Here is a 47,463-nt window from a genome sequence, read left to right on the forward strand (position 1 = left end):
GTCCAGGGTGCCTGTCAGTGTCGGCGTCGTGTCATTGGTCTTGACCCCGTCCGCCAAGGTGTCCTGGTCACCGGTGTCTTCACTCACCGCCGTCACCGTGATGGTGTTGTTCGTCGCCGGGCCCGTGGTGTCCAAGGTAAACGTCAGCTCGGCGCTGGCTACTGACGCGTTGCCCGCCGCATCCACCTGCCGCACTACGACACTATTTCTGCCTTCCTCGGCGGTGAAACTGTCAGACCAGGTACTGCCACCATCGATGCTGTACTGAACCGCCGCGTCGGCTTCGACGCCGTCCACGGTCAGCGAGCCGTCACTGGTAATTCCAGCCACCAGGCCCGTGTCAGTTGTCAGCCTGACCGTTGGCGCCTCCGGATCGGTCGTGTCCAGGGTGAACGTCAGCTCGGCGCTGGCTACTGACGCGTTGCCCGCCGCATCCACCTGCCGCACTACGACACTATTGCTGCCTTCCTCGGCGGTGAAACTGGTACTCCATGTAGCACCACCATCAATGCTGTACTCAACAATGGCTCCACTTTCCAAACCATCAATATTCAGTGTTCCATCAGAAGTAATCAGATCATTGTCGTTATAAGTATCATTCGCCAGACTGATAACCGGCGCAGACGGAGCAACGGTATCAGTGATAACTTCGTTATTGTCATCTGCAGCAATACCGGAAGAATCAAAAGAGTTTTGGCCATCGGAACCTACCGCTTCCCCGATTTCAACCTCTACTGCCAATCCGCTCAATTCAAGAACAGGCTGCCCCTCAAAACCACTATTTGACGGCCCACCTGATGTGATCACTCCCCCTTCAAAACCCGCGGCAGGCGCTGGCAGGCTATCAATGTCTTCTACTGTGGAAGGCTCTTCAAGCTCAGCTGAAAGTGTGGGATCAGCCTCTCGGAAATCAACACTCTGATTGAGAGTGTCGTGAATTGTCTCCAACTCAGACTCACTGGATACCAGCCCCTGAATTCCCTTCTCTAACAACGTGGCCAGATCAAAGATTTCAGCATTACCAATAGTTACTTTTTCAGCACTGCTAACGACATCGATAAAAACGACACCATCTTGCCCCGTATGAATCACTTCTTCCGCATAAACGGTATCACCGACCTTAAGGACACGTTCCTTACCGTCAGCAGTTACAGCTTTAACCCGACCAGTAACAGATTGAACTGTTCCTATGACCTGCTGTAAAACAGGTGTTGAAATAGTTTCCATAGTAAAGTTTCCTTATTTTGTGTTCGGACGTCCTTCATCCGAAAAATTATTATTAATGTTTATTAGTAATCTTTTATTCAGCGTTCACTGAACGCTATCTGTTTTGCCCGCAGCACTGGTTTAAGCAGATACGCAAGCAGGGTTTTCTTGCCGGTCAGAATATCAACCGTCGCAACCATGCCGGGAATCACCGGCTTACTGTTGTCTGATTCCCCAAGGTAACTCTGATGGGTCTTGATTCTGGCCAGGTAATAACTTTCGTCTTTTTCATCAAGAATGGTGTCAGCACTGATGTGGGTCAGGACGCCGTCCATGCCGCCGTGTATCGTGAAATCGTATGCCGTAAAACGAACCGTCGCCTTCTGGCCCGGATGCAGGAATGCAATATCCTGCGGTCTTATTCTTGCTTCTACTTCTAATGTGTCGTCTACAGGTATCAACTCCATCATTTTCATGCCGGGCTGCACGACGCCACCTTCAGTATTGACCAAAATCTGTTTAACGACACCTTTCATCGGCGCACGTACCCGGGTTCGCTCCACCTGATCACTCACAGCCGTTTCCTTGGCAGATAATTCGTGCAACAGGGCAAGCGTTTCATTCAACTCAACCCTGACCTTGTTGGAAAAAGTCAGTTTGACTTCATTGATACGCTGTCGTGTTTCCTGTTGCTGTGCCTCAATACGTTCGAGGTTTTCTTTCGCGATTTGTATTTCACCATAGGTGTCATTGGTCTGCCGTTCCAGTCTTAATACTTCCACCCTGGAAACCGCGCCCTCTTTTGCCAGATCACGAGACAAACCCAACTCTTCATCCAGCAGTGCATAACGCTGTTGCAGCATTGCCAGCTGCGCCCTGGTTTCAGCCATCTGTTTTTGCTGCTGGATTAACTGCTGCTGGAACACGCCAACCGAACTGGCCAGCTCCTGACGACGACTCTGGTACAACGCTTTCTCACGGGCTGCCAGCTCAGGGATATTACGGATTAATGATTCCGGCATTTCGGGATCAGTACCTTCCACCTCGGCCTGGAGACGCGCCTTTCGCACCAACAGGGCATAACGACTGGCTAACTGCCCCTGCTGGTTTGCTGTAAAACGGGTGTCGTCCATGATCATCAACACCTGGTCTTTCTCAACCAGATCGCCTTCGGATACCAGAATTTTTTCAACGATACCGCCTTCCATATTCTGGACATCCTGCACCTGACTGGAGGGAATGACCTTGCCATCCCCACGGGTTACTTCATCAATTTCACACCAGGCGGCCCAGGCAATGAAACAGAAGAGGAACAGCCCCAGGATAAACAACAGCGGACGGCTGCCACGGGTGACGCCTCGAATCTCCCCGTCGGTGGCGCTGTGCCAATAGCCTTCTTCATTTTGGGCATTAACGTCGGTGGGTGAACTGCTCATATCAGGCCGTCACCTCCGCTGCAGACGCTGTCCTGGATTGCGCAGCCAGCATTTCCTTTGCGTCACCACTGGCCCTGACCCTGCCGCCATCAAGCACAATGATACGATCCATGATATCCAGCAAACTGGCCTTATGGGTGACCAGGAAAATGGTTTGCTTTTCCAGCGCCATCAGCACCTGCCGAAAGCGCGCCTCGGCCTGCGAGTCCATCGCGCCCGTTGGTTCATCGAGGATTAACGCCTTTGGTCGTGTAACAAGCGCCCTTGCCAACCCGACAGCATGCGCCTGACCACCCGACAGATGACGACCTCCCTCGCCTACCTGGAAATCCAGACCGGCGCTGCCGGATTCCACCATGCTGATCAGCCCGACTTTCTCCAGCGCCTCCAGGATATCGTTGTCTGTGATGCCTGATCGATGCATAGTGATGTTGTCGCGCAGTGTGCCGTTAAACAGCTCTGTCCGCTGTCCGACATAGCCCACCTGTCCACGCAGCCAGGAAGGATCCAGTTGGCGAATATCCACACCATCGATAGCGATGTTGCCTGATGATGGCTGCCAGAACCCCATCAGCAACTGTAAAAACGTGCTTTTGCCTGAACCCATACGCCCCAGAACGGCCATACGCGTTCCTGCGGGAATAGACAGGTTAATATCACTGAGCAATGCTGGCGCTTCCGGGTAAGCGAACGACACATTATTAATATCCCACGCACCCGAAAACGACGCTGGTCGGAGCAACTGCCGTGTTTCCGGATATTCCTGGGGAAGATTCATAATCTGCCCGGTGTGATCCAGTGCCTGGATCGTTTTTTGATACTGGTTCAACAGCCCTATAACCTGGGAAACCGGCGCCGCGCAGCGACCAGAAATCATCATGATTGCAATCAAGCCGCCCATGGATAGCTCACCAGCGCTGATCAGGTAGACACCGGCAATGACCATGGCAAGCGTATTTAGCTGCAACAAAAACGTTGCTGTCTGGGTAGACAGCGTCTGCAACTGCCGGATTTTCAGTGACGCATCGGCGACATCACGGTTCAGGGCGCTCCACTGCTGTTGATTCTGTCGTTCAACATTACAGGTCTTCACTGATACCAGCCCCAACAGCAGTTCCATCAGGAAATTCTGACGCTGTGCGGATACCTGCTGCTGTCGTGCAATAACCCGCTGTAGTGGACGGTTCAAAACCCAGGCCAACAGCAGGGAAAGTCCAATGCAGACTACGGGAATAGCCACCAGCCAGCCACCCAGCCAGACCACCAGCCCCAGAAACAACACGACAAAGGGAAGATCAATAAACGCCATCACTGTCGTGGACGTGATAAAGCTGCGAACGCTGTCGAATTCCGCCAGCTGGTTCATCAGATTGCCGGCACTGGCCGGACGGGCAGCCAGGTTAAGCCCCAGCAACCTGTCGATCAACCGGGAGGACAACGTGAGATCGACCTGACGGCCAGCAAGATCAATATATCGGGTACGAATCAGCCGAATGGCAAATTCAAAAAGAAAGGCAAGGAAGACGCCAGACGCCAGCATCCACAGGGTTTCAAACGCCTGGTTAGGCACTACCCGGTCGTAGACGTTCATAACAAACAGGGGGGAAACCACGGCCAACAGGTTGACCAGCAGGCTTGCTGACAGCACGTCCCGATAGACACGCCAGTAAGGCGCAAGCACCTGCCTGAACCAGCCATAGCGATCACCGCCATGACCTGGGACCGTCTCGGTTTTTATCGTATTCTCGGCATCCATTTGGCTGACTCTCAGCTTTATCCGGCTATCACGTCCTGTCGTCTAGTCGGCTATTCAGACAATGCGGAAGAATCTGAGAACTCCGTCACACTTCTGATACAACGGTGCCATTTTTACACGCGAAGTCAGCGTTTATCAACCCTTCCAATGCAAAGGGTCAGCATCAGGTAAATATCACTTACAGTTTCTGGCACACAAGATGAAGGCAGGAAACAGATGCCTGCCTTTCCCTCCTCCCCGGCACTGGTGAAACCAGCGACCAAAGTCGCTTAACCAAGAAATTTATGGTACGCGGGGTTATCCGTTTCTTCCCAGAAATGGTAACCAATTTCCTCAAGGCATTTCGGTACCAGTGCACGCTCACTCTCCAGCACCTGCATTCCAACTACGACACGACCGTAAGCCGCGCCATGATTGCGGTAATGAAACAGGGAAATATTCCAGCGGTTCCCCAGCCGTTCGAGGAAACGGAGCAATGCCCCGGGACGCTCGGGAAACTCAAACCGATAAACCACTTCATTGGTCACTGACGGACAATGACCGCCTACCATGTGCCGGGTGTGTAATTTGGCCATTTCGTTATCGGTCAGATCCTGAACGGGATAGCCCGCATTCTCCAGGCTATCTACCAGCGCCTGACGGGTTTCCGTTTCCGGGTTCACCTGGACGCCAACAAAAATCACGGCATCACTGTCATCGTGATAACGGTAATTGAACTCGGTAATGTTGCGACGCCCGATGGCATCACAAAAGGTTTTGAAACTGCCGGGGCGCTCAGGAATCGTAACAGCCAGAATGGCTTCACGCTTTTCACCCAGCTCTGCGCGCTCAGAGACATAACGCAGTCGGTCAAAATTGATATTAGCGCCACTGTCGATTGCCAGCAGTGTCTGACCACTGACACCGTTCTGTTCCACGTATTTCTTCAGACCAGCCAGACCAACAGCACCGGCGGGTTCCGCTACCGAACGCGTATCGTCAAAAATATCCTTGATAGCAGCACACACCTCATCAGCGCTGACAGTGATAACCTCATCCACACAACTCTGGCAAATGCGGAATGTCTCTTTCCCAATCTGGGAGACCGCCACACCATCCGCAAAAATACCCACCTGCGAAAGCACAACACGCTCACCTGCTGCCAACGCCGCTTTCAGGCAGGCTGATTCTTCATACTCAACACCGATGATACGGACATCCGGTCGTACATATTTCACGTAGGCAGCAATACCGGCAATCAGACCACCGCCGCCTACCGGAACAAAGATCGCATTCAGTGGTTCCGGATGCTGGCGCAAAATCTCCATCCCGACCGTACCCTGACCGGCAATTGTGTCGACATCGTCATATGGGTGGATATAGGTATAACCGTGCTCACTCACTAATTCCATTGAGTGCGCCAGCGCCTGATCAAATGCATCTCCGTGAAGAATCACTTTAGCCCCGCGGGCACGAACCGCACGGACTTTGATATCCGGCGTCGTCTGGGGCATCACAATCACCGCCTTGATCCCCAGCTGCTTCGCCGCCAGCGCCAACCCCTGGGCATGATTACCCGCCGAGGCGGCAATCACCCCCCGGACTTTCTCATCATCCGTCAGCTGGGATACCTTGTTATAAGCGCCACGAATCTTGAAGGAAAAGACCGGCTGCAGATCCTCGCGCTTAATCAGCACCGTATTATTGAGTCGCTCCGACAGGAACGGGGCAGGATCAATCGGCGTTTCCACCGCTACATCGTAGACCCTGGCTTCAAGTATTTTTTTTATGTACTGATCCAGCATGGCTTCGCTTCTTGTACTTCTGATTGTGCCTGCATTGTAATGAAATTAGTGATCAGGATATAGAGGAAACCCTCCCTGTCGAGCCCCTCTGCAAGTGCTATTAGATAAAACAAAGGTAAGCAGGCCGTCTCGCCTGCAAGTGGCGCAATAATTCGAGAATGAAATAACAATTATGTATTTATTACAAAAACAGAAAACCACACAAGAAACATCGTACAGAATCAGGCTTAAATTAAATGAACAACTTCTAATCCTGTGACAATGGAGCACTACAATGTCAATCATAAAAAACAATGACGGTGTCAGACTTTTCCTTAAAGACGCCATTAGCTATACAAGACAAAATGGACAGTCCAGAGCCAAGGCTATTTTTTACTGTTTTTTCGGAAAAAAACTAACCACTGAAAAAGCCAAAACATTCATCAAAGACAATCCTGAATATCCTTTATCCATAAGAATTCAAGAAAAAATGGAAGATCGATCCGTATCATCAACACCAAGCACATTGTCAACACGGGCGACTCTGCCTAATAAAACAAGCCAGCCAAATACCACTAGCGAACCTAACCCGAACGACAAGCCTTTATATGACATGATCCTTGAGGCACTCTCTGAGCATAAGCGCTCAACATCAGAATTAGCAGGTTTAGATTCAGACGCGGTTGTAGAAAAAATTAGAGAAATGGGGATTATGGATAGGCAAGACTGGAACATGATCAATTTTAACAAAAGCACAACAGACTTCAGCAATATTATTGCCTATGAGAAACAAAAGGGATCCGATTAGCCATAATACCCTTACCTTCAGGCTCAAACCTCTAAAAATGTCTATTATGGGCCAACACTGTAATACTTTGGGCAATGTTGCCCATACACGTGATCACAAATATCGATATCAATCGCTCAGATGCTGCTGAAAAGCTACTTGAAGCCTATACAACTAATGGCATTGCCTATTTTTCAGGATTAGCTATTACCACGGCTCAGCATCAAAAAAGGCTGATAAAGCTCGCCCACACTTTTTTTCATGGTTTCTCTGAAGATGAAAAAAACACGTTTCGATTTGGTTCCCCAGGTTTTGAGCGCGGCTATGAACGAGTGGGCTCTGAGCGCTATTTTGATGGTGATGATGCCGCTGGTGCAGATTTCAAAGAATCCTTTGCATCCCCCAATGACGACAGTGTGGACTGGCCTGCGGCACTGGTAGCATCCGGATTCAAACCCGAGCTGGATTATTTTCGCAGACTGGCCCACGAGGCCAGCCTGACCATTCTCTCGCTGTTGGAACAGGCGCTCGCCATTCCTGAGGGGCTTCTGATCAATCGCCACTTGCCAGCACACCATAACAGTACGTTCCGAATTAACCATTATCCCGCCCTGAAACGCTCAGCGCGCAACGGCAATATACGACTATCAGAGCACACGGATTACGACACTTTATCCCTGCTGATTCCTTTGGATGATGTACCTGGTTTCCAGATCCGTTCGCCTTTGGGCGAATGGATTTCGGTCCCTCGAAAACCAAACACCCTGCTGGTTCATGTCGATGATCTGCTGGCCCGCTGGAGTAACCACCGTTTGGTCGCAACACCCCATCGGGTTATCGCAGACTCCGACGCAAATATCTGGCCGGAACGTTATTCCATGGTTTATTTCTGCTGCCCGGCCAAAGAAACCATTATCGATGCCCGCGACCTCTTTCCGGATGAGTCTCCGCTCTATCCTCCCATCAGTGCAGGCGATCACCTTACAGAACGCCTTAATCAGGCCTATCAACACAGTTATCGCCAACCCGGAAGCTGAGAGGCTGCACCAAGATCAGGACAGGCAGAAACGTATCCCCTATAATCCGCGCAAATTCTTCCGACCACAGGAACCGTCATGACCCAGGACGAACTGAAACAGGCCGTGGCCCGCGCGGCGCTGGACCATATTCTGCCTCACCTTGAAAGCGACATGATTCTCGGCATTGGCACCGGCTCCACGGCCAACTGTTTTATTGATGCGCTGGCGGAGTTCAAGGATCGTTTCGATGGTGCCGTTGCCAGCTCAGAAGCCTCAGCCGAGCGCCTCAAGTCCCATGGTATTCCGGTCTATGACTTGAACACTGTCAGCGAACTTCGCTTTTATATTGATGGTGCCGATGAAACCAACGAACACCTGCACCTGATCAAGGGCGGTGGCGCAGCTCTGACACGGGAAAAGATTGTGGCAGCGGTTGCCAGAGAGTTCATCTGTATCGCTGACGACAGTAAGCTGGTTGATGTATTGGGTAATTTCCCGCTACCAGTGGAAGTTATTCCCATGGCCCGCAGCCACGTCGGTCGGGAACTGGTGAAACTGGGTGGCGACCCGGTTTACCGGGAAGGCGTTGTCACAGATAACGGCAATATCATTCTGGATGTCTGGAATATGAATATTCTCAACCCGGTTGAAATGGAGCAGTCCATTAACCAGATTACCGGCGTAGTGACTAATGGCCTGTTTGCCACGCGCCCAGCCAATCTGCTGTTGCTGGGAACCTCTGAAGGCGTAAAGACCCTGACAGGAAAATAAGATATTCAGTCCTTCTCCAACACATAAAACTCCCGTGCCAAAGGCATTAAACGGCACGGGACGACCAACCCGAATTACGTACAAATACTGTCATTTCAGCCAATTTTCCTGTATACAGAACAGCGACGCACCGGGATCGTGCACAACACAACAACACACACGATAAAGTACAACAATAACGGGCATAACAATGAAACAGAGCATAACCCGAAAACTCGCCGGTCTAACGGCGGCAATCGCCCTGACCTGTTCTGCAGCACAGGCCGAAGAAACCCTGAAAATTGGCCTGGCCGGCCCTGTCACCGGTCCTGTCGCACAATACGGTGACATGCAGTTCACCGGCGCCAAGGCAGCGATTGAACAGATCAACCTTGCCGGTGGTATTAACGGCAAGATGCTCGAAGGTGTCGTTTATGATGATGCCTGTGATCCAAAGCAGGCCGTTGCTGTCGCTAACAAAATTGTGAACGACGATATCCGTTTTGTCGTAGGACACCTTTGCTCCTCTTCTACCCAGCCAGCGTCTGATATCTATGAAGATGAAGGCATCCTGATGATTACCGCCGCATCCACCAGCCCTGACATCACCACACGCGGCTACCAGATGATCTTCCGGACCATCGGCCTGGACAGCATGCAAGGGCCAACCGCAGCCCGTTACATCATCGATAACATAAAGCCTGAGCGTGTGGCGGTTATCCATGACAAGCAGCAGTATGGCGAAGGCCTGGCAACGTCTGTTCGTGACAACCTCAAAGATGCAGGCGTCAATGTTGTGATGTTTGAAGGTGTTACCACCGGAGAAAAAGACTTCTCAGCCCTGATCGCCAAGCTCAAGAAAGAAAATATCGACTTTGTCTACTACGGCGGCTATCACCCTGAACTGGGGCTGATTCTTCGCCAAAGTGGTGAAAAAGGTCTCAAGGCACAATTCATGGGCCCTGAGGGCGTGGGTAACAAGGACATCTCTGGCATTGCCGGTGAAGCCTCTGAAGGTCTGCTCGTAACTCTGCCGAAGAGCTTTGACCAGGATCCTAACAATAAGGCTCTGGTCGACTTTATCAGTGCCAAGAACGAAGACCCCAGCGGTCCCTTCGTCTTCCCGGCCTATGCAGCGGTACAGGTTATGGTTGATGGCATGAAACTGGCTGACAGCGAATCGCCCGAAGCCGTTGCCGAAGCTCTGCGCGCCAACAGCTTCAACACGCCAACTGGCACCCTCAGCTTTGACGACAAAGGCGATCTGCAAGACTTCAGTTTTGTCGTCTACAGCTGGCATGCCGACGGCACCAAGACTGCAGTAACAGAATAACGGACGCTATAAACCTTGAGCGGGCTTCTTCCCTCGTGTTGAAGCCCTCAGGCGCAGCATCCAGGATGCCCAACAGGCTTACCGGATGCTTCAACCCGCTATCCACAAGAATAAGCAGTACTTATGCCTGAAGCAGCCTACTATTTTCTCCAGCAGACGCTGAACGGCCTGACGCTCGGCAGCGCCTATGCACTCATTGCCATCGGCTACACGATGGTTTACGGCATTATCGGAATGATCAATTTCGCCCACGGCGAAGTCTACATGATAGGCAGTTACGTGGCGTTTATCGTTCTGGCCATTCTCACCATGTTTGGTATCGACAGCGTCACCCTGTTGCTGGTCGCCGCCTTTTTTATCAGTATCGTCATCACCAGTATTTACGGCTTTTCCATTGAACGTGTCGCCTATCGACCGTTGCGCGGCACTAATCGTCTGATTCCGTTGATTTCCGCCATCGGCATGTCCATTTTTCTGCAGAACTATGTCCGGCTGGCGCAAGGATCAAGGGACATCGCCATGCCCAGCCTGATCACCGGAGGCTGGACCATCGGACCGGAAGACGGCTTTCATGCCACCCTGTCCTGGATGCAGCTGGTGATATTCCTGGTCACCCTGTGCTCCATGGTGGCACTGACCTTTTTTATCTCACGTTCCCGACTCGGACGCGCCTGTCGCGCCTGTGCCGAAGACCTTGGCATGGCCAACCTGCTGGGCATCAACACCAATACCATTATTGCACTGACGTTTACGATCGGTGCTGCCCTCGCAGCGGTTGCCGGTGTACTCCTTGGTCTCTACTACGGCGTCATTAATCCTTACCTCGGTTTTCTTGCCGGGCTTAAAGCCTTTACTGCTGCGGTACTGGGAGGCATCGGCAGTATCCCTGGCGCCATGCTGGGCGGCCTGATCCTGGGTCTTACCGAAGCCTATACCGCAGGCTATTTATCGTCTGAATATAAGGATGTTGTCGCATTCAGCCTGCTGGTGCTGATCCTGTTATTCCGTCCCACCGGGATTCTCGGCAAGCCGGAGGTAGAAAAGGTATGAACCGAACCAGTTTTTTCAATGCCTTGATCGCCTCCGGCGTTCTGTTGTTGCTGACCGGATTCATGGTAGGACTCCGGTTAGAGCAGGATGGTACGGTACTCAGAGTCGTCGGTGCACCAGACACGGTCATCAAAACGATTCTTGCCGGCGCCGTCTGTGTGTTCCTGTTCCAACTGTTTCGCGCGCCCATTACCGGATTCTGGCAGGGCGCCCGCTCACAACTGCCAGACGTAAGCCGTTTAAAGCCTGATCTCAGCGGCCACACCAACCTGAAACGCACATTGCTGTGTTTTCTTGTGGCCGGTCTCATTATCTGGCCTTTCTTTGCCTCCAGGGGCAGTGTGGATCTGGCAACCCTGACACTGATTTACGTCATGCTGGGACTGGGGCTGAACATTGTCGTCGGCCTTGCAGGCCTGCTCGATCTTGGCTACGTCGGCTTTTACGCGGTTGGCGCCTATAGCTATGCCCTGCTGAACCAATACTTTGGGCTGGACTTCTGGAGCTGCCTGCTTATCGGCGGCGCCATGGCCGCGCTGTTCGGGTTTATACTCGGCTTTCCTGTCCTGCGGTTACGGGGAGATTACCTCGCCATCGTGACACTGGGCTTTGGTGAAATCATCCGGATACTGCTGAACAACTGGACGACAATCACCGGTGGCCCCAACGGCATCAGCCAGATTCCGAAACCTACCCTGTTTGGTCTTGAGTTCAGCCGGCGCGCCAAGGAAGAAGGTAACGTTCCCTTCCATGAATTCTTTGGTATTGATTACAGCAGCGGTTACAAAGTCATCTTCCTGTACCTGCTTGCATTACTGCTGGTCTTGATCACGGTATGGGTCATCAACCGACTTCTGCGCATGCCCATCGGTCGTGCGTGGGAAGCATTGCGTGAAGACGATATTGCCTGTCAGTCCCTCGGTCTGAACAAGACAGCGGTCAAGCTTTCGGCCTTTACGATTGGCGCTGCCTTTGCAGGCTTTGCCGGCACTTTCTTTGCCGCCCGCCAGGGATTCATCAGCCCTGAGTCGTTTACCTTCATTGAGTCCGCCATCATCCTTGCGATCGTGGTACTGGGCGGCATGGGTTCCCAGGTCGGGATTATTCTGGCCGCAATCGTGATGACCATCCTGCCGGAACTGGCCCGTGAATTTAACGAATACCGCATGCTGATGTTTGGTCTGCTGATGATTCTGATGATGGCCTGGCGACCACAGGGACTGCTGCCAATGAAGCGGCCTCATACCGCTCTGAAGCGAAGTAAATCGTCATCAACGGATAATGCACCGGAAACGACCGGTCATGCCGACGCAGTCTGAGGAGTATGAGTCATGGCACAACCCACCCTGCTGAAAGCCTCAGACCTGACAATGCAATTTGGTGGTCTGCGGGCTGTTGACCGCGTATCCCTGTCCGTCAACCAAGGAGAAATTGTTTCCATCATCGGCCCGAACGGTGCAGGAAAAACGACAGTTTTTAACTGTCTGACCGGCTTTTACAAGCCAACAGCCGGCACCATTCATTTTAATGGTGAAGCCATTCACCAGCTGCCGGGCTTCAAGATTTCCCGCAAAGGCATTGTGCGGACATTTCAGCATGTCCGCCTGTTTCGCAACATGACGGCGATTGAAAACCTGATGGTTGCCCAACACCGGCATCTGAATACCAGCCTGCTGGCAGGTTTGTTCAAAACACCAGACTATCGTCGTGCAGAGCAAGAAGCGATGGACAAAGCCGCCTGGTGGCTTGAACGCGTCAACCTGCTGGATCTGGCCAATCGCGATGCCGGAAACCTCGCGTATGGCCAGCAGCGCCGTCTGGAAATCGCCCGCTGTATGGTGACCAACCCCAGCCTGCTGATGCTGGATGAACCCGCAGCCGGCCTAAATCCCAGGGAAACGGATGAACTGGATCACCTGATCATGGAACTGCGGGATCAGCACAAAGTCTCCGTCATGCTGATCGAACACGACATGAAACTGGTCATGGGTATTTCCGACCGGATATACGTGATCAACCAGGGCGCCCCACTGGCCAGTGGCACACCGGACGAAGTGCGCAACCATCCTGATGTCATAAAAGCTTACCTGGGAGAAGCCTGATGCTGCGTGTTGAGAATGTCACTACCTGCTATGGCAAAATCCAGGCGCTGGATGATGTTTCGATTCAGGTCAACCGTGGTGAAATTGTCACCCTGATCGGCGCCAATGGCGCCGGCAAAACCACCCTCCTGATGACGATCTGCGGTGACCCAAAAGCAAGCAAGGGACGTATCTTCTTTGAAGACGAGGATATTACAGCAAAGACTACGCCCGAAATCATGCGCAGTGATATTGCCGTAGTACCAGAAGGGCGCCGTATATTTTCCCGTTTAACCGTTGAAGAAAACCTGCATATGGGCGGTTTTTTTACCGCGAAAGATGACTTTAATGCCATGCTCGAGCATGTATTGGAACTCTTTCCTCGCCTGAAGGAACGCTACCACCAGCGGGGCGGCACCATGTCCGGTGGTGAGCAGCAGATGCTGGCCATTGGTCGCGCCCTGATGAGTAAACCTCGTCTTCTATTCCTGGATGAGCCGTCACTGGGTCTTGCACCAATCGTTATCCAGCAGATTTTCGAGATCATTGAAAAATTGCGCGATGAAGGCATGACCATCTTCCTGGTGGAACAGAATGCCAACCAGGCTCTGCGATTGGCAGACAGGGGTTATGTACTGGAAAATGGCCGGATAGTGATGGAAGACTCAGGCCACAACCTGCTCATTAACGACGATGTTCAGCGAGCCTATCTGGGTGCTTAATGCGCCCAGCCCACCTTTTTATATAACTAAAAGTAATTACTTTTTAATTTATTAATATTTTTACTTATCAATAAATTCCGGTAAGGTCGGAATACTCGGTAAATGGCTTTACCTTTCAAGAAAAGCAACAAACAACGGACTTCTGCAGTAACGACCCCGGTCAACGACTGCCCTTTTAGCGGCACCCTGTTTTAGCGTCGCACCTCATAACAACGTCACCAAGCGACGACTACCTCTCATTACAGACTGGAGTGACAAACAGTGAACAAGCGTAACCGCTTCTTTGCAGCCGGTTTTGCAGCCCTTTTTTCCCTGGCGCTGGCAGGCTGCAATCCACAGGAAACCAATACCTCTGCTGCAACCTCCGAGACCAGTGATAATGCCAGTGCGCCCATCCGGGTAGGCATGTCCGGCGGTTATTACCCGTTCACCTTTGTTTCCCAGGATCAGCTGCAGGGGTTCGAAGTCGATGTCTGGAATGAAATCGGCAAGCGTATGAATAAGCCGGTAGAATTCATTACGGCACCTTTCTCAGGCCTGTTCGGCATGCTGGAAACCGGCAAAGTCGATACGATTTCCAACCAGATCACCATCACCGATGCACGACTGGAAAAGTATGGTTTCACTCAACCTTACGTCATTGATGGCGCACAGCTGACCATCAACAGCGATGACAACACCATTACCGGCCTTGAAGACCTCAAGGGCAAGAAAGTTGCCGTCAATCTGGGGTCCAACTATGAAACCCTGATCCGTAAGCAGGCCGTCAACCTGTTTGGTAACGAAACCGCCATCGATATCATCACTTACGACACCGGTATTGAACAGGAAGTCGCACTGGGTAGAATTGATGCCTTCGTCATGGATCGTTTGTCCGCTGCTGAACTGATCAAGAAATCCGGCCTGCCGCTGAAACCGGCCGGCACCCCGTTCGAAACCATCGAAAATGCCATGCCGTTTCTGAAAACCCCGGAAGCTGACGCCCTGCGCAGCAAGGTGGATGAAACCATTGCCGGCATGCGTGCCGACGGTACCCTGGCCGACATCTCCATCAAGTGGTTCGGCAGCGATATCACCAACCGGTCATAACCCGAGGAAACCAGCGCCAGTATCATGAGCAGTTTTGATTTTGATTACGCCCTGGGACTTGTCCCGATCATTCTGAAATACCTGGATGTCACCCTGTGGATGGCGTCCAGCTCACTGATCATAGCGCTTGCGATTGCCGTGATGCTGGCACTGGTGCTGACGTTTCGCCCCAAGGGGCTGACCGCACTCTGTGAACTGTTTATTTCTTTCTTCCGGGGCACGCCCCTGCTGGTTCAGCTGTTTCTGCTGTACTACGGTCTGCCCCAGCTGTTCCCCGCCCTGAAAAGTATGACCGCCTTCCAGGCTGCCGTGATCGGGCTGAGCCTGCACTTTTCCGCGTACATGGCAGAAATTATCCGGGCCGCGATTCTCAGCGTGGATAAAAGTCAGCTGGAAGCCGCACTCAGTACCGGCATGACCCCACTGCAGGGCATGCGTCGTATTGTGCTGCCTCAGGCAGCCCGCATTGCCATTCCCGGATTGATGAACACGTTCATTGACCTGCTAAAAAGCACCTCTCTCGCCTTCACCCTCGGCGTGGCGGAGATCATGGCAAAAGCCCAGATGGAAGCGGCCTCCAGTTTCCGCTTCTTTGAAAGCTACCTGGTGCTCGCCCTGGTGTACTGGCTGTTAGTGCTGCTGTTTACCGCAATCCAGAAAATGGCAGAACAACGGATGAATGAGGCGTACTGATGGCATTACTGGAAGTCAGTAATCTGCAAAAGTCCTTTGCAGACAAATCAATTTTCGCTGGTATTGACCTGCAGGTGGAACAGGGTGAAATTGTCGTCATCCTCGGACCTTCCGGCAGCGGTAAATCAACGTTCCTGCGTTGCCTTAACCTGTTGGAAACACCCGATGCAGGTGTTATCACACTCGATGACGCAGTATTCGATGCCGCCAAACCCACAAAATCCGCAACCCTGGCACTACGTCGTAAGACAGCGTTTGTATTTCAAAACTACGCCCTGTTTCGCAACAAAACAGCCTTGGAAAACATCACCGAAGCCCTGTCAGTGGTCAAAGGACTTTCAAAGGAGTCTGCTCGGGAAAAAGGGCTGGCCATCCTGAAACAGGTCGGCATGGAAGATTTCCGGAATGCCTGGCCATCCTCACTTTCTGGTGGCCAGCAGCAGCGCATCGGTATTGGCCGGGCCATGGCGCTTGAGCCGGAGTTGCTGCTGTTTGACGAACCCACCTCCGCGCTGGATCCTGAACGGGTAGGAGACATCCTTCAGTTGATGAAACGCCTGGCGGCAGACAACCAGAGTATGATCATCGTCACCCACGAAATTCCATTCGCCCGTGAAGTGGCAGACAGGGTGATATTTATCGACGAAGGCAGGATTATTGAGTCTGGCTCTCCCTCTATGGTGCTCGACAACCCCGGGGATGCTCGTACACAACAGTTCCTGAAACAAGTACTGCACTGAGAGCAGTGCATATCATTCTGACATACGATGGGCTCCCCCATCGTATGTACTATCGAACAATGTGACCGACGCCAAAAAACTGGCATATTTGCCTGCTTTCTTCCCTACCGCTCGCTTACAATTTCTATAAAACACGCTGACATAACGGTTGTTATTTTTACTTTAAAAATGTCATGATGCGCAGCGTTTCCCTAAATGATAATTTCTAAAATGAATAGGGAACCATCAGGAAATGGAACGACAGATAATCACAATAACACTTAACCGTTTATCTGTTGCCATCGCAGTCCATAAAGCAGTATGTGGGGTAGCTCATGGAGTTCTCTGTTTGCGTCACCGGTAAACTTCGTTCCGGTTTCAAGGCAAAAGCGGTCCAGCAGGACTTCAGTGATCTATTCAACGTAAACGACAAGAATATCCTGAAAAGCATCTTTTCAGCGACTTCTCCAGTGCTCATTCGCAAAGGGCTCAGCCTTCCCGAAGCAGAGCAATATCGCCAGAAGCTCCATGATATCGGCATGGAAGCTCTTATCATTGATGAAGAAGGACAGCCTTTGAATAAAGTGGCCAGCGCTGCGGCCGGAACCGCAGCGACAGGAACCGCTACAGAAAGCGCAGGCGAGTCTTCTGTCGTTTTTTATGATGAGGATGGCGATGCCGATGGCGAGGACAACCATGCTTCAGGCACACTGACCATCGACAACTGCTCAATGACAGGTTCACTCTCCTGGCTGTCCGAAGGCTTTGCCCTGTTCAAGAATGCCCCTATGTTCTGGGTAGGATGCACATTCCTCTGGGGTACTGTCTCCATCATCCTTCAGATTATTCCGCTGATTGGAAATCTCGTTTCCTCAATATTCTCGGGCATCATGTATGCTTTCCTGATGCTGGCTGCACACCGGGTCTCGCATGACGAAGAACTCTCATTTGCAGCCGTTAAGGAAGACCTCAAGCCCAACATCGTATCGGTAGGCATCCTGAACATCCTCTATGGCATTATTGTGGCCGCTGTTACCTTTGCAGCCTTTGCCGTGGCGGGTGAGGACTATATGATGGGTATGGGTATCACCTTTGTCGTCCTGATCATGGCTGGTATGGCATTCTGTTTCGCTCCCATGTTGATTGCCATCAATCACCTTGCCATACCTGAGGCGCTGAAGCTTAGCCTCATCGCGTGCATAAAAAATATTCTGCCGCTCATGATCTTTGGCGTCCTGGCGATTGTGCTCTCACTCCTTGGCATGATTCCCCTGGGGCTTGGCCTGCTGGTTGTCATGCCATTAGTGATACTGGCAACCTACCAGGCTTACAGTGAGATTTTTGTCTCCCAATAAGCTTGTTCTGACAACAAGATAGCGTGATCAGGATGTACACGGAGTATCTTGCCTATGAAGGAATACGAGGATCAATTGAACGGCATGGAATGCCTGCTTATAGGCTCATCTTTAGGCAGCATGCTCATTTGTTTTTTGGCGTTGGTTACCAGCATCTGAAATGCAAACATGACAGGGTAAACATTTCGTCTGCCAGAAATAACCGCATATCACCTATATTGACGGGTGACGAAACCACTGAAACGCAGGTGACAGCCTTGCTTTCTTCTAACCCATAAAACGCATGTACGGCAGGAATCACCTGAAGTGCATGCATGATGTTCAATGTCCCCAAACACATCAACCCAATCGACCGCCTGAAGGCGTCACGCGCATGATTTCTTCGATTGTGGTCAGGCCCGCGGCAACTTTGTGCGCACCACTGATTCTCAGGGTTCGCATTCCCTCGACAATAGCCAGTCGTCGTACGGCATCAATATTACAGCCTGTGTCCACTTTGTCACTGACGGTATTACTCAGCAGCATGATCTCATACAGACCTGCACGACCATGGTAGCCAGTATTCCGGCATTTCAGACACCCGACAGGTACACAGCATTGATCGGGAACAGGCGCCTTGAAAGGCTGGGTCAGTTCTTTCCACCCCTGCTTGTCCACCGTGCCAGCCTGCTTGCAATCCGGGCACAGCGTTCTGACCAGTCGCTGCGCCATAACGCCCAACACCGTAGAACGGATCAAGTAGCCCGGCACCCCCAACTCCAGCAGTCGGGTAATCGCAGACGGCGCATCATTGGTGTGCAAGGTGGAAAGAACGAGGTGCCCGGTCAGTGCCGCCTGAATCGCCATTTCTGCGGTTTCAAGATCACGGATCTCACCCACCATGACAATATCGGGATCCTGTCGTAACAGGGCCCGCACGCCACTGGCAAAACTGACCCCTATACCGTGTTGCACCTGCATCTGGTTAAACCGGGACTCCACCATTTCGATGGGGTCTTCGATGGTGCAGACATTCACTTCCGGTGTCGCCAGTTCCCGCAATGTTGAATAGAGTGTTGTCGTCTTTCCCGACCCCGTTGGCCCTGTCACCAGGATAATGCCATTGGGCTGGCGAACCATTTTATGCCAGCGCTTCTCATCATCCCGGGAAAAACCCAGCGAACGAAAACTCTTGAGCAGGACATCCGGATCAAAGATCCGCATAACCAGCTTTTCACCAAATACCGTCGGCAATGTCGAGAGTCGCAGCTCCACTTCATTACCGTCCCGCCCCTTGGTTTTGATCCGGCCATCCTGGGGTTTGCGTTTTTCCGCCACATCCATACGCCCAAGGATCTTGAAGCGATTGGTGACTGCTCCCACGATCTCTGAGGGCAGGTCATACACCTGGTGCAGAATGCCATCAATCCGGAACCGGATATTGCTCATCTCTTTACGGGGTTCAATATGAATATCACTGGCTCGCTGATCAAATGCATATTGCAACAACCAGTCGACCACCCGGATCACATGCTGGTCATTCGCTTCCGGGTTACGGATATTGCCAAGCTCCAGCAACTGCTCAAAGGACGTGGCCACCGCGCCATTGCCATGCTTTGATGCGCGGTTGACCGAGTCAGCCAGGCTATAGAATTCAGCGGAATAACGCCGTATATCCGCCGGATTGCTGACCACACGCTTGATTTTTTTCCGGTTGGTATGCCGAACCGTCTCTTCCCATCCCGTATTAAACGGCTGGGCACTGGCAATCACCAGAGTGTCTTCACTGACCTCTACCGCAAGAATCTGGTGTCGCTGAGCGTATGCCGCTGACATGATGGGGGTAATCGCTGCAGGATCAATCTTCAAGGGGTCGATAGGATAGTATGGCTGGTTTGCCTGCAGGGCCAGCCAGCGCATCATGGTGTCGATATCCAGCTTCTGCCCACAACGTCGTTTATTTTCAAGTTCCAGATCGGCAAGATATTCCACTGGATGCAATCGAGCCTGCTCCGCATCGCGTCGACGATCGAGCACTTCAGCTTTCTGGGACTGATCCAGCAATCCTGACGCGCAGAGTTCTGTCACAACCGTTGCCAGATCAAGCACCCTGTCATCCCGTGACACTTCTTCAGGGCTGACCGGCAATTCCCGCTTTATGATCAACTCCGATGACGGCAGTTGCCCTGTCGCTTCCGGCTGGCTGACAGGCACCTTCTTTGCTGTTTCCATGGTTGGCGTACCAGATACTTATTTTTGGAATGCGCTAATGACGGATGATTGATGCGCCATCCTGTAATGATTTGTCTGAAGGCATACTAACATCCCGTCAGGGATTCACGACAGACTCATCAGTCTGGCAGAGAAATGATGTGTCGGCTCAAATCACGAACACGCAAGGGAGAAGGTTGCAAAGAGGCCAGATGCCCAGCCACAGAATGCTTATTCAGGTCACGACGCGCAGCAGCCTGGTCAGGAAACAAGCCTGATACAATCACATATTCCTTTCCATCGCGTCCATCCAGTGCCAGTAACATCGCGTCATCAATATGATCAACGGCATGACGCATTCTTTTCGCTTCTGCACGATTATTACCCACATACCAGAGGATCGTAAACGCCTCTTCGCGCTGTAGCATCACAATCAAACGACGAACGTCTGGTGTTGTAGAAAACATCGAGTGCGGCATCGATGTCTTTACAGCAGGTGCAACTTGAGCTGAACGGCTTACCCGTTTTTGCAGTGCACTAAGGGTATTCGGGATTGATGATCGTTTTGAAGCAATGGCATCCAGCGGCACAGTGAAATCACTATCCGAACTTGTACGACATAACCAGTCTCCATCACTGAACGCCCGACACTCCCAGTCCGCAGTATAAGCTTCATGGCTGTTCATCGGGCGTCCTGTCGCTGACACTGCGGCAGATAAAATCACTAAAGCTCCCAGCACTGCCTGTCTGCCAATATTAAGTCCGTGCATCATCCCTGCGCCTGTTCCCTGACATTAGTATCCGGTATCGATCAGCACGTAATCCGTTGTGCCATACCGTTCATACTAGCAGTCAATCTTCAACCGGTACTACCTGAGTGTTACTCGCCGAAATACACAACATCGGCCAACTATTAGACAGCTGCCTGGTGATTGAGAAGCTGGTAGCCACGCTCAGCCTTGCTGACGTCACACGGTGTTAGTGAAACAGACAAACGCAGCTGCTCCGCAATTTCATGCAGTGCATCTTCAGCACCAGAAATCAGTTCAATCTCAACCTCCGAGATCACTTCACGCTGTCGTCCGGCCCGGATTTCTCCCAGGTCCAGCGCCAGTTCGACACAGGCCCGGTGCTCACCCGCCCAGTTCAGCGTGAAGGCCGTCCGCTGAAAGTCTGTCGTGAAGACTGGCTGCAGTGCAGACTGATCAACATCCGACAAGCTGTCAGGCCAGACCCCGTTGAGCACTGCCGTATCCAGCTGATCAGCCTCCAGGAGCCACTCCCATTCCCCTCGTTGGCTCAGCCCGTTCCGGCTTTGACCCCGGGTTTTCAGGGTTTGGATAAATCGCCCCTGCTTTTCGCGGATGCGAAGCGCCACCCGGGCCTGGTGCAGCCGTTGGTCGGGCGTATCGAAATAGGTGTTTTGCAGCTGAAAGGTACGTTGATCTGCACCATGGGTACCGTTCAGCAGGGAGTCAGATAACAGCTGACTGTGTGCTTCAGGGGCTATCAGCAGCTTGAGTTCGGTTTCTTTGGACATAGGCGTTTCTGACAAGCTATTCCCGAAATAGGAACCGTCTATTCTAGCGCGCTCACTCCATAGATAAAATCATGCAGATTGTCAGACAGGCCAACCGGATACGGATTTCCACCTACCCTGAAGATCGTTATACTAACGCCCTTTTCACATCGACCCAGGTAACCGGCGCATGCCCCCAAGCAACCTGTTATCCAGCGTATTTGGCCGTTCGCCTATCGGCCCTATTCAAAAACATATCAGCCTGGTGCATGAATGTGCCTCAGAACTGCAGCCCTTTTTCGAAGCAGTACTGAGTGGGAATTGGGAGCAGGCGGAACATTACCAGCAGCGCATCGTGGATCTGGAAGAACAAGCGGATCAGATCAAGAAACAGGTGCGCCTGTCACTGCCCAAGAGCCTGTTTCTCCCGGTTCCCAGAACCGACCTGCTGGAAATCGTGACGGTACAGGATAAGGTTGCCAACCGCGCCAAGGATATCGCCGGCCTGGTGCTGGGTCGCCAGATGCGTTTTCCGGAAGAACTCCATGAAGCCCTGGGCCATTACCTGAACCGCTCAATCCAGACCTCCGCCCAGGCCCTCAAAGCCATGAACGAACTCGACGAGTTGCTTGAAACCGGCTTCCGTGGACGAGAAGCCGATATGGTCGAGGAGATGATTGAGGAACTGGACAACCTGGAAAGCGAGACCGATGATCTGCAGGTTCAGATTCGCCGCGTACTGTTCGCGCTGGAAAAATCACTGCCGCCGGTAGATGTCATGTTCATGTACAAGATCATCGACTGGGTGGGCGATCTGGCGGATCGCGCCTCACGGGTGGGCAGCTACCTGCAGCTGCTACTGGCCAAATAACTTCCCTGCTCAGTTACTTTCTGGAAACGCAGTATGTCAATCATTGCAGAATACGGCACGATCCTGCTGATCATGGCCTGTGTATTTGGCTTTTTCATGGCCTGGGGCGTCGGCGCCAATGACGTCGCCAATGCCATGGGCACCTCCGTTGGCTCCAAGGCGCTGACGGTCAAGCAGGCAATCTTTATCGCTATCGTACTGGAATTTGCCGGCGCCTACCTGGCCGGCGGTTCGGTCACCGCAACCATCCGGAAGGGGATTCTTGACCCCACCATGCCGGAGCTGGTGTCCAACCCGGAGCTATTGGTTTACGGCATGCTGGCAGCGCTGTTGGCCGCTGGCACATGGCTACTGGTCGCCACGCATTTTGGCTGGCCGGTCTCAACCACGCACTCGATTGTCGGTGCCATTGTCGGCTTTGCGGCTGTCGGCATTTCAGTGGATGCAGTCAACTGGGGTAAGGTCAGCTCTATTGTTGCCAGCTGGGTCGTCTCACCGGTGTTGTCAGGTGTGCTGGCCTTTATGGTGTTCAGCAGTATCCAGAAGCTGATTCTGGATACTGATAATCCGTTCCGAAACGCCAAGCGTTACGTGCCGGTATATATGTTCCTTGTTGGCTTCATGATGGCCATGGTGACCTTCACCAAGGGCCTGAAACATATCGGCCTGGAACTGACGGATATGGAAAGCTTCCTGATTTCGGTCATCATCGGCCTGGTGGTCATGATCGTCGGTAAGCTGGCCATCAGCCGGATTAAGGAAGACCATAAAGCTGACAAGGCATTCCACTTTTCCAGCGTGGAAAAAGTCTTTGGCGTCATGATGATTTTCACCGCGTGTTCCATGGCCTTTGCCCATGGTTCCAATGACGTGGCTAACGCGGTTGGTCCGCTGGCTGCCGTGGCCAGTGTCGTTATGTCGGGTGGTGAAATCGTTGCCAAATCAGCCATGCCGGGCTGGATACTGCTACTGGGCGGTATCGGCATCATCACGGGGCTGGCAACCTATGGTTACCGGGTCATGGCCACCATCGGCAAACATATCACCGAGTTGACGCCCAGCCGTGGCTTTGCCGCAGAGTTATCCGCAGCCAGTACCGTCGTACTTGCGTCGGGTACCGGCCTGCCTATTTCCACTACCCATACCCTGGTCGGTGCGGTTCTCGGCGTTGGGCTCGCCAGGGGGATTGGTGCGTTGAACCTTCGGGTTATCAGCACCATCTTCATGTCCTGGATTGTCACCCTGCCAGCCGGTGCACTGCTGGCAATTCTGTTTTTCTATATTATCCAGGCCATCTTCGGTTGAATCGCACCATAAAAAAACGGCTTTCTTCCACACCGGAAGAAAGCCGTTTTTCTTTTAATGTCACGAATGTCGTTTACCTGTCATTCAGGCAATACCGCATCCTGCAGACTTAACTGCCAAATGCAGGCAACCATCCAGCCATATTCATCAACTGACAAATCAGTACAACCAGCGCAAAGAGCAGAACCAATACCATCCGCGGGGTTCCGCCCGGTACCCTGTATCCCCCATTCATGCCCCGGGAGCGGCACACAGCTGCCATCAACACCGGAACAATCAAGGCAAAGACCGTTGCACAAATACCCGCATACCCGATCGCGGCAAGAAAACCATTGGGTGCCACGATCGCAAGCACTGTAGGTGGCGCCAGGGTCATAAGTCCGGTAATCAGGCGTCCCTGCAAATCATTGGCAAAACCGAACAGATCAGCAATATAGTCAAACAGACCCAGTGCTACACCAATGAAAGAAGTCGCTACGGCCAAATGGGAGAACAACTGCAACAGCAGGGATAAGCCCAGGCTGACACCACTTTGCTCCAGTGCACCGATCAAATGCCCAATATTGCCACCAGCAGCCAGCACCGCAGGAAACGCATTACGTTCCAGGTTACCCAGGACACTGACCTGCCATACCAGGTAGAACATCAGGGTAATGAGGGTGCCGATAATCGCAGCACGGCGCAGCGCAACCGGTTCCTTACCAAAATATTTCACCAGGCTGGGGATACAGTTCTGAAAGCCGAAACTGACCATCAGAAACGGAATCGCTCCCGCAATGTAGGGCATTGTTTCTGTCATCGGCAAACCGGGGAAAAGTGTCTGGCGGTCTGCAGAACTCAACAATCCATGACAGAACCCCAGGAAAGTCAGCACCATACCGCCCAGCATGACCGTGGTAATACGATCAACGGCTCCGGCGCCAGCGACAACAAACACACCCAGCACCGTTGCAAACAATAAGGCCGAGAAACTGGCATTCAACTCAATGCCCGTCAGCATACCGAGGCTATGGCTGACCACGGAGCTACCGCCGGAGACATAGGCATAGGTCAGGATGTACAACACAAACGCCACGGATAAACCATTCAGAATCCGCCCGGGGCGCCCCAGGGTATCACCGGCCAGCGTATCGAAACTGTCGGATGGCCGGTAGCAAAGGTTGGTTTCCAGCAGGTACATCCCGCCGCTGTACATACAGAACCAGACGCCCAGCAACAGCAACAACGACCAACCAAACCACATACCGCTGGTGACAACAGGCAGTGAAAACATGCCTGCGCCCACGGTGCTGCCGGCCACGATCAGTGCGCCGCCCAGAACACCGGGTTTTCTGCGGGAAAATGTTGGATTTGCGGTGGTCAGTGTTTCCGTCATTCTGAATTATCCATAACCTGACGGCTGACAGTTCGACACCCCCGGTGTACCTGTCAGCCCGGAACAGTGGTTTTGATGTTATCAACAAACAATAAAGGGAAGGCGAGACTGTCGTGTCCCGTCATCACATGGCAGGAAAAAGCGATTTCTTGCGACGTACTGACAGTTTGTTATTCGGAGAATAAGGTGACGTCCGCTCACGATGCCACCCTACACAGCCATTATCCAGGCTGATATAAGGATATTTACCGACGACAGGACACCACGCGCCTGACTACCACTTGTTTACGAGAAAATGGCAGCCAGGTAAATCATGGGCTCAGGAGGAAAGGTTGCCTTTCTCGGATACCATTTTTTTCACAGGCGCCAGCACATTTAACACCGTGCCATTACTGAAATGCAGTTCAAGTGGAACTTTTTCCCCCGTCACCAGGTCTTTTTTCAACCCCATTAACATAATATGGCGACCACCCGGCTGGAGCTTCAGCTTTTTACCGGCCGGAATGCGGGGTTCGCCCATATGCTCCATCTTCATGACGCCATCTTCCATCTTGCTCAGATGGAATTCAGCAACATCCGCCACCGGTGTATCCACCCGAATCAGTTCCACATCCTTCTGGCCAACGTTTTTGATGGTCAAATAAGCCGCGGTATTCTTGCTGCCCGGCGGCATGGCACGGACTCGGGGTTCGGTGACCATCAGGGTCTGATGATGATCCATCACAGGCTGGGGTTTGACATCAGTCAGCACTTTCACAACCGATGCTTTCACCTTCACCCGCTCACCATCTGAGAACGACAGGTTGAGCATCAGCTCTTCACCGATTTTCAACGGCTGATGCAGCCCCATGATCATGATGTGATTACCACCCGGGGTAAGCCGTGCAACCTTGCCAGACTCAATGCGTATGCCGGCCAGATGCTCCATCTTCATCAACCCGTTCTCCATGCGCGTGGTGTGAAGCTCCACCTTGTCCGCAACGGGTCGGCCGCTGGTATCCAGAACATCGGCAGCCACCAGGTCAATGGCCTGCGGGCTATTGTTCTTGATCTCCACATACGCTGCCGTATTCTTGGAGATCGGTGGCATCGCCCGGATACGGGCATCAGACACGGTAACATCGACAGCCAGGCTCGTGCCCGCCACCAACAGCCCCATCAATCCCATGAAGCAATGCCAAAAACCATACTGCCGGCCATGCGACAGTATTCCCGTGCGTCGTGTAACGGCTGACAGAGACTGCGCCATACCTTTCATACGTCTGACATCCTTTCTCACTACCACCTGATGATGCTGGCTGAATCCGCATCACCCTAGATTATGAATTATAAAAACGTCTGATATTTTAGGAGGTATGATCGCTGCTGTCCCCCCAAAAGATCATTTAATGTGTTGCCGGCCCCAGCACAAACTCAATTGCTTGCGCTTTCCCTGACACCACCATATTCAGCCGAGCCAGCCATACCATCTCTGAATTGACGGTACATAAACTGATAACCCCCTCGCCTCGCCAGCGAGTGTCGTCATCAGAGCCCCGCGCCAGCATGACGGGCTGAAGTCCCATATCCATGTCCCGTCCCACGAATTGTACACTGACGGCATCAACGTTTTCCGTTGGCAGCGTGACTGTCAACGAAAGAGGCTGCATGGAGGGCAAACTGGCTGGCTCAATCTGCAGGGATACCTGACCAACAGTATCCATATCAGCCTGACAGGGTGCGTCACGGTTCAGGCAGTCGTATCGGCCAATCGGGGGGCTGCTGTCTATCGGGTTGAACAGGCGTGGAAGGTAAAGAATCAATCCGATTCCCACGAAGATACAGCCTGCCACTAAGAGTTTTTTGCCCACCATAGCCTTTCTTTATCACTCGCCTAGCGCCTAGTTTGGTGGTCGTTGATTATAGGTGAAACATTATGACGGCCAAGTCCGTCTCTAGCTTTTTCAGGCGGTTCGATGAGGGATAGCGACAGGGAATGGGACTTAAAAAAAACCAGCCGTGCAAATACAACCAATCCTGTATTTACACGGCTACTCTACTACAACATATTCAAATCGTTTGGCTTTGCACCTAATGCAGATCAATGGATACTAATCAAGCTCAAGACCATCAACATATACAGGGCCTTCACCATTCCCCTGAGCTCCTTTCCCCTAGCGCTGTTTTTCAGCCCAACGGGTCAGAATGTTTTTAATTGAACCAAGATCCTCACCTTCGATAGCAACAATCTCTGTATTAACAAATTCTGTTGCAACCTGCTCCAGTTCATCTGGAATATTTTTCGGGAAGCCTGCTTTTAGCAAATCAGTCTTTAATTCATTGATCAGATCTTTAGCGTAAGCATCTTGGCCTTCTTTAGTATATCTGTCACCATGAAATACATCTTTCAGATATCCGTTTTCCCTTGCTTCCTCAAAAAATCTAAAGACGGCCTGACTTACTGCGTCAATATCCATGCTCGCTTCCTGATTGCGTGCCGGATCGTTTGCTGGCACAACACCAGGCGGCGGAGGGGCACGACGATTTGGCCTTCTTGGACTGGCCTGCTGTGTCTGTACCGGATCACTGGATGGCACAACATCAGGCGGTGGCGGCGGTGAAGTAGTTGGTTTCGTGGGCCGAACAGTACGACGTGCTCGCTTAATCGTTCTATTGCCCGCATCTGCGGCAACATCCGGGATTGAAGGCGCAACGGATTCGTCATGACGTCCACGTTTTAACGACGGCTCCATTTCATGCACCTCGTCAGGGGCGCTGCGTTTCTTCCCCCGAGCTGATGGTATCGGGAGAGCCCGACGTGGCGGTACCAGTGGCGGTGCCATCTCTTTAGCTTCTTCGGCTGTATTCACAGTATTCGGCTGTATGCTGGAAACATCTCGTTGCTTCAAATCTGCCTTGTATAACTCTTTTTCTTGCTGCCACAGCTTCTTAAATGGTATTCGCTTGGGTACTTTCACTTTAACCACTGGACGTAACGCTTTCTCCTGAAGCTCTGCTTTCTTCTCCAGCTCTTTGCTCTTTGCCCACACATCTTTTTCAAACTCAGCAAGTGCTTTCTTCGCTGCTACTGTATCGCCTAACCAACTGAGCTTATGTTTAAGCATATTCATCTTCAATTTTACAATTGCTTGCTGTGTTTCAGCTTTCTTCTTTTTAGCTTCATTAAGAGATCTCTGGGCGCTTTCTCTTAGCTTATCCAGTCCCCTCCTGTAATCATCGATTTCCTTTTGGGCATTAGGAACCATTCCTCCAAGTTGTACAACTCCGTCTAAAATTTTCTCCATCGAGCTTTCTACTTTTTTCTTTTCCACTGCAGAGAGAGTTTTCTTATTTCCTGTCGCCGCACTCAACGCGTCAAGTTGAGACAAAAGCCCCTTCGCTTTTCTTTGAGCCTTTTTTTGATCCTCTAATTCTTTAAGCTTCGCATTCCTTGTACCAGCATACGTAGACAAGTCAATCTCTAACTGCTTAATCACAGCTTCCTCTGCTTCTTTTTTGTTCTTAATCTTTTGCTTTTTACCTTCCCTGACATCTATCCGAGTAAACTTTTCAGCAAATCTATTCTTGAGGATCTCCGATATTGCATCTTTCATTTCATCTTTTTGGTCATCTCCAACAGCCTGCTCAATCTTTTGCCTAAAGTCCGACAATTTATCCTCTGCTGTTTGCAGAACTGTCTTCTTAGTTTCTAGCGTTTCTTGGAAACCAGCAACAAATTCCTTATCCGTTTTTAATTGCGCTTCAACGCCACGGGCTGCGTTTCTAAGTGATTCAAGAACATCCGGCCCGAAATTCAGCGCCTCGCACGTATGATATAGGGTATCAATAGATGTAGTTACCCCTTCTGAACTCATTCTGGCATTCGGGTCATGTAAGTCTTCTAATACCTTACCCATAGCCTCTCTTGATTGGACAACAACTTGTGCATGCTCATTATATGACTTCAACTGCTCCGTGGTTTTTTTACCGTATAAATCCACTCCCTCTTTCGTTTTCTTATCAGGATCAACAGTGTCAACAACCGCAGCGCATCTTTCCTTTAACCCTTTTATTTCTTTAGGCTTCATACCCAATGCGTTTCTCAGACTGGATAGAAAACCTTTAGATTTTTTGGGCTCTACATCTACAACAGCAACTTTTAACTTTTTAGCGCCAAGATTAACATCTACGGCATCAGACTTTCTCTTCTTTCTGGTAGCTTGTTGATTAGCAACACCACTACCTTTTCTCCCCCCACTCCTAATGCCGGGCATAACACTTCTCCATAAATAGACTATTCCTACCTCAATAACCATTAGATTAGCGCATACAAAACCAAACTCTTTTTAAAAACCTTCCCAGAAAAACAAAACCCCAACAATTAATTAATTATCAGAATAATAAAAAAAACAGGAATATCATTTTGCAATTAACAGATAATCAATAATACAATTAACCATTATTTAAATTATCTTCACCCGTGAACAATGATGCTTTTTGATTCGCATTGCCATCTGGACTTCAACGACTTTGATGCTGATCGCCAGCCAATCCTCGACAGGTGCATTCAGCAGGCTATCTGTGCCATTACGCTGCCAGGAACAACGAAAGCACGCTGGCCAATCATCATGGCGCTGTCTAAGCAACTGTCAGATTCATCAGTCAGCCTGTTATACGCCCTGGGTATGCATCCCTACTTTATCGATGAACACCATACGGACCACCTGACAACACTTGAACAACTACTGTTGCAACAGCCTACTCGTCTGATCGGCATTGGCGAAATTGGTCTGGATTTCTATCTTGACCATCTGGACAGAAATCGACAGGAATCACTGTTCAGAGCCCAGGTCAAAGTGGCCAAAACCCATAAACTCCCGGTGATCCTGCATGCCCGGAAATCCCATGACCAGATACTGAAGATACTCCGGGAGCTCGACTTCCAGGAAGGGGGAATCGTTCATGCCTGGTCTGGCAGTGAACAGCAGGCCAACCGGTTTATCGAGATGGGCTTCAAACTGGGCTTTGGCGGGGCGATGACTTACCCTCGTGCGACCAAACTTCGCCATCTGGCCGCCAATCTGCCGCTGACCAGCCTGGTGCTGGAAACGGATGCTCCGGACATGCCCCCGGCCTCCATCAAAGGCCAACGAAACTCCCCGGAATACCTGCCACTGATCCTGGAAGAACTCTGCCAACTGCGCCCGGAGTCAGCGGAAGTCATTGCCAGCCAGACCACCCGAAATACCATGGACGCATTAAGAATCAGCCCAGACCTGATGCCCGGATAACTCAGGTCACTGCCGCAACCAGCCGGGGCCAGCGTTCAAAACAGATATCATCCAGACTGGTTTCCAACGTAACAATATATACCCGCTGTTCGCCGCCAATACGACTGACCAACCCCTGCAGATACTGTCCCTCCGTGACAGGAAACCGATGCTCGTGCCCGCTGACATCCTGCTCAATAAAAGCCTGCGCCGGAATCTTGACCGGTACAGGATTAAAGCGGTTCCACCGCCCTCCCTGAATATTGTGCAACCGTGCCCAGCCGCCGAACGGAAAGTCACCATGGCAGGCATCCAACCGCCGGCGTCCCCAGAGTAACAATCGCATCTCGCCATCCCGGGTCAATACCGGCAGCCGCGCTCCCGGTCTGCAGAAGCGGCAGGCACATTCTTTCTGGTCAAAACGATAAATCACACCAATCGGCATGACAGCCGGCTCCTCAGGGTTCCAGGGTATTTCGGTGTCCTGCGGGCTTCCAGGACGGGGCAATCACATTGGGCATCTCGGACCGTTTCACCAGCGGCGCCCGGCAGAGCGCAAATTCACCGTAACGCTGGTTCACGGCATCCATCACCGCCAGCACCCGGTCCCGCCGGGCATGATCCGGAGCAAACAGTTCCCCCTGGCTGGCCTGCGGATGAGGGTCCAGCGCCGCCACATGCACCTGGTGAGCACCGGCGCCATCCCACCAGTGATCCAGGAAAAAGCGGGCCAGGGCGATCAGTGGGCCACTGTCAGCGGTGGGATGCACGGTTTTCAGTTTCCGCGACACCCACCCACGCCGGGTATTCAGGCCAATACTGAACACGCCGGCCTGTAGCTGATGACGGCGAAGCCGGGTCGCCACCTTCTCGCACATATGCATAAGGTAACGATCCACTTCCCGGCGATCCCGGGTATCCGGCGGCATGACCTTGCCATGACCGATGGTCTTTGGCGGTTTGACCTCCCGGTGCAGCGGCTCAGGATCCAGCCCCTGGGCCATCAGCCAGATCCTTCGTCCCAGGTTACCGAAACGCCCGGCCAGCACACTGATGGGAACCTGCTTCATATCTCCGCAACAATAAACACCATGCTGTGCCAGGAACCGGCCAATCCCCGTGCTGATGCCACATAATTCTGTCACCGGTACAGCCGCCAGCCGCTCAGCTGCCCGCCAGGGCTCTACGATCGTCAAACCATTGGGTTTCTGCTGCTTGGCGGCCCATTTGGCAGTGGTTTTATCCCCACTAATCCCAACCGAGCAAAGCAGTCCTGAGGCTTCGAATACGCAGCGCTTAATGTTTCTGCCAATCGCATCAACCGGGCAGCGATACAGCTTCTGACAGGCGGTCAGGTCAAGAAACGCTTCATCGACAGAGAAAATCTCGATATCAGGCGTAACCGTTTCCAGCGCCGCCATGATGCTTGATGACACCTGGGCATAGCGATGCGGCCGCGACGGCGCCTGGATAAAATCCGGCGCCAGCGCCCGTGCTTCCCGAACCCGCATCCCGGTCCGGACCCCACAGGCCCGCGCTTCATAGGAAGCGGTAATAATGCAGGTGCCCGTGCGCCCGTTGGTCACGCCCACCGGACGCCCGCGCCATTCGGGCCGGTCCAGTTGTTCAATGGATGCAAAGAAGGCATTCATATCCACCAGCGCAATCATCCTTGGCCAGGGTTTTTCATCAGAAACGATACTGTTCATATATACAGTATCATAGCAAGCGGGCCGCAAGGTCAACGCCCGAAATGATTGGATTTTTTATTAACCTGACGCCCGGAACCTCACAACAGGCATGACGGAGCAGCGCCCGCTATCCAATGAAAATCAATGTCAGCCGCCTGGGGCGCTTTCTTACATCTGTTAACAAACGGATAAGCATCAGGCAAGGAAGACGTCATCACATTACGGTATACTCGCGCCCCAGAATGTCATGATGCTCTTTGAGGCGAACATTGAACCCCACCACTCCTGACGACATCCCCTACGAAGAGCGGATGTACACCAAGGCTTACCGTTTCCAGGGCGCGTTCCTGCACCCCCGCTACTGGGGACTCTGGCTGTTGATAGGCACCCTGTGGCTCATCGGTCGCCTGCCCATGGCCTGGATTGTGAAAATCGGCCGGAAAATCGGCCACCTGTTCCTGAAAATTGGCGGCAGCCGGGTCAAGGTGACCCGCCGGAATCTGGAACTCTGCTTCCCGGAACTCTCCGAGTCTGAAAGAGAAGCCCTGCTGGTACGCAACTTCGAGGCTATCGGCGTTGCCCTGCTGGAGCCCGGTGTGGCCTGGTTTGCCGGCAGCCGGCGAATCCGCCGGATCAGCCGGGTGGAAGGCCTGGAGAATATCCGCCGCCATATCGACAAGGGGCAGGGTATCCTGTTCTGCTGCATGCACATGAGCTGTGTCGAGATGGTCTGCAGGATCGCCGCGGAATACCTGCCCTTCAACCTGCTGTACCGGGTGCACGATAACCCGCTCTACGAATACATCAGCAGCGTGCGTCGGCAGAGCTATCCCTATAAAGGGCGCTATATCCCCCGTAAGCAGGTCAAGGATCTGATTCACTTCATGGGTAAAGGGGAAATGGGCATCATTCTGCCAGACCAGGACATGGGCAAGAAACGCAGCCTGTTCGTGCCTTTCTTTGGACAGAACGCAGCCACGATACCCAGCGTGTCTGACTTTGCCCGCCTGAGCAACGCCCGGGTGCTCATGGCTAATTATTACCTGGATGAAAACAACCAGTATGTTCTGACCTTCTCACAGCCACTGGAACATTTCCCCACTGAGGACAATGTGGCCGATACCACCCGTATCAACCAGCTGATTGAAGAGCGTATCCGTCAGCATCCGGAGCAGTATCTCTGGCAGCACCGGCGTTTCAAGACACGTCCGCCCGGTGAACCTTCTCTCTATTAATAACAGCCTGAACACCAGATCGACGGAAATACGACGATCTGGTGTTTTTCCCCCTGGGTATCTGCATTTTTCTCCCTTCACACCGCCCCTCAGCAACAAACCCCATGACACCAGCGCCTAAACTGGTAGTAAACGCATTGCAGTACAGGGAGGTTCGTCAATGCGCCAGGTTGTGTCCATGCTGCTGATGACGGCTCTCGCCGGAAGCGCCATAGCCGATGAGTTGATCGTCAAACCGGCCAGCACCTTTGATCAACTCATCGTTTCCGTCGCCTATCAGGGACGGAAAATTCATCAGGCACATATCACCGTCAGGAGCGAGAACGGTCTGACGATCGCTGAAGGGGAAACCACCCGTGATGGCATCGCCCGGCTGAACATCAATTCAGGTCATACGCTGAATATTTCAGTCAAAACCCCTGACGGTCAGGAAAGTGAACAGGTCTACACGCACCTGTACCAATGATTAACGAGCGGTCAATGACCTGACAGCAAATCCTGCAGGTGTTTCCTGGCTGCTACTAACACAAGACAGATAATGCGGTATATAGAAAAGGATTTCTCAGCCGTCCTGTTCGATCTTGACGGGACCCTGATCAACAGTGAACCCCTGAAAGCCGAAGCCCTGGGTTATGCGGTTGAACAGGCTGGAGGCACCTGGCGTTCCCGTTGGTATGCAGATCTCTTGGGGAGTCCATGGCGGACGATTGAAGAGCGGTTAATGGTTCGTACCGGTATCCAGGCTCGCCAGGAGGAGTTCGCGGAACACTTCCATCACCATTACGTGGAGCTCCTTCAATCCCAACTGGAAATGACCCCGGGCGCAGACAGCTTTGTGCATGACCTGCACACCCGGGGCTACCCGCTGGCACTGGTCACCAGTGAATCACGCCTCATTGTCGAAGCCATAGTGAATCGCCTGAAGCTGGCCGATTGCTTTCAGGCACTGGTCTGTGGCGACGACATCATCAACCCCAAACCCGCACCCGACAGCTACCGCCTGGCCTGCCAGCGTATCCAGCAATCACCCGATGATGTACTGGTCTTCGAAGATACGGATGCCGGTATTACGGCTGCTATTCGTGCGGGTATCACCCAGATTATTGGCATTCGTCATGACTGGAACAGCCACCAGCAATTCCATCAATCATTTCCTGCCGTTTGCTCCTTTCTTGATCAGCCATCCGCCTAGAGGCTGGGACAGTCAGCTATCAGCCTTTCACAAAACCACAATGGGAAAAACGACGATTCCCCCGTTCTGGATAGCGCAGCGTTTGATGTTCTGTCCGCTGGTTTCGTCCCAAAGCGCTGCCTGGGGATCGCCATACCTACCTGGGAACCTCCACGAGGCTTATAGTCAGCGGCCTAAACTTACCGGTAACCCACCCAAAACACCGACGTATCTACCGACCGTTTTATATCTGGCGTGAGCCAAATAAGAGCACCGCAACCTCCCCCTTATACTTCTATACTGTTCACATAATCATTCACAGGATAGTGGAGCCCAAAAGCATGGAATTGCTGAATCATGAGTATGCCGCTGCGTTATCAACTATTTTGCAGGTCATTGCTTCACTGCTTATTTTGACGTTGGGCGCCGGGATCATTGCCATCGCGATTGCTTATTTCATCGACAAGAACCAGACAGAACACACTATCCGGAGAAACTATCCGGTTCTGGGCCGCTTTCGCTATATATTTGAACACCTGGGCGAATTTTTCCGCCAATATTTCTTTGCCGGTGATCGGGAAGAGATGCCCTTTAATCGCGCCCAGCGCGCCTGGGTGTACCGTGCGGCCAAAAATATCGACAGAACGGTTGCTTTCGGCTCCACCAAAACCATACGGGAACCGGGTAGTGTCTTATTCCTGAACAACCCCTTCCCCCCCCTGACACAGGAAGCCCATGAAGCCTCCATCGTATTGATTGGCCCAAACTGCCGTAAGCCGTATCGTCCCAAATCCCTGTTCAACATTTCAGGCATGAGCTTTGGCGCGATTTCCGCACCTGCCGTTACTGCATTGTCACTCGGCGCCAAACAGTCCCATTGCTGGTTAAATACGGGAGAAGGCGGACTCTCGCCTTATCACCTGAAAGGCAACTGTGACCTGGTCTTTCAAATCGGTACCGCCAAATACGGGGTCCGTGATGAGCAGGGTAAACTGGATGATGAGCGATTAAGTGAGATAGCTTCCCACGCCCGGGTCAGAATGTTTGAAATCAAACTCAGCCAGGGCGCCAAACCGGGAAAAGGCGGCATTCTCCCGGGAAACAAGGTATCGGAAGAGATTGCCGCGATTCGACTGATTCCTGTGGGCCAGGATTCCATCAGCCCCAATCGCCATCCGGAAATCCATTCGTGTACAGAGCTGCTGGACATGGTTCATCATGTCCGCTCCATCACAGGTAAGCCTGTCGGTATCAAATTTGTACTCGGCGATACTCAATGGCTTGACACATTATGCACTGTCATTCATCAACGCGGCATTGAATCGGCCCCTGACTTCATGACCATCGACAGTGCGGACGGTGGCTCCGGTGCAGCCCCCATGGCCTTGATGGATGATGTGGGTCTGCCCCTTCGTGAAAGCCTGCCTGAAGTCACCAATACACTGATCCGGCACGGTTTACGGGAGCGTATCAGGGTCATCGCTTCCGGCAAACTGATCAATCCATCCGATGTCGCCTGGGCGTTGTGCATGGGGGCAGACTTCGTGGTATCCGCCCGGGGGTTCATGATGGCGCTTGGGTGCATACAGGCCATGCAATGTAACAACAATACCTGTCCGACCGGCATTACCACCCATGACAGTAAATTGCAGCGCGGGCTGGTCCCTGCCGACAAGGCAACACGCGTCGCGCACTATCACAACAACCTGGTACATGATGTCGAACTGATTGCCAATGCCTGTGGCGTCAGGGAGCCCCGCCAGCTTAAAAGGCACCATGCGCGACAGGTGACCACAAATGACAAATCCATCAGTTTGGCCGAGCTGCATCCTTACCCGAAAAGAAGTACGTCAAATCAATTATGATTCTTCGACCTTGCCCGCTATAGTTGCGACTTTTAACTGGCGGGCACGGCTCCATGGACACCACCACAATCCCCCACAAGATCTGTGACATCGACTGGCAGAATTGGCAGGCAGCCGATCCGGCCACCCTCCTGTTTGTCATTAAGGACGGCCAGATCCTGCTGATTCGCAAAAAACGGGGGCTTGGCGCTGGCAAAATCAATGGCCCAGGCGGCAAGCTGGAAGCCGGAGAAACCATAGAAGCCTGCGCTATTCGGGAAGTACAGGAGGAACTGTGCATCACGCCGAAACATATTCGCTACCACGGCGATAACTGTTTCCAGTTTACCGATGGCTACTCCATTCATGTGCATGTTTTCACGGCGACCGATTATGACGGGGTTGTCACGGAAACTGACGAAGCGGTACCGGTATGGGCAAACCTGGATGCTATTCCCTACGACGAAATGTGGGAAGACGACCAGTACTGGATACCTGTAATGCTCTCAAACCAGTCGTTCACTGGCCGGTATATTTTTGACGGCGACCAGATGGTGGACATGAAACTGGTACTTCATGGCGACGGCTCAAAGAACGGATGATTTTTTATTCCACCGACTTGAAAGTGTCTGGTGCGCCCTCATATAGAGTTACAGCGGTTGCTCAACAGAGAACCGCTACTGACAGCCTGTCCTGAAAGGAAGGCGACATTTGTCTAATATTGCTCATTATGAGGATATCATCATGCCTACTCTGGATTTCGACCTGTCCCCACTGTATCGCTCCGCCATTGGTTTCGACCGCATTGCCAGCCTGCTGGAAAACCTGAACACCTCCGGCAACCAGAACGGTTACCCTCCCTACAACATTGAACTGCTGGGTGAGAATGACTATCGCATTACCATGGCAGTCGCCGGGTTCACAGACGATGAACTGGATATCGAAAGCCGGGAAAATGTTCTTCTGGTCAAAGGCAAAAAAGAAAGTGAAAAAAGGGACAGCAAGTACCTTTACCAAGGTATCGCCGAGCGTAATTTTGAACGCCGCTTCCAGCTGGCCGACCATGTTCGGGTAACCGGCGCGAACCTGGAAAATGGTTTATTGCACATTGAGCTCGTGCGGGAAATCCCTGAGGCCATGAAGCCTCGCAAGATCAAGATCGGGCAGTCCCAGATGCTGGAAAACGACGTCGCCTGACAGCACTGACAATCATGGGAAGAGTATCACTCTTCCCATGCAACTATTGACGCTTCACGCCAGGAAAGACGCCTTCAATGTGTCCTGATTAATCCCTGGATAATGCCTGACGCTTTACAGATAACATTTGTTTCCAGGCCTTGATCTGGTCAGGCAATTCACGTTCCTGGCAATCCAGATCCAGCGCATGCATGACCTGTCCCGGGTCAAGAACCTTACCGGACCCAACAATCGCGACTCGGGAGTGCCCAAGGGAATACAGTCGTCCTTTTCGTTCAAAACGCTGTTCGAAATAACAATACTTGTTGTCCCAGCCGAGTAACGTGGTATGTAGCTGAAATCGCTGAAAGGGCGGCAGCTCTTTGAAATAAGCAATTTCCTGGGCGCTGGCAATCAGCTTCCACCGATTCTTCAATGTCAATCTCAATAATCCGGATTCCGCCATATGCAAGGTTCTGCCAAGATCCATAAAGCTGAAATAGCGGGCATTGGTCAAATGCAGGTTGATGTCACAGTCATGCGGACAAACGGTAAACGACTGGATACTGGTTTCCAGGGGCTTTCTGGTATGCGAGCGACGGCAAGCAATAATCCGCAGGATCAACAACAAAAAACGCAGGTACAAATTCATGCCAGTACAACCATCTTGTTATTATTCGTTCAGGGTCTACGATCCATCTCAGCGCCTGAGACACAATCCGCCAACGATCTATACTCAATGACACTCGATGATACACAATGATCGCAGCCCTCTGGCAGGCATAATACTACGCCAGTCCACGGCTGAACATTCATGAGCCTGTAAATGACGTACCAGCAAAAAGCCACTGTGTCTTTTCCGGACACGCATTTCCCAGACATCTTGGTAAAATTCCGGGCTTTTTTCGGGAGAGAACCATGACATCGATTAGCCAGAGCGAACCGTCAGCCCCCGGACAACAGGCCGATGCCGGCGAACTCATCAGACTCAGAGAAGAAAATCGCCAGCTGACTCGCGAATTCAAAACCCTCCAGGCGGATAACCCCAAGCGCCTGAAAAGCCAGGTTAAACGCCTTCAGGAGGATAGCCGTAGCAAGCAGAATGAGATTACCCAGCTAAAAAGCAAGTTACGACGCGAGCAGGAAGAAACCGCAGCCCTGCGCCAGGCGCTTGAAGAACTGAATGAAAGCGTTCAGCATCTGCAGGTGCTTGAGCAACCCCAGTGGGAGTCCGAGGACAAGTCCTGGGCGATATACCTCAAACTGGATGAAAATACGCCAGAGGGCCAAACCCCGGAATTCAGTATACGGGTACTCGACCGGCAGACGGGTGGCGCCAAAATAGCCCATATGGATGTAGATGATGCAGGGAACCAGAAACTTTCCTGGCCTCGTATGCGAGCCATCCCCAAGGATGTCAAATCAGCCGTAGAGCAACTGATTGAGGGATGAGTCCAGCCAGCAGCGCCAGACTCACCAGAAGGTGCTGAATTACCCTTTGGGCTTCAGCGCCTCACGTTCTTTCTTGATCAGGAAATCAGCCACTTCCAACATAGCCTTGGCACTACCGGCCTCCCTGGCAGAAATACGGTATTTGCCGTTGACCACCAATGCCGGTACGCCGGTAAGCTGCGCTCCACGAATCAATGCATCCGCCTGCCTCAACTGGTTCCGCACCCCAAAGGAGTTGTAGGCCTTGGTGAACTGCTCCTCGGATACGTCATACAGCTTGAGGAACTTTGCCATGGTTTCCGGGTTGTTCAGCCGACGGTTTTCCTGGTGGATGCTGTGGAAAATTGCAGCATCGACCTTGTTAGCATCCAGCCCCAGAGCCTTAACGGTATAATATAATTGCCCGTGTACCTTCCATTCCCTGCCAAAAAGGGCGGGTACTTTGCGGAATTTAACATCGGTGTCCAGTGTTCTGGCCCAGGGCTCAATATAAGGTTCCAGCTGATAACAGTGAGGACAGCCGTACCAGAAAGCCTCCATGACTTCTACCTTGGCCGGGTCAGCAGTAGGGATAGGCTGGCTGAGGCGTATATAGTGCTTACCCTCCTCAAACTTATCACTCGCCTGGGCGAGCAGCGGTACCAGCAACAGAACGGTCAGACATCGCATCAGCAGTTTTGGCATGTTTCACTCTTCTTTATTACTTATTCTGCGGATCTATTCTGTCAAAAATGATGGCTAAAAAATACGTTTCACGTATTTTTTTCGTTAACTCCCGGAATACGACAACTAGCGCTCCTAACTAGCGGGTTAGCAGGAATAACTATTATCCATCGGTTGAGCGTGTCTCAAAACCTGTCCCTCCAGAAAAATCCATATGGCACGCCTGCTGTTACGCTAATCAAAACAATTTAATTTGATGTCATAAAATCAGAATAACTGACGAGTAATTGTTTTTTAGCAAAAATATTAAAATCTAAACGTTATATTAAGAATGGTTACCCATAACCACTTCAGAAATAACACACCCATTGAACTTTCCAACTCATTTCCATTCAAATTATTAAAGCAAGGGACAGTACTCGCCACGTTTGATATTAATCCTTAAACCGCAATCATTTGTACTGACTCTGATTATGAAGGAGAAACAAGCATGCAGGAAAGCGGTGGATCAACAGTAACGACTGCCTCACCCGTGGTGGTGACTGGCCCAGCTCCGATAACAACTACTCCCCCCACTACTGTGACTGCGGGTGGGCGGACTGTAACTTCAACATCTGGCCAGCCCACAGATCAGGGATCCGGTGATACATTGCCTGCTGCAAATAATGGACAGCCTGCGGGGCACCAAGCCTCGCCGGAAGGGGCCGAAACACCAGGACCACAAGGCTCTGGAGCACCAACACCCGCCAACAGTGAGCCTAATCCCGCTGATCCACAACCTGTCACAAAATCAGGCGGCAAAACATTTGGCAAATGGACCATAAGAATTATTTTCACACCCATCATGTTTTTTGTGGGTACAGGGATAGGTATGTATTGCGGTTTGGTCTTAGGCGTAGGCGTACCAATGCTTGCCAGTATCAAAAGGTTATTTGAGCGCACTGACAGTTGGCTTCTTGTCATATTCGTTTTTCCTTTTATCGCGTTTGCCGGTCTTGTCTGCGGTCTCATAGGCTCTGCAGTTGGCGTCATTTGCGGTGCCGTTATTTTTTCCGCAGCAACCGCAAGACTGGATACTCAACCTCTCAAATATGCAGATGATCAAGTTCGGGCAATGTTTGACACCCTCATTTGGAATAAAGAACAGCAAGAATCAACAAACGGACCATTCCCCAACCTTTCAGACCAGACTGCCTCCCATCAGCTACCTGCACCGGGTAATGAGGATGGAGCATCAGCGGGGCAATTACCCACCCGACAACTCATGGAAGATACGGCGACTCGGCTAGAAGAAATACACGCGCAGCAGACAACCGAGTCAGTTTAAACTCCATTGCCAGATAGTCTGCCTGGCATTATGAGTGGAAGATCAGCCTTCATAAAAAAGTGTTGATCTTTCATTTATCGTTTTGAAAACAGCCTATACCTGCTTTTCAAATACAAATGCTAAATACTAAACAACTCTATAAATAACAAACATTTAAAGACTGCCTCCATTAACACCAATCAGCACTACGGATACTGCTAATACCCCACACAATACCTGAACAGTAGGATACCGGCCTCTACTCCTATAAGGCGTTTATAAACGCCAGACACTCCACACCACTACCGATTCAGAGGCAAACAATGCGAATTCGAACACTTCTGGCCCTGTCTCTCGTCACACTTGCATCCTTCAACACCAGTGTTTCTCTGGCGGCAACCCGCAGTGGGGAAAACGTCAGCATCTGGTTTGATACCGGCGGTCCCGTAGGTGGCGCTTACAATACGATTGTGCAAAATGGCGCCCAGCAGGCCTGTGAGGATCTCGGCTGTGATATCCGGTTCCTGTACTCCGACTGGAGTCCACAGAAGATGATCGAAAACGCCAACCGTGCTATTGCATCCAAACCAGACGGCCTGGTGGTGATGGGTCACCCCGGCGATGACGCCTATGAAGCACTGATTGATGAAGCGCAAGACAGCGGCATCATCGTCACCAGCAGCGATACCGAGCTGCCACGCCTGATGGCTGAGCACCAGTCACAAGGCTTTGGTTACGCCGGTGTGGATAACAAAAGCCGCGGCACCTTGCTGGCCCAGGAAGCCCTGCGTCGCCACCCCATGAAAGCCGGTGAACGCGCCCTGGTTTGGGGACTGAAGAGCAAGCCCAACCGCGGACTGTCTACCGTTGGTATGATTGAAGCACTGGAAGACGCCGGTCTGCAGGTGGATTACATGGAAATCAGCGCCGAGCTGGATAAAGATCCTACGCTGGGTATGCCGCTGATGACCGCCTACCTCTCTCGTCACCCTGATACCAAGATGATCCTGATCGATCATGGCGCCCTGACCGGCCAGCTGGAAAACCTGCTGCGTGCTGCAGGCGTCGGCCCGGATGAGATTTTCGCAGCAGGCTTCAGCCTGTCTCCCGCCACAGCGGCAGCCATCCAGAGCGGCTACGTTGACCTGGTGGGTGACGGACAGCCTTTCCTGCAGGGCTACCTGCCCGTTCTGCAGATTGTCCTGACCAAACGCTATGGTTTCTCCGGTCTGAACATCAATACCGGCGGTGGTTTTATCAGCCGTGAGAATATCGACCTGATCGCACCACTGGCCAAGCAAGGCCTCCGTTAATACTCACCGGCGCGCAGACTCTCTGCGCGCCTGGCCTGACTCCCTGGATAAAGAGACGTTCCCCGGATGACCAAACGCCTGGAAATGCGCGGCATGAACAAGTGGTTCAATGGCGTGCATGCACTGCAAGATATCGATTTCGACCTGAATGCCGGTGAAGTCGTCGCCATTGTTGGCGACAATGGCGCAGGTAAATCGACCCTGATCAAGATACTGGCGGGCCTGCATCAGCCTGACAGCGGTACGCTCAAGATCAGTGGCCAGGCAATTGATTTTTCCCGTTATAACGTCGCCACCGCCCGAAAACTTGGTGTCGAAACTGTGTACCAGGAGCGCTCGCTCGGTGAAAAACAGCCCCTCTGGCGGAACCTGTTTGTCGGACGACATCTGCGCAACAAGTTTGGTTTTATCCGTGTTCAGGAAGAAAAACTGATCACCCAGCGACTGTTGCAGGACATTGGCCTGCGCGGCATAGGTATCACGCCGGATTCTGATGTCAGCATCCTTTCTGGCGGTGAACGACAAGGCCTCGCCATCGGTCGCGCCATGCATTTTGATGCCGAAATCATCATTCTGGATGAACCCACCAACGCCCTCTCCCTGCACGAAGTGGGCAAAGTGCTGGACTTCATCCGTCGTATACGGGCCACTGGCCGCTCCTGCATCCTGATCTGCCATAACATGGCCCATGTCTACGACGTGGCGGACCGGTTTGTCTTTGTCGACCGCGGCAGGATTGTGGCTGAACACGCCCGTAATGCCATCAGTCTCGAAGAACTCAGCACCACTTTGATCAATATTGCCCGGGAAAACACCCTGCAACGGAATGGAGCCCCGTCATGACCCTGTTTCTGCGCCAATACCGTTTCCAGATGGGCACCTTTGGCCTGTTGCTGGTGCTCTGGGCAACATTCCTGGTGTTAAGCCCGGCCACCTTTGGCTCCCTGCGCATTTATACCTCCTTCATGACCAGTATTCCGTTCCCGGCCATACTGGCGCTGATGCTGACCTTCCTGATTGTGTCCGGGGAAATGGACATGTCGTTCCCGGCCATCATGGCCTTTTCCGGTTATCTCTTTGCTGTCGTGTTTACCGCTACGGGCAGCGGTCTCACAGCTCTGGTTGCAGCACTGCTGGGTGGCAGTATCGCAGGACTGATTAACGGCTTACTGATTGTCCGGCTCGGCGTTCCCTCTATTATCGCCACGATTGGCACCCAGTTTTTCTGGTATGGATTTACGACAGTGCTTGCCGACGGTATCGCCATCAGCCTGATTGATGTCCGCTCCACCTGGCTGCATGATCTGCTGGTCGGCCGCCTGTTCGGCTGGCTGCCCATGCAGGCGATCTGGTGCGTGGTGCTGGCCGTGGTCGCCTGGCTCATGCTGCAACGACACACCTTTGGCGACAATGTCCGTTTTATTGGAGACGACATCAATACGGCCAAAATGATGGGTATTCCGACCGATCGCACCCGGATCCTGCTGTTTACCCTGATGGGACTGACCAGCGCTCTGGTTGGCGTCATGGTATGCCTGGAAATGGCCAACTGGTGGCCAACTCAGGGCGAAGGTTACCTGTTGCTGGTCTTTGCCTCGATCTTTATCGGCGGCACGTCTGTGTTCGGCGGAACCGGCACATTGTTCGGAACATTGATCGGTGCCATAGTCATCGGCATGATCGAATCCGGTATCATAGCCGTCGGACTTTCCGGGTTCTGGACGCGCATGGTTTACGGTCTGATTATTGTTGTTTCGGTCTCAGTCTATGCCTTCCTGATGAAGACCCACCGTCGCTAAATCGTTATCAGCGGGGAGGCTATGAAAAAGATCACGGTCATCGGTGCCGGCAGCACCATGTTTGCACGTCAGTTGTTGTCTGCTCTGTTTGCGTATAAAGATCTGCCACCGACAGAAGTGGTGCTGGAAGATATCAACGAACAGGTGCTGGAACGCAGTTTCCGGCTGGTTGGGTTGATGATTGAGCAGGCCGGTGTCCCCGTCACATTGAGTATGACGGTGAATCAGAAAGAAGCACTGCGTAATGCTGATTTCGTGATCAATGCCATCCAGGTGGGCGGCCTCGAGCCATGGAAACTGGATATGGAAATCCCCCAGCGCTATGGCATCAGCCAGGAAGTGGGCGACACACTGGGTGCTGGCGGGATTTTCCGGGGTCTTCGTCAAATACCGCCCGTGCTGTCCATCCTCCGCGATATGGAAGAGGTCTGTCCGCAGGCGCTCTTCATTAATTATTCCAATCCGCTGGCACCACTGACCTGGGCAGCCAGTCAGGCGTCGTCTATTCGCAGCATCGGCCTCTGTTACGGTGTTCGCTATACCGCTTCCCAGCTGGCTGGGTATCTTGGCGTCGGCCCCTGGGTAGATCATCCACATACGCCCGAGTTATGGCAGGCATTAATGTATCAGGATGTCCCCGAAGATATTGAGTATCGATTCGGTGGCGTCAACCATATGACCTGGATGCTGGAGTTCCGTCACAGAGGCGAAGATCTCTATCCACTGATTCACAAGCTACCTGATAACCCTGCCGTCTATAAAAACGACGCTCCTCGTTGTGAAATACTCAAACACTTCGGCTACTGGAGTACGGAAAATCACTGGCATATGACCGATTATGTGCCCTACTTCCGTAAGAATGAGGCCATGATCAACCAGTTCCTGCCAAGGCGCTGGAACCTGCTGGCATTGGAGCAGGAAGTACATGCCCTGGCTAACGAAGAAATCAACCGACAGCTGGCAGGCGAGCAATCATTCAGAATTGAAGAAAACATGCTCAATGGCGCCAAACTGATTCACGCCATTCTGACCAATACACCAACACGCATTAACGGTAATGTTGCGAACCAGCAGGATAATGGTCTGCTGATTGATAACCTGCCAGCTAACTGCGTCGTTGAAGTGCCGATACATGTCGACAGTGAAGGTTTGCATCCGGAAACGATTGGCACCCTCCCCACGCAATGTGCCGCCCTGAACAAAACAAATATCAATGTTCAGGAGCTGATCGTAGAAGCCGCTCTCAAAGGCGATAAGCAGGCTGCCAAGTATGCCCTGGCACTGGATCCGCTGACTGCTGCCCTGTGTACTCTGGAACAGATCGACAACCTGTTTGAAGAATTACTGGAAGCCCAGAAGCCTTGGTTGCCGCAATTCTAATCGTATGACTCCCCCTGCATAGGTGTTATCAGGCAGGGGGAACATCGCTTAATAATGACCAGTATGACGCTATAAATCACACCACAGGCCAGCATACCGGCAATCAAACCACTTAGGTAAAACTGATGCTGCAAGGCCAAATAATCCCACAGCAGCGCTGTTGATAAGCCAATACCTGCTGGCACGAAAAAGAGTCTGGGTGGCAACTTTTGATAAAACAGTGCACCAAACAACGGAACAACCACCGTTGGCCCCCAGAAATTGAATGCATATAGCAAGATACTCAACAGATCACCTTTATACAGACTGAACACCATGGCGAGCCCGCCAATCGCAATCACCGCTACGCGCATAATCAACAGCTGCTGCGACTCACTCAGTTCTTGCTTAATAAATAGTGGCAACGCATCCCTGGTAGCCGCTATTGCTGCTGTATTCAGATAACTGTCTGCAGACGACATAATAGCTGCCAAAATGGCACAGATCGCCACACTGACAAGACCTCCGGGGAGAATCATCAGCAACAGTTCATTAATGGCTGACTGTACTGAAGCATCAGGATTCACAACCGATGCGAGAAGCCCCAGAAAACCTGCCCCAGCAGCAATAAGCACCACAACAACACAGGCAGATGACAAAGCTAAAGCGGCCTGATAATGACTCCGCGCCATCATGACCCTTTGCACCATTGGAGGAATCATAAAATCGCCAAGGACGAAGCTGAGGAAGAGTGACAATGCCCCTATGGCACCCAGATCCGCCAACCCCATCACCTGTTCGGTATTTAATTGATGAACAAATGATTCATAGCCTCCGAGATACTGCATACCGGCGCTAATAACGGAAAATATTCCCAGCACAATCAAGCTCAATTGGATAACATCCGTTGAAACCACCCCTCGAATACCACAGAGCGAGCAATAACCAACGATGATAGCGCCACCAACAAGGCTGCCGACCCAGATTGGTATAGGCAAAATCAATGCCGCAACGCGTCCAATGGCTGCCATCTGGACAATAATTATCCCGGCACAGAATAAGACCCAAAAAATACCGCAGGCATAACGAACCCGCTTGTCGTAGCTGCTCTCGAGAATATCGCCAATACTGAAACAGTGATGAAAGTGTCTTAATCTTGGGGCAATTGCGGCCAATAGAATGAACTGCAAAGGTTGGCCTGCAAGCAGGCACATTGCATAAATCAGCCCATGTGCATAGACCTTCTCACCAATACCCAGAATAAAACCGCTTCCTATGGCCGTTGCTGCAATACTGGTCATCAATGGAAATGCACCAAAAAACCCTTTTGACAGGGCAAACTCATCAAATGAGCAACTACGCTTAGCGTGCCGTGCTGCGACATAAAGTGTCGCAAAAATAAACACGGTCACTACAAACCAGGAACTCTGTGAGGCAGGAAATGTCATGAAAGCATTCTCTTACTTATGCAGCCTGTATTGATGGCATTACCCATCGGGCCATATAAAAGTAGACACACATTGCTTTCTTGCTAAAACCAAGACAGTTCCTATTATCCATTAATTAGAGAACGCCCCCACAAATAGGGGGTCAGAATCAATAACAATTGATAGTGCAATGCAACTATCAGTGATTCTAACAATCTATATCTATGAATAATGATTTACGCATCAATTAGAAAATACTTTTTATTTAAAACAGCAGGAGCATATTGAATGAAATCTACAGTCTCAAAAAGAGTATTCATTGCCTTTTTTTCATTAATATCAAGCACTCTCAGCCATGGCCTGGAAAATAACCAAATACATTACAGTTATATTCGTCATCAATTCATGCCTGTCATTTCTCTTACCCATCAGGATAATGGTTTTATTGCCTGTTACTCGCACAATAACGATGCCCCATCTTATCCTGTAGGCGGCAATATTCACGTAAAGGGATTTATCGCTATGCAAGGCCAATATCTGGGTCGTATTTTCCATCCGGATGGCTATTTACACAAAGATATCAGCATACAGAATTCTGAACCCAGCCTGCTGTGTAAAACCTATATACCATCCTGCCAAGATAACGATGTGGAGTGTTGGGCCGGAGGCGATACTGGTGGCTATTTCTCAGCACTGATGTATCCAGCCCAGTAATTACTATTTTCAATAGCCAAAAGCAAAAACCCTGACCAGCTGCCT

Annotated in this window: 44 protein-coding genes; 28 read left to right on the forward strand and 16 right to left on the reverse strand. The window is 51.8% G+C overall.

Annotated elements, in window-relative coordinates:
• The 4 genes from AC27K1_RS20565 to ilvA all read right to left on the reverse strand — a co-directional run.
• On the reverse strand, positions 1–1,227 hold a 1,227-nt coding region (locus tag AC27K1_RS20565; protein WP_487152666.1), incomplete at its 3' end, for a hypothetical protein.
• Between the two features lie 77 nt (positions 1,228–1,304).
• The gene (locus AC27K1_RS20570; RefSeq protein WP_487152667.1) at positions 1,305–2,642 is read right to left on the reverse strand and encodes an HlyD family type I secretion periplasmic adaptor subunit; all 1,338 of its coding nucleotides are present in this window, start codon (positions 2,640–2,642) and stop codon (positions 1,305–1,307) included.
• Position 2,643: 1 nt separating this feature from the next.
• Positions 2,644–4,398, reverse strand: coding sequence for a type I secretion system permease/ATPase (locus AC27K1_RS20575; protein WP_487152668.1), 1,755 nt, complete (start codon positions 4,396–4,398; stop codon positions 2,644–2,646).
• A gap of 269 nt (positions 4,399–4,667) precedes the next feature.
• Entirely contained in the window at positions 4,668–6,206 is a 1,539-nt protein-coding gene (gene ilvA / locus AC27K1_RS20580; protein ID WP_487152708.1) for a threonine ammonia-lyase, biosynthetic, read from the reverse strand.
• A 250-nt stretch (positions 6,207–6,456) separates the two neighbouring features.
• Between ilvA and AC27K1_RS20585 the strand changes: the two genes are divergently transcribed.
• From AC27K1_RS20585 to AC27K1_RS20640, 12 genes are all read left to right on the forward strand, one after another.
• A complete protein-coding gene (locus AC27K1_RS20585; RefSeq protein ID WP_487152669.1) occupies positions 6,457–6,969 on the forward strand; it encodes a hypothetical protein in 513 nt (170 codons plus the stop codon).
• A gap of 89 nt (positions 6,970–7,058) precedes the next feature.
• Complete coding sequence (locus AC27K1_RS20590; protein ID WP_487152670.1) at positions 7,059–7,985, forward strand: 2OG-Fe(II) oxygenase family protein; 927 nt, start codon at positions 7,059–7,061, stop codon at positions 7,983–7,985.
• Between the two features lie 78 nt (positions 7,986–8,063).
• Positions 8,064–8,738, forward strand: coding sequence for a ribose-5-phosphate isomerase RpiA (gene rpiA / locus AC27K1_RS20595; RefSeq protein WP_487152671.1), 675 nt, complete (start codon positions 8,064–8,066; stop codon positions 8,736–8,738).
• Between the two features lie 190 nt (positions 8,739–8,928).
• Entirely contained in the window at positions 8,929–10,050 is a 1,122-nt protein-coding gene (locus AC27K1_RS20600) for a branched-chain amino acid ABC transporter substrate-binding protein (RefSeq protein WP_487152672.1), read from the forward strand.
• Positions 10,051–10,173: 123 nt separating this feature from the next.
• Positions 10,174–11,100, forward strand: a complete 927-nt coding sequence (livH, locus tag AC27K1_RS20605) for a high-affinity branched-chain amino acid ABC transporter permease LivH (RefSeq protein WP_487152673.1) — start codon at positions 10,174–10,176, stop codon at positions 11,098–11,100.
• Positions 11,097–12,419, forward strand: a complete 1,323-nt coding sequence (locus AC27K1_RS20610; RefSeq protein WP_487152674.1) for a high-affinity branched-chain amino acid ABC transporter permease LivM — start codon at positions 11,097–11,099, stop codon at positions 12,417–12,419. Before livH ends, AC27K1_RS20610 begins: the two co-directional genes overlap by 4 nt.
• 12 nt (positions 12,420–12,431) lie before the next feature.
• Positions 12,432–13,202: a high-affinity branched-chain amino acid ABC transporter ATP-binding protein LivG gene (livG, locus tag AC27K1_RS20615; protein ID WP_395180937.1), complete on the forward strand. Its 771-nt coding sequence runs from the start codon at positions 12,432–12,434 to the stop codon at positions 13,200–13,202.
• Complete coding sequence (locus tag AC27K1_RS20620) at positions 13,202–13,903, forward strand: ABC transporter ATP-binding protein (RefSeq protein ID WP_487152675.1); 702 nt, start codon at positions 13,202–13,204, stop codon at positions 13,901–13,903. Before livG ends, AC27K1_RS20620 begins: the two co-directional genes overlap by 1 nt.
• A 261-nt stretch (positions 13,904–14,164) precedes the next feature.
• Entirely contained in the window at positions 14,165–14,992 is an 828-nt protein-coding gene (locus AC27K1_RS20625) for an amino acid ABC transporter substrate-binding protein (RefSeq protein ID WP_487152676.1), read from the forward strand.
• Positions 14,993–15,016: 24 nt separating this feature from the next.
• On the forward strand, positions 15,017–15,685 hold the full coding sequence (locus tag AC27K1_RS20630) for an amino acid ABC transporter permease (RefSeq protein ID WP_487152677.1): 669 nt from the start codon (positions 15,017–15,019) through the stop codon (positions 15,683–15,685).
• Entirely contained in the window at positions 15,685–16,425 is a 741-nt protein-coding gene (locus AC27K1_RS20635) for an amino acid ABC transporter ATP-binding protein (RefSeq protein ID WP_487152678.1), read from the forward strand. The genes AC27K1_RS20630 and AC27K1_RS20635 overlap by 1 nt, the downstream gene beginning before the upstream one ends.
• Before the next feature lie 314 nt (positions 16,426–16,739).
• Positions 16,740–17,759 (forward strand): BPSS1780 family membrane protein, encoded by a 1,020-nt coding sequence (locus tag AC27K1_RS20640; RefSeq protein ID WP_487152679.1) that lies wholly within the window; start codon positions 16,740–16,742, stop codon positions 17,757–17,759.
• Between the two features lie 339 nt (positions 17,760–18,098).
• On the opposite strand, the gene tfpB is transcribed toward AC27K1_RS20640, so the two are convergent.
• The 3 genes from tfpB to AC27K1_RS20655 form a co-directional block, all read right to left on the reverse strand.
• On the reverse strand, positions 18,099–19,970 hold the full coding sequence (tfpB, locus tag AC27K1_RS20645; protein ID WP_487152680.1) for a type IV pilus assembly ATPase TfpB: 1,872 nt from the start codon (positions 19,968–19,970) through the stop codon (positions 18,099–18,101).
• A gap of 119 nt (positions 19,971–20,089) precedes the next feature.
• Positions 20,090–20,722, reverse strand: coding sequence for a hypothetical protein (locus AC27K1_RS20650; RefSeq protein ID WP_487152681.1), 633 nt, complete (start codon positions 20,720–20,722; stop codon positions 20,090–20,092).
• A 140-nt stretch (positions 20,723–20,862) separates the two neighbouring features.
• A complete protein-coding gene (locus tag AC27K1_RS20655) occupies positions 20,863–21,489 on the reverse strand; it encodes a CYTH domain-containing protein (protein WP_487152682.1) in 627 nt (208 codons plus the stop codon).
• A 169-nt stretch (positions 21,490–21,658) separates the two neighbouring features.
• On the opposite strand from AC27K1_RS20655, the gene AC27K1_RS20660 reads away from it, so the two are divergent.
• Positions 21,659–22,339 carry a TIGR00153 family protein gene (locus tag AC27K1_RS20660; RefSeq protein ID WP_487152683.1) on the forward strand — a complete coding sequence of 227 codons (681 nt, stop codon included), beginning with the start codon at positions 21,659–21,661 and terminating at the stop codon, positions 22,337–22,339.
• A gap of 33 nt (positions 22,340–22,372) precedes the next feature.
• Positions 22,373–23,644 carry an inorganic phosphate transporter gene (locus AC27K1_RS20665; protein WP_487152684.1) on the forward strand — a complete coding sequence of 424 codons (1,272 nt, stop codon included), beginning with the start codon at positions 22,373–22,375 and terminating at the stop codon, positions 23,642–23,644.
• Between the two features lie 109 nt (positions 23,645–23,753).
• Here AC27K1_RS20665 and AC27K1_RS20670 read toward each other — a convergent pair whose 3' ends face one another.
• From AC27K1_RS20670 to AC27K1_RS20685, 4 genes are all read right to left on the reverse strand, one after another.
• On the reverse strand, positions 23,754–25,019 hold the full coding sequence (locus tag AC27K1_RS20670) for an aromatic amino acid transport family protein (protein ID WP_487152685.1): 1,266 nt from the start codon (positions 25,017–25,019) through the stop codon (positions 23,754–23,756).
• Positions 25,020–25,338: 319 nt separating this feature from the next.
• A complete protein-coding gene (locus AC27K1_RS20675; protein ID WP_487152686.1) occupies positions 25,339–26,277 on the reverse strand; it encodes a copper chaperone PCu(A)C in 939 nt (312 codons plus the stop codon).
• A gap of 127 nt (positions 26,278–26,404) precedes the next feature.
• Positions 26,405–26,872, reverse strand: coding sequence for a hypothetical protein (locus AC27K1_RS20680; RefSeq protein WP_487152687.1), 468 nt, complete (start codon positions 26,870–26,872; stop codon positions 26,405–26,407).
• Between the two features lie 300 nt (positions 26,873–27,172).
• The gene (locus AC27K1_RS20685) at positions 27,173–29,272 is read right to left on the reverse strand and encodes a coiled-coil domain-containing protein (protein ID WP_487152688.1); all 2,100 of its coding nucleotides are present in this window, start codon (positions 29,270–29,272) and stop codon (positions 27,173–27,175) included.
• A gap of 216 nt (positions 29,273–29,488) precedes the next feature.
• Here AC27K1_RS20685 and AC27K1_RS20690 point away from each other — a divergent pair, with 216 nt between their 5' ends.
• Entirely contained in the window at positions 29,489–30,289 is an 801-nt protein-coding gene (locus tag AC27K1_RS20690) for a TatD family hydrolase (RefSeq protein WP_487152689.1), read from the forward strand.
• Between the two features lies 1 nt (position 30,290).
• Here AC27K1_RS20690 and AC27K1_RS20695 read toward each other — a convergent pair whose 3' ends face one another.
• Positions 30,291–30,713 (reverse strand): hypothetical protein, encoded by a 423-nt coding sequence (locus tag AC27K1_RS20695; RefSeq protein WP_487152690.1) that lies wholly within the window; start codon positions 30,711–30,713, stop codon positions 30,291–30,293.
• A gap of 13 nt (positions 30,714–30,726) precedes the next feature.
• Positions 30,727–31,977: a DNA polymerase Y family protein gene (locus tag AC27K1_RS20700; RefSeq protein ID WP_487152691.1), complete on the reverse strand. Its 1,251-nt coding sequence runs from the start codon at positions 31,975–31,977 to the stop codon at positions 30,727–30,729.
• 239 nt (positions 31,978–32,216) lie between these two features.
• Between AC27K1_RS20700 and lpxL the strand changes: the two genes are divergently transcribed.
• From lpxL to AC27K1_RS20730, 6 genes are all read left to right on the forward strand, one after another.
• Positions 32,217–33,194, forward strand: coding sequence for an LpxL/LpxP family Kdo(2)-lipid IV(A) lauroyl/palmitoleoyl acyltransferase (gene lpxL / locus AC27K1_RS20705; protein ID WP_487152692.1), 978 nt, complete (start codon positions 32,217–32,219; stop codon positions 33,192–33,194).
• Between the two features lie 160 nt (positions 33,195–33,354).
• Positions 33,355–33,660, forward strand: a complete 306-nt coding sequence (locus AC27K1_RS20710; protein ID WP_487152693.1) for a hypothetical protein — start codon at positions 33,355–33,357, stop codon at positions 33,658–33,660.
• Between the two features lie 72 nt (positions 33,661–33,732).
• Positions 33,733–34,386, forward strand: coding sequence for an HAD family hydrolase (locus AC27K1_RS20715; protein WP_487152694.1), 654 nt, complete (start codon positions 33,733–33,735; stop codon positions 34,384–34,386).
• 320 nt (positions 34,387–34,706) lie between these two features.
• Positions 34,707–36,230 (forward strand): FMN-binding glutamate synthase family protein, encoded by a 1,524-nt coding sequence (locus tag AC27K1_RS20720; protein ID WP_487152695.1) that lies wholly within the window; start codon positions 34,707–34,709, stop codon positions 36,228–36,230.
• Positions 36,231–36,283: 53 nt separating this feature from the next.
• On the forward strand, positions 36,284–36,811 hold the full coding sequence (locus AC27K1_RS20725; RefSeq protein WP_487152696.1) for an 8-oxo-dGTP diphosphatase: 528 nt from the start codon (positions 36,284–36,286) through the stop codon (positions 36,809–36,811).
• A 142-nt stretch (positions 36,812–36,953) separates the two neighbouring features.
• Positions 36,954–37,406 carry an Hsp20 family protein gene (locus AC27K1_RS20730; RefSeq protein ID WP_487152697.1) on the forward strand — a complete coding sequence of 151 codons (453 nt, stop codon included), beginning with the start codon at positions 36,954–36,956 and terminating at the stop codon, positions 37,404–37,406.
• An 88-nt stretch (positions 37,407–37,494) separates the two neighbouring features.
• On the opposite strand, the gene AC27K1_RS20735 is transcribed toward AC27K1_RS20730, so the two are convergent.
• Entirely contained in the window at positions 37,495–38,037 is a 543-nt protein-coding gene (locus AC27K1_RS20735) for an acyl-CoA thioesterase (protein WP_487152698.1), read from the reverse strand.
• A 266-nt stretch (positions 38,038–38,303) separates the two neighbouring features.
• On the opposite strand from AC27K1_RS20735, the gene AC27K1_RS20740 reads away from it, so the two are divergent.
• Complete coding sequence (locus AC27K1_RS20740) at positions 38,304–38,837, forward strand: hypothetical protein (protein WP_487152699.1); 534 nt, start codon at positions 38,304–38,306, stop codon at positions 38,835–38,837.
• A gap of 39 nt (positions 38,838–38,876) precedes the next feature.
• On the opposite strand, the gene AC27K1_RS20745 is transcribed toward AC27K1_RS20740, so the two are convergent.
• Entirely contained in the window at positions 38,877–39,521 is a 645-nt protein-coding gene (locus AC27K1_RS20745) for a thiol:disulfide interchange protein DsbA/DsbL (protein WP_487152700.1), read from the reverse strand.
• Positions 39,522–39,990: 469 nt separating this feature from the next.
• Between AC27K1_RS20745 and AC27K1_RS20750 the strand changes: the two genes are divergently transcribed.
• The 5 genes from AC27K1_RS20750 (at position 39,991) to melA (ending at position 45,298) form a co-directional block, all read left to right on the forward strand.
• Positions 39,991–40,827, forward strand: coding sequence for a hypothetical protein (locus tag AC27K1_RS20750; RefSeq protein WP_487152701.1), 837 nt, complete (start codon positions 39,991–39,993; stop codon positions 40,825–40,827).
• Between the two features lie 302 nt (positions 40,828–41,129).
• Positions 41,130–42,119, forward strand: a complete 990-nt coding sequence (locus AC27K1_RS20755; protein ID WP_487152702.1) for a sugar ABC transporter substrate-binding protein — start codon at positions 41,130–41,132, stop codon at positions 42,117–42,119.
• Positions 42,120–42,185: 66 nt separating this feature from the next.
• Complete coding sequence (locus AC27K1_RS20760) at positions 42,186–42,962, forward strand: ATP-binding cassette domain-containing protein (RefSeq protein ID WP_487152703.1); 777 nt, start codon at positions 42,186–42,188, stop codon at positions 42,960–42,962.
• A complete protein-coding gene (locus tag AC27K1_RS20765) occupies positions 42,959–43,918 on the forward strand; it encodes an ABC transporter permease (protein WP_487152704.1) in 960 nt (319 codons plus the stop codon). Before AC27K1_RS20760 ends, AC27K1_RS20765 begins: the two co-directional genes overlap by 4 nt.
• 21 nt (positions 43,919–43,939) lie before the next feature.
• Positions 43,940–45,298 (forward strand): alpha-galactosidase, encoded by a 1,359-nt coding sequence (gene melA / locus AC27K1_RS20770; protein ID WP_487152705.1) that lies wholly within the window; start codon positions 43,940–43,942, stop codon positions 45,296–45,298.
• On the opposite strand, the gene AC27K1_RS20775 is transcribed toward melA, so the two are convergent.
• The gene (locus AC27K1_RS20775) at positions 45,295–46,725 is read right to left on the reverse strand and encodes a sodium:solute symporter family protein (protein WP_487152706.1); all 1,431 of its coding nucleotides are present in this window, start codon (positions 46,723–46,725) and stop codon (positions 45,295–45,297) included. The genes melA and AC27K1_RS20775 overlap by 4 nt on opposite strands.
• A 267-nt stretch (positions 46,726–46,992) precedes the next feature.
• Here AC27K1_RS20775 and AC27K1_RS20780 point away from each other — a divergent pair, with 267 nt between their 5' ends.
• Positions 46,993–47,418 carry a hypothetical protein gene (locus AC27K1_RS20780; protein ID WP_487152707.1) on the forward strand — a complete coding sequence of 142 codons (426 nt, stop codon included), beginning with the start codon at positions 46,993–46,995 and terminating at the stop codon, positions 47,416–47,418.
• The last annotated feature ends 45 nt before the right edge of the window (positions 47,419–47,463 follow it).

Source organism: Kistimonas ophiarachnellae (assembly GCF_057552235.1).

Excerpts from the sequence above, each read along its gene's own strand:
- AC27K1_RS20680 (WP_487152687.1), bottom strand. The coding sequence starts at position 26,872 with ATGGTGGGCAAAAAACTCTTAGTGGCAGGCTGTATCTTCGTGGGAATC.
- tfpB (WP_487152680.1), bottom strand. The coding sequence starts at position 19,970 with ATGGAAACAGCAAAGAAGGTGCCTGTCAGCCAGCCGGAAGCGACAGGG.
- AC27K1_RS20650 (WP_487152681.1), bottom strand. The coding sequence starts at position 20,722 with ATGATGCACGGACTTAATATTGGCAGACAGGCAGTGCTGGGAGCTTTA.
- AC27K1_RS20715 (WP_487152694.1), top strand. The coding sequence starts at position 33,733 with ATGCGGTATATAGAAAAGGATTTCTCAGCCGTCCTGTTCGATCTTGAC.
- AC27K1_RS20745 (WP_487152700.1), bottom strand. The coding sequence starts at position 39,521 with ATGCCAAAACTGCTGATGCGATGTCTGACCGTTCTGTTGCTGGTACCG.
- AC27K1_RS20700 (WP_487152691.1), bottom strand. The coding sequence starts at position 31,977 with ATGAACAGTATCGTTTCTGATGAAAAACCCTGGCCAAGGATGATTGCG.
- AC27K1_RS20765 (WP_487152704.1), top strand. The coding sequence starts at position 42,959 with ATGACCCTGTTTCTGCGCCAATACCGTTTCCAGATGGGCACCTTTGGC.
- AC27K1_RS20630 (WP_487152677.1), top strand. The coding sequence starts at position 15,017 with ATGAGCAGTTTTGATTTTGATTACGCCCTGGGACTTGTCCCGATCATT.
- AC27K1_RS20780 (WP_487152707.1), top strand. The coding sequence starts at position 46,993 with ATGAAATCTACAGTCTCAAAAAGAGTATTCATTGCCTTTTTTTCATTA.
- AC27K1_RS20690 (WP_487152689.1), top strand. The coding sequence starts at position 29,489 with ATGCTTTTTGATTCGCATTGCCATCTGGACTTCAACGACTTTGATGCT.
- AC27K1_RS20720 (WP_487152695.1), top strand. The coding sequence starts at position 34,707 with ATGGAATTGCTGAATCATGAGTATGCCGCTGCGTTATCAACTATTTTG.
- AC27K1_RS20775 (WP_487152706.1), bottom strand. The coding sequence starts at position 46,725 with ATGACATTTCCTGCCTCACAGAGTTCCTGGTTTGTAGTGACCGTGTTT.
- AC27K1_RS20750 (WP_487152701.1), top strand. The coding sequence starts at position 39,991 with ATGCAGGAAAGCGGTGGATCAACAGTAACGACTGCCTCACCCGTGGTG.
- AC27K1_RS20675 (WP_487152686.1), bottom strand. The coding sequence starts at position 26,277 with ATGAAAGGTATGGCGCAGTCTCTGTCAGCCGTTACACGACGCACGGGA.
- AC27K1_RS20610 (WP_487152674.1), top strand. The coding sequence starts at position 11,097 with ATGAACCGAACCAGTTTTTTCAATGCCTTGATCGCCTCCGGCGTTCTG.
- AC27K1_RS20620 (WP_487152675.1), top strand. The coding sequence starts at position 13,202 with ATGCTGCGTGTTGAGAATGTCACTACCTGCTATGGCAAAATCCAGGCG.
- livH (WP_487152673.1), top strand. The coding sequence starts at position 10,174 with ATGCCTGAAGCAGCCTACTATTTTCTCCAGCAGACGCTGAACGGCCTG.
- AC27K1_RS20695 (WP_487152690.1), bottom strand. The coding sequence starts at position 30,713 with ATGCCGATTGGTGTGATTTATCGTTTTGACCAGAAAGAATGTGCCTGC.
- AC27K1_RS20725 (WP_487152696.1), top strand. The coding sequence starts at position 36,284 with ATGGACACCACCACAATCCCCCACAAGATCTGTGACATCGACTGGCAG.
- AC27K1_RS20735 (WP_487152698.1), bottom strand. The coding sequence starts at position 38,037 with ATGAATTTGTACCTGCGTTTTTTGTTGTTGATCCTGCGGATTATTGCT.
- AC27K1_RS20740 (WP_487152699.1), top strand. The coding sequence starts at position 38,304 with ATGACATCGATTAGCCAGAGCGAACCGTCAGCCCCCGGACAACAGGCC.
- AC27K1_RS20755 (WP_487152702.1), top strand. The coding sequence starts at position 41,130 with ATGCGAATTCGAACACTTCTGGCCCTGTCTCTCGTCACACTTGCATCC.
- melA (WP_487152705.1), top strand. The coding sequence starts at position 43,940 with ATGAAAAAGATCACGGTCATCGGTGCCGGCAGCACCATGTTTGCACGT.
- AC27K1_RS20670 (WP_487152685.1), bottom strand. The coding sequence starts at position 25,019 with ATGACGGAAACACTGACCACCGCAAATCCAACATTTTCCCGCAGAAAA.
- AC27K1_RS20660 (WP_487152683.1), top strand. The coding sequence starts at position 21,659 with ATGCCCCCAAGCAACCTGTTATCCAGCGTATTTGGCCGTTCGCCTATC.
- AC27K1_RS20600 (WP_487152672.1), top strand. The coding sequence starts at position 8,929 with ATGAAACAGAGCATAACCCGAAAACTCGCCGGTCTAACGGCGGCAATC.
- AC27K1_RS20635 (WP_487152678.1), top strand. The coding sequence starts at position 15,685 with ATGGCATTACTGGAAGTCAGTAATCTGCAAAAGTCCTTTGCAGACAAA.
- AC27K1_RS20655 (WP_487152682.1), bottom strand. The coding sequence starts at position 21,489 with ATGTCCAAAGAAACCGAACTCAAGCTGCTGATAGCCCCTGAAGCACAC.
- AC27K1_RS20760 (WP_487152703.1), top strand. The coding sequence starts at position 42,186 with ATGACCAAACGCCTGGAAATGCGCGGCATGAACAAGTGGTTCAATGGC.
- AC27K1_RS20685 (WP_487152688.1), bottom strand. The coding sequence starts at position 29,272 with ATGCCCGGCATTAGGAGTGGGGGGAGAAAAGGTAGTGGTGTTGCTAAT.
- AC27K1_RS20730 (WP_487152697.1), top strand. The coding sequence starts at position 36,954 with ATGCCTACTCTGGATTTCGACCTGTCCCCACTGTATCGCTCCGCCATT.
- AC27K1_RS20640 (WP_487152679.1), top strand. The coding sequence starts at position 16,740 with ATGGAGTTCTCTGTTTGCGTCACCGGTAAACTTCGTTCCGGTTTCAAG.
- livG (WP_395180937.1), top strand. The coding sequence starts at position 12,432 with ATGGCACAACCCACCCTGCTGAAAGCCTCAGACCTGACAATGCAATTT.
- rpiA (WP_487152671.1), top strand. The coding sequence starts at position 8,064 with ATGACCCAGGACGAACTGAAACAGGCCGTGGCCCGCGCGGCGCTGGAC.
- AC27K1_RS20575 (WP_487152668.1), bottom strand. The coding sequence starts at position 4,398 with ATGGATGCCGAGAATACGATAAAAACCGAGACGGTCCCAGGTCATGGC.
- AC27K1_RS20710 (WP_487152693.1), top strand. The coding sequence starts at position 33,355 with ATGCGCCAGGTTGTGTCCATGCTGCTGATGACGGCTCTCGCCGGAAGC.
- AC27K1_RS20585 (WP_487152669.1), top strand. The coding sequence starts at position 6,457 with ATGTCAATCATAAAAAACAATGACGGTGTCAGACTTTTCCTTAAAGAC.
- AC27K1_RS20570 (WP_487152667.1), bottom strand. The coding sequence starts at position 2,642 with ATGAGCAGTTCACCCACCGACGTTAATGCCCAAAATGAAGAAGGCTAT.
- AC27K1_RS20665 (WP_487152684.1), top strand. The coding sequence starts at position 22,373 with ATGTCAATCATTGCAGAATACGGCACGATCCTGCTGATCATGGCCTGT.